The sequence below is a fragment of the Burkholderia sp. JPY481 genome (genome assembly GCF_038900515.1).
GTDB classification, from domain to species: domain Bacteria; phylum Pseudomonadota; class Gammaproteobacteria; order Burkholderiales; family Burkholderiaceae; genus Paraburkholderia; species Paraburkholderia youngii.
In genome coordinates this window covers 508,979-566,649 of the sequence record NZ_JAYMRT010000003.1, presented here as the reverse complement: position 1 = coordinate 566,649, position 57,671 = coordinate 508,979, and the positions used below count along the sequence as shown (strand labels likewise).

General features: G+C 63.6%; 49 protein-coding genes (1 of these 49 cut by a window edge). 32 read left to right on the top strand and 17 right to left on the bottom strand.

The window, feature by feature from the left end; genetic code table 11:
* Positions 1-62: 62 nt before the first annotated feature.
* The 3 genes from VSR82_RS12000 to VSR82_RS11990 all read left to right on the top strand — a co-directional run bounded on the left by VSR82_RS12000 (position 63) and on the right by VSR82_RS11990 (position 2,715).
* Entirely contained in the window at positions 63-1,853 is a 1,791-nt protein-coding gene (locus tag VSR82_RS12000; RefSeq protein WP_368582035.1) for a nitrite/sulfite reductase, read from the top strand.
* Positions 1,850-2,302: a DUF934 domain-containing protein gene (locus VSR82_RS11995; protein WP_429456813.1), complete on the top strand. Its 453-nt coding sequence runs from the start codon at positions 1,850-1,852 to the stop codon at positions 2,300-2,302. The genes VSR82_RS12000 and VSR82_RS11995 overlap by 4 nt, the downstream gene beginning before the upstream one ends.
* Before the next feature lie 209 nt (positions 2,303-2,511).
* The gene (locus tag VSR82_RS11990) at positions 2,512-2,715 is read left to right on the top strand and encodes a DUF2970 domain-containing protein (protein WP_429456815.1); all 204 of its coding nucleotides are present in this window, start codon (positions 2,512-2,514) and stop codon (positions 2,713-2,715) included.
* A 249-nt stretch (positions 2,716-2,964) separates the two neighbouring features.
* Here the strand turns inward: VSR82_RS11990 and VSR82_RS11985 are convergent, their stop codons facing one another.
* The 3 genes from VSR82_RS11985 to VSR82_RS11975 all read right to left on the bottom strand — a co-directional run bounded on the left by VSR82_RS11985 (position 2,965) and on the right by VSR82_RS11975 (position 4,983).
* Positions 2,965-4,110, bottom strand: a complete 1,146-nt coding sequence (locus tag VSR82_RS11985; protein WP_429456817.1) for an alpha-hydroxy acid oxidase — start codon at positions 4,108-4,110, stop codon at positions 2,965-2,967.
* Between the two features lie 53 nt (positions 4,111-4,163).
* Positions 4,164-4,616, bottom strand: a complete 453-nt coding sequence (locus VSR82_RS11980; protein ID WP_368582030.1) for a universal stress protein — start codon at positions 4,614-4,616, stop codon at positions 4,164-4,166.
* 181 nt (positions 4,617-4,797) lie between these two features.
* Entirely contained in the window at positions 4,798-4,983 is a 186-nt protein-coding gene (locus VSR82_RS11975; RefSeq protein WP_368582029.1) for a hypothetical protein, read from the bottom strand.
* 313 nt (positions 4,984-5,296) lie between these two features.
* On the opposite strand from VSR82_RS11975, the gene VSR82_RS11970 reads away from it, so the two are divergent.
* From VSR82_RS11970 to VSR82_RS11960, 3 genes are read left to right on the top strand one after another with little or no spacing between them, the layout of a single operon-like run.
* A complete protein-coding gene (locus VSR82_RS11970) occupies positions 5,297-6,070 on the top strand; it encodes an ATP-binding cassette domain-containing protein (protein WP_368582028.1) in 774 nt (257 codons plus the stop codon).
* Entirely contained in the window at positions 6,067-7,107 is a 1,041-nt protein-coding gene (locus VSR82_RS11965; protein WP_368582027.1) for an ABC transporter permease, read from the top strand. Before VSR82_RS11970 ends, VSR82_RS11965 begins: the two co-directional genes overlap by 4 nt.
* Before the next feature lie 29 nt (positions 7,108-7,136).
* Positions 7,137-8,141, top strand: coding sequence for a substrate-binding domain-containing protein (locus tag VSR82_RS11960; protein ID WP_410850400.1), 1,005 nt, complete (start codon positions 7,137-7,139; stop codon positions 8,139-8,141).
* A gap of 112 nt (positions 8,142-8,253) precedes the next feature.
* On the opposite strand, the gene VSR82_RS11955 is transcribed toward VSR82_RS11960, so the two are convergent.
* Positions 8,254-9,264, bottom strand: a complete 1,011-nt coding sequence (locus VSR82_RS11955) for a dienelactone hydrolase family protein (RefSeq protein WP_429456822.1) — start codon at positions 9,262-9,264, stop codon at positions 8,254-8,256.
* Between the two features lie 406 nt (positions 9,265-9,670).
* On the opposite strand from VSR82_RS11955, the gene VSR82_RS11950 reads away from it, so the two are divergent.
* Positions 9,671-10,144, top strand: a complete 474-nt coding sequence (locus VSR82_RS11950; RefSeq protein WP_176120497.1) for a carboxypeptidase regulatory-like domain-containing protein — start codon at positions 9,671-9,673, stop codon at positions 10,142-10,144.
* Positions 10,145-10,206: 62 nt separating this feature from the next.
* On the opposite strand, the gene VSR82_RS11945 is transcribed toward VSR82_RS11950, so the two are convergent.
* The 7 genes from VSR82_RS11945 to VSR82_RS11915 all read right to left on the bottom strand — a co-directional run bounded on the left by VSR82_RS11945 (position 10,207) and on the right by VSR82_RS11915 (position 21,237).
* Entirely contained in the window at positions 10,207-12,507 is a 2,301-nt protein-coding gene (locus VSR82_RS11945; protein ID WP_429456824.1) for a xanthine dehydrogenase family protein molybdopterin-binding subunit, read from the bottom strand.
* Positions 12,504-12,986, bottom strand: coding sequence for a (2Fe-2S)-binding protein (locus tag VSR82_RS11940; protein ID WP_368582023.1), 483 nt, complete (start codon positions 12,984-12,986; stop codon positions 12,504-12,506). Before VSR82_RS11940 ends, VSR82_RS11945 begins: the two co-directional genes overlap by 4 nt.
* The gene (locus tag VSR82_RS11935; RefSeq protein WP_429456826.1) at positions 12,983-14,287 is read right to left on the bottom strand and encodes a c-type cytochrome; all 1,305 of its coding nucleotides are present in this window, start codon (positions 14,285-14,287) and stop codon (positions 12,983-12,985) included. Before VSR82_RS11935 ends, VSR82_RS11940 begins: the two co-directional genes overlap by 4 nt.
* A 111-nt stretch (positions 14,288-14,398) precedes the next feature.
* On the bottom strand, positions 14,399-15,988 hold the full coding sequence (locus VSR82_RS11930; protein ID WP_410850396.1) for an aspartate:alanine exchanger family transporter: 1,590 nt from the start codon (positions 15,986-15,988) through the stop codon (positions 14,399-14,401).
* A 25-nt stretch (positions 15,989-16,013) separates the two neighbouring features.
* Entirely contained in the window at positions 16,014-17,807 is a 1,794-nt protein-coding gene (gene ptsG, locus VSR82_RS11925) for a PTS glucose transporter subunit IIBC (RefSeq protein WP_368582020.1), read from the bottom strand.
* A 22-nt stretch (positions 17,808-17,829) separates the two neighbouring features.
* Positions 17,830-20,376: a phosphoenolpyruvate--protein phosphotransferase gene (gene ptsP / locus VSR82_RS11920; RefSeq protein WP_429456829.1), complete on the bottom strand. Its 2,547-nt coding sequence runs from the start codon at positions 20,374-20,376 to the stop codon at positions 17,830-17,832.
* 522 nt (positions 20,377-20,898) lie between these two features.
* Positions 20,899-21,237 (bottom strand): hypothetical protein, encoded by a 339-nt coding sequence (locus VSR82_RS11915; RefSeq protein WP_429456831.1) that lies wholly within the window; start codon positions 21,235-21,237, stop codon positions 20,899-20,901.
* Between the two features lie 284 nt (positions 21,238-21,521).
* Between VSR82_RS11915 and VSR82_RS11910 the strand changes: the two genes are divergently transcribed.
* The gene (locus VSR82_RS11910; RefSeq protein ID WP_429456833.1) at positions 21,522-22,760 is read left to right on the top strand and encodes an MFS transporter; all 1,239 of its coding nucleotides are present in this window, start codon (positions 21,522-21,524) and stop codon (positions 22,758-22,760) included.
* 50 nt (positions 22,761-22,810) lie between these two features.
* On the opposite strand, the gene VSR82_RS11905 is transcribed toward VSR82_RS11910, so the two are convergent.
* The 3 genes from VSR82_RS11905 to VSR82_RS11895 all read right to left on the bottom strand — a co-directional run bounded on the left by VSR82_RS11905 (position 22,811) and on the right by VSR82_RS11895 (position 24,572).
* Complete coding sequence (locus tag VSR82_RS11905; RefSeq protein WP_368582015.1) at positions 22,811-23,149, bottom strand: ribbon-helix-helix domain-containing protein; 339 nt, start codon at positions 23,147-23,149, stop codon at positions 22,811-22,813.
* A gap of 128 nt (positions 23,150-23,277) precedes the next feature.
* Positions 23,278-23,856, bottom strand: coding sequence for a DJ-1/PfpI family protein (locus VSR82_RS11900; RefSeq protein ID WP_429456835.1), 579 nt, complete (start codon positions 23,854-23,856; stop codon positions 23,278-23,280).
* A gap of 230 nt (positions 23,857-24,086) precedes the next feature.
* The gene (locus VSR82_RS11895) at positions 24,087-24,572 is read right to left on the bottom strand and encodes a MarR family winged helix-turn-helix transcriptional regulator (RefSeq protein WP_498857708.1); all 486 of its coding nucleotides are present in this window, start codon (positions 24,570-24,572) and stop codon (positions 24,087-24,089) included.
* A 223-nt stretch (positions 24,573-24,795) separates the two neighbouring features.
* Here VSR82_RS11895 and mhpT point away from each other — a divergent pair, with 223 nt between their 5' ends.
* On the top strand, positions 24,796-26,025 hold the full coding sequence (gene mhpT, locus VSR82_RS11890) for a 3-(3-hydroxy-phenyl)propionate transporter MhpT (RefSeq protein WP_368582013.1): 1,230 nt from the start codon (positions 24,796-24,798) through the stop codon (positions 26,023-26,025).
* Positions 26,026-26,097: 72 nt separating this feature from the next.
* On the opposite strand, the gene VSR82_RS11885 is transcribed toward mhpT, so the two are convergent.
* The gene (locus VSR82_RS11885; RefSeq protein WP_429456840.1) at positions 26,098-26,982 is read right to left on the bottom strand and encodes an amidohydrolase family protein; all 885 of its coding nucleotides are present in this window, start codon (positions 26,980-26,982) and stop codon (positions 26,098-26,100) included.
* A gap of 33 nt (positions 26,983-27,015) precedes the next feature.
* Positions 27,016-27,459 carry a MarR family winged helix-turn-helix transcriptional regulator gene (locus VSR82_RS11880; RefSeq protein ID WP_429456842.1) on the bottom strand — a complete coding sequence of 148 codons (444 nt, stop codon included), beginning with the start codon at positions 27,457-27,459 and terminating at the stop codon, positions 27,016-27,018.
* 175 nt (positions 27,460-27,634) lie between these two features.
* Between VSR82_RS11880 and VSR82_RS11875 the strand changes: the two genes are divergently transcribed.
* From VSR82_RS11875 to VSR82_RS11855, 5 genes are all read left to right on the top strand, one after another.
* On the top strand, positions 27,635-28,462 hold the full coding sequence (locus tag VSR82_RS11875) for a p-hydroxycinnamoyl CoA hydratase/lyase (RefSeq protein WP_368582010.1): 828 nt from the start codon (positions 27,635-27,637) through the stop codon (positions 28,460-28,462).
* Positions 28,463-28,500: 38 nt separating this feature from the next.
* Positions 28,501-29,952 (top strand): aldehyde dehydrogenase, encoded by a 1,452-nt coding sequence (locus tag VSR82_RS11870; protein WP_429456844.1) that lies wholly within the window; start codon positions 28,501-28,503, stop codon positions 29,950-29,952.
* A 162-nt stretch (positions 29,953-30,114) separates the two neighbouring features.
* Positions 30,115-31,986, top strand: coding sequence for a feruloyl-CoA synthase (locus VSR82_RS11865; RefSeq protein WP_429456846.1), 1,872 nt, complete (start codon positions 30,115-30,117; stop codon positions 31,984-31,986).
* Positions 31,987-32,003: 17 nt separating this feature from the next.
* On the top strand, positions 32,004-33,788 hold the full coding sequence (locus VSR82_RS11860) for an acyl-CoA dehydrogenase family protein (protein ID WP_498857707.1): 1,785 nt from the start codon (positions 32,004-32,006) through the stop codon (positions 33,786-33,788).
* A 144-nt stretch (positions 33,789-33,932) separates the two neighbouring features.
* The gene (locus tag VSR82_RS11855; protein WP_498857706.1) at positions 33,933-34,685 is read left to right on the top strand and encodes an SDR family NAD(P)-dependent oxidoreductase; all 753 of its coding nucleotides are present in this window, start codon (positions 33,933-33,935) and stop codon (positions 34,683-34,685) included.
* A 28-nt stretch (positions 34,686-34,713) separates the two neighbouring features.
* On the opposite strand, the gene ppk2 is transcribed toward VSR82_RS11855, so the two are convergent.
* Positions 34,714-35,529 carry a polyphosphate kinase 2 gene (ppk2, locus tag VSR82_RS11850; RefSeq protein WP_368582005.1) on the bottom strand — a complete coding sequence of 272 codons (816 nt, stop codon included), beginning with the start codon at positions 35,527-35,529 and terminating at the stop codon, positions 34,714-34,716.
* A 233-nt stretch (positions 35,530-35,762) separates the two neighbouring features.
* Between ppk2 and VSR82_RS11845 the strand changes: the two genes are divergently transcribed.
* The 18 genes from VSR82_RS11845 to VSR82_RS11760 all read left to right on the top strand — a co-directional run.
* Complete coding sequence (locus tag VSR82_RS11845; protein WP_368582004.1) at positions 35,763-36,443, top strand: hypothetical protein; 681 nt, start codon at positions 35,763-35,765, stop codon at positions 36,441-36,443.
* Positions 36,444-36,741: 298 nt separating this feature from the next.
* The gene (locus tag VSR82_RS11840) at positions 36,742-37,329 is read left to right on the top strand and encodes a BPSL1445 family SYLF domain-containing lipoprotein (protein ID WP_410842446.1); all 588 of its coding nucleotides are present in this window, start codon (positions 36,742-36,744) and stop codon (positions 37,327-37,329) included.
* An 837-nt stretch (positions 37,330-38,166) separates the two neighbouring features.
* Positions 38,167-39,615, top strand: a complete 1,449-nt coding sequence (locus VSR82_RS11835) for a PAS domain-containing sensor histidine kinase (protein WP_429456853.1) — start codon at positions 38,167-38,169, stop codon at positions 39,613-39,615.
* A gap of 5 nt (positions 39,616-39,620) precedes the next feature.
* Positions 39,621-40,244: a response regulator transcription factor gene (locus VSR82_RS11830; protein WP_176120520.1), complete on the top strand. Its 624-nt coding sequence runs from the start codon at positions 39,621-39,623 to the stop codon at positions 40,242-40,244.
* Between the two features lie 150 nt (positions 40,245-40,394).
* The gene (locus tag VSR82_RS11825) at positions 40,395-40,784 is read left to right on the top strand and encodes a response regulator transcription factor (protein ID WP_018437393.1); all 390 of its coding nucleotides are present in this window, start codon (positions 40,395-40,397) and stop codon (positions 40,782-40,784) included.
* Between the two features lie 155 nt (positions 40,785-40,939).
* Complete coding sequence (locus tag VSR82_RS11820) at positions 40,940-41,332, top strand: hypothetical protein (RefSeq protein WP_410849755.1); 393 nt, start codon at positions 40,940-40,942, stop codon at positions 41,330-41,332.
* A gap of 16 nt (positions 41,333-41,348) precedes the next feature.
* Positions 41,349-42,599 (top strand): efflux RND transporter periplasmic adaptor subunit, encoded by a 1,251-nt coding sequence (locus tag VSR82_RS11815; RefSeq protein ID WP_429456855.1) that lies wholly within the window; start codon positions 41,349-41,351, stop codon positions 42,597-42,599.
* 12 nt (positions 42,600-42,611) lie between these two features.
* Positions 42,612-45,845 (top strand): efflux RND transporter permease subunit, encoded by a 3,234-nt coding sequence (locus tag VSR82_RS11810; RefSeq protein WP_429456856.1) that lies wholly within the window; start codon positions 42,612-42,614, stop codon positions 45,843-45,845.
* Position 45,846: 1 nt separating this feature from the next.
* A complete protein-coding gene (locus VSR82_RS11805; protein ID WP_429456858.1) occupies positions 45,847-47,361 on the top strand; it encodes an efflux transporter outer membrane subunit in 1,515 nt (504 codons plus the stop codon).
* The gene (locus VSR82_RS11800) at positions 47,358-48,638 is read left to right on the top strand and encodes a paraquat-inducible protein A (RefSeq protein ID WP_368581997.1); all 1,281 of its coding nucleotides are present in this window, start codon (positions 47,358-47,360) and stop codon (positions 48,636-48,638) included. Before VSR82_RS11805 ends, VSR82_RS11800 begins: the two co-directional genes overlap by 4 nt.
* The gene (locus VSR82_RS11795; RefSeq protein ID WP_368581996.1) at positions 48,622-50,241 is read left to right on the top strand and encodes a PqiB family protein; all 1,620 of its coding nucleotides are present in this window, start codon (positions 48,622-48,624) and stop codon (positions 50,239-50,241) included. The genes VSR82_RS11800 and VSR82_RS11795 overlap by 17 nt, the downstream gene beginning before the upstream one ends.
* Positions 50,238-50,861, top strand: coding sequence for a PqiC family protein (locus VSR82_RS11790; protein WP_429456860.1), 624 nt, complete (start codon positions 50,238-50,240; stop codon positions 50,859-50,861). The genes VSR82_RS11795 and VSR82_RS11790 overlap by 4 nt, the downstream gene beginning before the upstream one ends.
* A gap of 178 nt (positions 50,862-51,039) precedes the next feature.
* The gene (locus VSR82_RS11785) at positions 51,040-53,376 is read left to right on the top strand and encodes a DUF3141 domain-containing protein (RefSeq protein ID WP_498857705.1); all 2,337 of its coding nucleotides are present in this window, start codon (positions 51,040-51,042) and stop codon (positions 53,374-53,376) included.
* A gap of 118 nt (positions 53,377-53,494) precedes the next feature.
* Entirely contained in the window at positions 53,495-54,430 is a 936-nt protein-coding gene (locus VSR82_RS11780) for a phosphate acetyltransferase (protein ID WP_368581993.1), read from the top strand.
* Positions 54,431-54,434: 4 nt separating this feature from the next.
* The gene (locus VSR82_RS11775; protein ID WP_429456865.1) at positions 54,435-55,610 is read left to right on the top strand and encodes an acetate/propionate family kinase; all 1,176 of its coding nucleotides are present in this window, start codon (positions 54,435-54,437) and stop codon (positions 55,608-55,610) included.
* Positions 55,611-55,622: 12 nt separating this feature from the next.
* Positions 55,623-56,405 (top strand): enoyl-ACP reductase FabI, encoded by a 783-nt coding sequence (gene fabI / locus VSR82_RS11770; RefSeq protein ID WP_368581991.1) that lies wholly within the window; start codon positions 55,623-55,625, stop codon positions 56,403-56,405.
* 20 nt (positions 56,406-56,425) lie between these two features.
* Complete coding sequence (locus VSR82_RS11765; RefSeq protein WP_176107432.1) at positions 56,426-56,683, top strand: RNA-binding protein; 258 nt, start codon at positions 56,426-56,428, stop codon at positions 56,681-56,683.
* A gap of 19 nt (positions 56,684-56,702) precedes the next feature.
* A protein-coding gene (locus VSR82_RS11760) for a hypothetical protein (protein ID WP_429456867.1) crosses the window boundary here: on the top strand, positions 56,703-57,671 show its 5' portion. The gene runs 48 nt beyond the window's last position; the window shows 969 of its 1,017 coding nt (coding positions 1-969); its start codon is at positions 56,703-56,705; the stop codon falls past the right edge of the window.

The following is a 57,671-nucleotide window of genomic DNA, read 5'->3' as shown; positions in this document are numbered from 1 at the left end:
GGCTACTGCGGCGCGATATTTTCCTTGTTCCGTGTGGACCACACGTCCGCCATTTCCGCACTATGTACCGCTACAACGAATTCGACAAAGCCTTCGTGCAAAGCCGCGCGGCCCAGTTTCGCGATCAGATCGAACGCTGGCAAGACGGCAGGCTGAGCGAGGATGCGTTTCGCCCGCTGCGCCTGCAAAACGGCTGGTACGTCCAGCGGCACGCGCCGATGCTGCGTGTCGCGGTTCCGTATGGCGAGCTCTCCAGCGCCCAGCTTCGCGTGCTCGCGCGTATTGCACGCGAATACGACGAGCCCGAAGCAGAGGTGTACCGGCAGGCAATGGAGGCTCAGCGCAAGCTCGGCACCGTGCGCTTGCCTACCAATCAAGCGCACTTCACGACACGCACCAATGTTCAATTCAACTGGATACCGCTGTCGAAAGCCGCCGACGTGATGGACCTCCTCGCCACGGTCAACATGCACGGCATTCAGACCAGCGGCAACTGCATCCGCAACATTTCATGCGATGAGCGGGCAGGTGTGGCACCGGACGAGATCGCCGACCCGCGGCCCTTCGCCGAAATCATGCGCCAGTGGACCACGCTGCATCCCGAGTTCGCGTTTCTGCCGCGCAAGTTCAAGATCGCGATCACCGGCGCTAAGGAGGACCGCGCGGCGACCGGATGGCACGACGTGGGACTGCGCCTCGTGCGCGACCAAAATGGCGAGCTGGGCTTTCGCGTATCGGTGGGCGGGGGCATGGGCCGCACGCCGGTCATCGGCACTGTGTTGCGCGAGTTTCTGCCGTGGCGGCACATCATGAATTACATCGAGGCCGTGGTCCGCGTGTACAACCAGTTCGGACGGCGCGACAACAAATACAAGGCGCGTATCAAGATCCTCGTGAAGGCCGAAGGCCAGCGCTTCATCGACGAAGTAGAGGAAGAGTTCCGGCAGATCGTGGATCACGACGGCGGTCCGCACACGATTCCTCAAGCCGAGTTCGACCGCATCAGCACGTATTTCGTCGTGCCGCCGGCAGCGGCCGAGCGCCGAGCCGCCGACCCGGCCGCTGCTGCCGCGCTGCAAGCCGCTGCGCGGCAGACGCCGCAATTGCAGCGCTGGCTGGAGCGCAACGTCGCGCCGCACAAGGACCCGTCCATGCGCATCGTCACGCTGTCGTTCAAGCGACCATTGCAGGCGCCCGGCGATGCATCGGCCGAGCAGCTCGAACGCGTGGCGGATCTCGTGGACCGCTTTTCGTCGGGAGAAGCGCGCGTCACGCACACGCAGAACATCGTGCTGCCGTGGGTCCACGTCGACGACCTGCTCGCGCTCTGGCACGCGGCGGTCGCGGTGCAGCTCGCAAGCGCCAACGTGCATCTGCTCACCGATATGATTTCCTGCCCTGGCGGCGACTTCTGCGCGCTCGCCAACGCCCGCTCGTTGCCGATCGCACAGAGCATCATGGAGCGCTATCAGGACCTCGACGAATTGAACGACATTGGCGAGGTCGATCTGCATATCAGCGGCTGTATCAATTCGTGCGGCCATCATCACAGCGGACATATCGGCATTCTTGGCGTCGACAAGGATGGCGCGGAGTGGTATCAGGTCACGCTCGGCGGCGCGGATGGCTCCGCGCGCAGCGGCGACGCCCGCTCCGGCAAGGTCATCGGCCCGTCGTTCGCGTCACATGAAGTGACCGATGTCGTCGACGCGGTGCTCGGCCGCTATGTGGCGTTGCGCGAGCGGCGCGGCGAACGTCGCGAGACTTTCATCGAAACCGTGCGCCGGGTCGGACTCGATCCATTCAAGGCTGCCGCGGACGCGGTTCGCGCCACGGCACAGGAGCGCGTATGAAGACCCCGGCACGCATTCGCCTGCTCGCCGCGCACGACCATGCCGCCGATGCAGCGGCGCCCGTACTCGCTTTGCCTAACGATGCCGATCCGCTCGCGCATGCGGCCGATATTTCAGCCGCCGCGCGCGTCGAGTTGCATTTCCCCACCTTCACCGATGGACGCGCGTACTCGCAGGCGTACCTCGTGCGCCGCCGGCTCGGCTTCAATGGAGACTTGCGGGCGACGGGCGAGGTACTGGTCGATCAACTGATGCAGATGGAGCGCATGGGCTTTTCAAGCGCGGTACTGGACGAAACCGTCGCCGTGCAAGACGCGCAGCGTCAACTCGAACGCTTCACCGGGTTTTATCAGGGCGATGTTGTGCGCGAGGCACCGTATGGCGCGACAGGTACAGGTGTCGCGTCGGCTGCGTCCATTTTGCCGGTATCGCACGAAGAAAAAGCCTGAGCGCGGCCGCAGCAGGTATATCGCTGCGATTTGCTCACCGCATCGCCAGAAGTAAAACTGCGGCGATGCCGGCGCGTGAATACCTGTGCTGAAGTGTCAGAGTCGGCCAGCCCCGGCTGCATTCCTCAAATTGATCACAACTGCTGCTGTTCTGAATCCGTGAGAAGCATGAACATTAGTCAACGCGATCAAACGAACAGGAGGAAGTGATGGAACTCATCCGGATGGCGCGCATCGTTCTGTGGAGTTTCTTCGGAGTGCGCAATCGAACCGCCCACGAAGCCGACTTCGCCCATGTCAACTTTAGCTGGCTGCCGTTCGTGGCAATTGGGCTGGCTGCCCTCATCGGCGGCTGCATTCTGGGTGTCGTATTGCTTGTCACACACCCTGCGATAACCGCTCAGGGTTTCTAAGCGGCAGAACGGAGGTGGTGACTCGATTGGGCGATTCACGGGCGCCATTTCAATTATTGTGCGCCCCGTTCTCTTTCGTCGGCACAGCAGTGTAGGCGAAAACCCTGGCTTCGGATCTCGCAGCGCCATTTCTTCAAGAATAATTGCGTGCCGGTGACATGATCGGCGAACTCATCAATGTTGATGCCGTGTTCGACTCAATCTTCTCGTATCGGCAGCGTCCTCTGAAAGATGACTAATCCGTCGCAATTATCGAAAGCGAAGACTTTCGCGAGAGAGCTCGCTGACCGAGCTACATCCCATCAATTTCATGCCCCGCTCTAATTCTGTTTTCATCAAGGCCAGTGCCCGCTCGACGCCAGCCTGCCCAGCCGCTGCCAGCGGGAACAAATAGTAACGTCCGACGCCAACGGCTTTGGCCCCTAGAGCCAGAGCCTTCAGAACATGTGTTCCGCGTTGCACTCCTCCATCCATGATGACGTCCAGCTTGTCACCCACGGCATCCACAACCTCCGCAAGCTGATCGAACGCGGCTCTCGATCCATCTAGCTGCCTGCCGCCATGATTGGACAGCACGATGCCGGTACAGCCAATTGCGGCCGCACGCTTCGCGTCCTCGACAGACATCACGCCCTTCAGGCAAAACTGGCCGTCCCAGTCACGGACCATCTCGGCAACGTCGTCCCAATTCATCGAAGGGTCCAACATTTCCGTGAAGTAGCGGCCAATCGACATCGCACCGCCGCCAAAGTCGACGTGGGTCTCCAATTGCGGCATGGAAAAGCGCTCATGCGTGACGTAGTTCAGAACCCATTTCGGCTTCAGAGCGAATTGGAGCATACCGCCCAAGGTGAGTCTGAAAGGGATGGTGAAGCCTGTACGCAGATCGCGCTCGCGGTTTCCGCCAGTGATGCTGTCGACCGTCAGCATCATCACATCGATGCCAGTCTCTTTGGCGCGTTGCATCATTGCACGGTTTAAACCGCGGTCCTTATGGAAGTAGAACTGGTACACCTGCGGTGTCGGGAACGCTTTGCGTAACTCTTCCATGCTGACCGTGCCGAGCGAAGAAACGCCGAACATCGTTCCGTACTTCGACGCCGCAGCGGCCACTGCGCGTTCGCCTTCATGGTGGAAAAGGCGTTGCAGTGCGGTCGGGGAACAATACACAGGCATCGCCAGCCGCTGGCCGAGCACGTGCACCGAGAGATCCACGTCACCGACTCCCCGCAACACATTGGGTACCAGGTCACATTGCTGGAAGCTCGCGGTGTTCCGGCGATAGGTCACTTCGTCGTCGGCGGCGCCATCGATGTAGTTAAAGATCGGGCCCGGCAGTCTGAGCCGTGCCAGTTCACGGAAGTCGTGAAAGTTATGGCAATCGCTTATTTGCATATTGCGAGGTAGCCGCCGATTTGGCCTGCTGGACGGCCAAATTTCAGGGACGATCAGTTCTCATGCCGCGTTTTTTTCATGGTCGCCGGATCGCGCACGATGGTGACCGCGCACGGCGCGTAGGCGAGCACCTGGCGGGCGACCGAACCGATCAGCCAGCGATCGAACGGCGTATGTCCGCGATGTCCCACCACGAGATGGTCGATAGCATGCCGCTCCGCGTACAGCACGATCTCTTTCGCCGGCGGCCCGACCACGAGATCGAACTCCACGGCTCCGTTCGAAGCGGCGAGCTTCGCCTTGACGTCGTCGAGGATCTCGTTGGCATGGCGCACTTCCAGCTCGATCAGATTTTTTCGCTCGACTTCGATCGCACCCCAGTCCGGCGTGCGCGCGACGACGAGCACATGCAAGCGCGCGTCGAAACGCTTGGCCAGATCGGCCGCGAAAGTCACGGCATATTGCGCGGATGCCGACCCGTCATAACCTACCAGCACGTTCTGCATGATCTGCTCCTGTGCGGTTCACACCGGGTCGCGACTTCGTATGACGAAATCCATCGGGCCGTTTGCGTGAACCGCGAGCTCTCCCCGACTTCGCGGCGTCGGCGCGAAAGCACGTGCGATCCACTCGCGAACCTGCCGCGCGGATCGTCACGCGGACGGCGTCGGCACCTGTGGTGTTGAATCAGTTGTCGTCGCTTCTGGACGGGAGATGCTCGTGAGGCTCGGGCTCTGCCGCGTCCGCGTTAGGAAGGTCGTCTGGGGCCGGTTTTTGCGAGCCCTTCGGATCGGGATGGCCAGTCGTGCCGGCGGAAGTTTGCGCGGGGTCGCGAGAGGTGCCGGTCGGCTCAGCGGATGGACTGGAGGTCATGATGTGCTCCTGCGCTGATGAATGCAGCTTCTCTCATGATAGTCCCCTGGCCGGTTTGAGTGATAGACGCTGTGACGCCCGCGCTGTCACGCCCGCCGGCATTTTCTAGCCACCGTCGGGCGATTCTTGAACTAGACTTTAAATCTTGCTGAATTGCATAGACAGTCTCAATGTAAGTTGATGCGGCGATCGATAAGCAAAAGGAAGGTTTTATGGCTATCGTCGTACACAACATCACTGTGGTTTCTTCGAGCTGGGGCGTAGCGTGACGGCGAGCGATGCCGCGCGCGCTACGAGCGCCTGGCGACATATCGTGCGCGCGCAGGGCATCAGCCTGTCCTACGGGAAGATACGCGCGCTGTCCGGCATCGACCTCGCCATTGGGCGCAACGAGATCGTCGGCCTGATCGGTGACAACGGCGCGGGTAAATCGACGCTCATCAAGGTGCTGACCGGTGTCGTGCGGCCGAGCACGGGCAAGCTTTTCATCCGGGACGAGGAGGTCGACTGGAGCCGCTTTTCCGTGCGCGAGGCGCACCGTTTGCGCTTCGAAACGGTCTATCAGGAAAAATCGCTGGGCGAGAAGCAGCCGCTATGGCGTAACTTTTTTGTCGGCCGGCAAATCACCAACCGGTTCGGTTTCATCAACGTTGCCGAACAACGGCGCATCGCCAACGAAATCTTGAAGCACCAGCTCGGTTTCCGCGGCGTGGGAATCGACGCGGATTCGTTGATTGCGAAACTCTCCGGTGGCGAGCGCCAGGGCATCGCGATCGGACGCGCAATGTATTTCGAAAGCGATCTGATCATTCTCGATGAACCAACGGTGGCGCTCGCCATCAGCGAGGTGCGCAAGGTTCTCGACTTCGTGCGCTCGATCAAGGATTCCGGCCGCGCTTGCATCTACATCGAACATAACCTTGCCCATGTGCACGAGCTCGCCGATCGACTGGTCGTGCTCGATCGTGGCCGGATCGTCGCGGAATTCAAGTCCGGTGAGATGAGCCTCGAGGAACTCACCCGGTTCCTGATTTCGCTGCAGCAGAGCGGGCACGGGCCGGGGCCGGTTGCGGGGACACGGACGTGAGCGATCCGATTAAAGAAAAACGGCCGGCGCGGTTAGTGCTTTTTCGCCTGCCCGGTTTTGCTCGCCTGGAAGGTTTGCCGAGCGTGGTCGTGTTTGCGTTGGTGGTCGGCCTTTTCATGGCGACCGCACCGCGGGTCTTTCTGGGCTGGCCAATCTACTTCTCCTTCCTGACCACCGTTCCGCCGCTGGTGGTGTTGGCGATCGGGCTGACTCTGGTGATTGCGGCTGGGGAGATCGATCTTTCGTTCCCGTCGGTGATGGCATTCGCGGGCTTCCTGTTCGCCTGGTGCGTGAACACCACCGGTTCGGCCTGGCTTGCCGTTATTGCGGCGTTGGCTGGCGGCGCGCTGGTCGGCGTGGTGAACGGGGTGTTGGTCGCGGTGGTCGGCGTGCCGTCGATCATCGTGACAATCGGCACACAGTTCCTCTGGGCCGGGGTCGCTTCGATACTTTCCGGCGGCCTTTCGAATGCGCTACAGCAACTCGCCAGCGGTTCGGCCTATGCAGTATTCGCGGGCACGCTGTTCGATCTGGTCCCGATGCAAGCGCTCTGGGCGCTCGGGCTCGCCATATTCATGTGGTTCATCCTCAATCGCCACCGTTTCGGCGAGCACGTGCTGTTCATCGGAGACAACCGCAACGTGGCGAAGGTCGTGGGCATCAATGTGCCGCGTGAGACGGTGAAACTGTTCACGCTAATGGGTGTGCTGGCCGGTTTCGCAACGGTGCTGCTCACGCTCGAGAACTTGAACTACTTCTCGACCCAGGGGCAAGGCTACCTGCTGCCGGCGCTGGCCGGCGTGTTCATCGGCGGAACCTCGGTGTTCGGCGGCACGGCGACGATCGTGGGTACGTTCTTCGGCACTTTCGTGATTGGCATGCTGGAGGCGGGAATCGTTGCGACAGGTATCGCCGGCTTCTGGGTACAGGCGATCGAAGGAGTGGTGTTCATCGTCGCCGTGATCCTGCATCTGTTGGTCGAGAACCCTGCCAGGCTGCGTGTGTTGCGCGAAAAACTCAGGTTTGGCGGGAGATAAAGCCGTTAAATCAGGAGATAGGAGCGGAAATGATCAAGATCATGACGGGATTGCTACTGGGCGCGAGCGTTGTTGCGTTCGGCCTCGCGCCAACCGCCGGTGCCACCGAGCCGACCACGACGGGGCCGCTCGGCGCCGGTATGACGATGTATATGCAGATGGGCGGAAACCCCGGCGACGGCGCGACGCTGCCACGTCAGACCGGCGCTGCGGACGCGGGACATGCGCTAGGCATCAAGGTGATCGAGCAGTTCTCGGCCTGGAGTCCGGAGACGATGCTTGCGCAGTTTCGCCAGGCGATGGCGGCGCATCCGACGTGTATCGGCATCATGGGCCATCCGGGCGATCCAGCCTTCGCACCACTGATCAAACAAGCGGTAGACCAGGGCATCATCGTTACCGTCGGCAATACGCCGCTGCCCGAAAACCAGAAGCTCTACGACGCGAAGGGCTTTGGCTACGCCGGCGTCGAACTCTATATCGGCGGGCAGATCACTGCTCAGGCGATGCTCAACGCCGGACTCAAGAAGGGCGACGAGGCGCTCGAATACGGTGTCTTCAACGAGAGTGTGCGCAGCCAGTCCGACCGTGGCCTTTCCGAGACGCTGGAAAAGGCCGGTGTGAAGGTGACGAGGCTCAACATCTCACCGCAGGTGGATGCCGATTCATCGCTCGCCGTGCCGATCCTGGTCGCCTTTATCCAGGCGCACCCTGATCTGAAGGCGATCGGCACGCAGCACGGCGGTGTGACCGGGTTCATTCCGCAGGCGCTCCAGCAGGCTGGCAAGAAGCCGGGGCAAATCATCGTGGGCGGCATCGATCTGGCGCCCGCCACGATTTCCGGGTTGCAGAACAAGTACCTCACTGCGACGCTCGACCAGCAGCTTTATCTGCAGGGCTTCCTGCCAGTCACGCAGTGCGTGCTCTCGGCTGCTTATCATTTCGCGGGACTGACCATCAACACCGGCGCAGGTGTGCAGACACCGGCGACGATCGACTCGCTGATTCCGCTGATCAAGCGCGGCATCCGCTAAGAACGAGCGATGCGAATGGAATGGCTAGAGCGCCGGCAGTCAGGCCTCCAGGCGTTCGGGGGATGTCTGCACGACTTTGACAGCAGGTTCGCAAACGAACCGGCCTTCCGGGTCACGGAGCGGGTGCGCCAAGTTTGAGCGTGCCCGTCACGAATTCGCGCACGGTCTTCCTGGCATCGACTGCGGCCTTTTCGTCGTACGCGAGGGTCGCTCCATACCCGACGCAGGGATCGCTGTAAGTAAAAAGCTGGCCCGTCGCTGCGTCCATGATCTGGCCGTTCTGTGCTTCGCTCAGTTGACAGCTTCTTATGGTCTGCGCCTTGGCGAGAACGATGGGCTTCGCCGCGGCTTTCCAGTCGAACATATGCTGGGCCCCCGAGTACTCGATGAACTTGATGTCTTTTCCCTTGGCTCGCAGTCTTTCGACGTATGCGCGGCATGATGCGACAGGAGCAAATTCATCTGCACTGCCATGAAAAACGAGCACGGGCTTGTCGTCGAAATCGTCATCGGCTCTGAAGGTCGTATTGCAGTTCGGATAAAACGCGATGTACCCGGCGAAGCCCTTGCCGGAAGTGGGGCCATGCAATTGTTGAAACCGTTTGAGGTCGGCGTATAACGCTGGTTGTCCGCCGCGTGATTCGCCCATCAGTATCACCCGCTCCGGATCGATTCTTGGATGCTTCTGGAGCAGGTCGAGTGCGCGATACGCGTCCTCGAGCTGCACGAGCCGGCCCACTTGCCCCTGGTCGTTGAGCGTGCTGACGATACCGCGCCCCGCGAAACTGTCGACCACGAACGTGGCGACGCCCATCGCCAGGAACTCCTGCTGCCAGTCGGTGATACCGCTGTTGATGCCTCCCGACGGATGAAGCATGACGATCGCAGGAAGACGATCCGAACCCGCCTTGGGTAGGCTCAGCACCCCGGCAACGGTGACCGGCTTGCCCGCTTCGTGTCCGCCGAGGAACTGCTCGTCGGTGAGCGTGACCGACTGCAGCGGTAGAACCTCGGTCCGCACTACCTGCGCAGCGATCGAAGTAGAAAAGGCCGCCGCCACGGTTATCGATGTGACTAGACATAGATGCCGCAGTCCAGCACCGGATTGCGCGAGTAATGACATGGCGACATCCTCCTGTCCGCAACGGCGCGTCGGCCCAATAACGTCTCTTCGAACATAGACGATCGAATGGGCTTCTCAAGATCGAGGCGACACCTAGCCCCGACGTTCTGAAGAATGTCTTATAAGTTCTGGTCCGGGGGACTGGCTCAAACATTGCTGACCGACGCCATGGAGCAGTTGCGCGGTGTGCATGGCGGTGACTCATCGGCGTGCCGACACTCTGCTACGCGCCCTATGTCGTATTATTCGTGATAAGTCCGCTGCTGACCGTGGTCGTGAGGTGCCCTCGCTCGTGGCCGGCCCCCGGCGCGCGATGCGTTTCCAACCTGGTGCAAGCGTTCTTCCACCCGACGAACCGGGCACGCACTCTAACCGGCAGTCGGCAACACTGTAAGGAGCAGTCACGATGAAAATGCAACGAAACGCTCCCCGGATCGCGTCGACCCTGCTCGCCGCGGCGTTCACCCTGGTGCAGGCAGGCGTAGCAGTGGCGCAGACGGCTGCTCCGCAGAGCGCCAGCGAGATCCACAGGACCGGCATGCCACCGACGCAGCAGCAGGGCGACATATCGTTCGTGACCGGCGGAGTTGGTCGCGACGAGTCGACCGCGCTGCGGCAGGCACGCAGGCAGTGGCCGCTGTCTCTGCAGTTCACGGGACCCGGTGCGAGCTATGTGGCCGACGTCCAGGTGCAGATCGCCAAAGGCGGCGCTTCCGTGTTCGAGGCCACGTCGAAGGGGCCGTACATGCTCGTGCGGCTGCCTCAAGGGCGCTATACGATCAGCGCCACATACAGCGGCGTGACCAGGAAGCAGACGGTGAACGTCCGCGGCAATGGCAGCGCGCGCGCCACTTTCTCGTTCCCATCCGGCGGCCACTAAGCGCGGTCCCGGCGCCGCGCCGAAGCTCGCGCGCGGCGCGTTCGTTTGCTAACGCGAAAGCCTCATGCCTTGAGCATCTTCTTGCCGTTCGCCCCGAGCAACGGCAAGTCGCGAATCCGCACACCAGTCGCGTCGTCGATCGCGTTCGCGAGCGCCGCGGCGGCCGGGCCTTGCGCCGCTTCTCCGACACCCAGGAATGGCAAGCCCGGCCGGTCGATCAACAGCACGTCCACGCGTTTGGGTACGGACGAGAAGCGCATGATCGGATAAGTGCTCCAGTCATAGCTCGTGATGCGTTGCGGATCGAATCGAGTTTCTTCATAGAGCGTCCAGCTCATGGTTTGCAAAATGCCGCCTTCGATCTGATTGCGCACGCCGTCCGGATTCACGATCTGTCCGCAATCGACGGCCGCGACGACGCGCTCGATGCTGAGCTCGCCGGTATCGCGCAGCACCGTCACATCCATCGCGACGGCAAGGTAGGCCATCAGGTTCTTGTATTGGGCAAACGCAAAGCCGGTGCCGTGTGAGCGCGGGCTAGCGTCGCCCGTTAGCGCGCTGCGGGCATGCCAGCCGAATTGATCGGCTACCGCGCGAATCACGGCATGGGCGCGCGGATCATCGAGATGTTTGAGGCGAAACGCAACCGGGTCGGCGTGCGCGGCTCGGGCGAGCTCGTCGATGAAGCTCTCGATCGCGAACACGTTCATATGCGCGCCGAGCGAACGCATCGCGGAGACGCGGATCGGCATCGTGGGCACGAAATGATGCTGCACGTGCAGGTTGGGCACGCGGTAAAGCGGAATGCTGTTGCGGTCGCCTCCGCCTTCCGGCATCGGAATCGGCTTCGGCGGCGCGGGGGTGAACGGCTGCGCAAGGAGCTGCGCGGGCAGCAGGCGGCCGGCATTCTCGATGCGGTTGTTATGCGTATTGCTCCATAGCTCGTAACGCCAGTCGGCAATCATGCCTGCCGCATCGAGCGTTGCCTTCGCGTCGACTGTCATGGCCGGGCCGAACGGTTCCCACATGTGTTCCTGTTCGCGCATCAATTGCACGCGCACCGGGCGGCCAGGCAACTCGCGTGCGATGAGGGCGGCGTCGGCCGCGACATCGTCCGCGCCGTTGTGTCCGTAGCAGCCCGAACCTTCCACATGCACGCAGCGCACCTTGCCGGGCGGCATCGCGAGCATTTCGGCGATACCGGCATGCAGCGGATAGACGCCTTGCGTGTGCGTCCAAACGGTCATCACACCGTTGTCGAGTTGCGCGACCGCGCACGATGGCCCAATCGAGCCATGCGTCAGATACGGCCTCGAATAGCGCGCCCGCAGCGTCGCCATCGGTGCGGCCGCGCCGGTCGCCGCGCCGTGATCGGCCACCGCGATTTCCTGTGCGGGCAGACTCATCAGCAACGCGTGGACGTTCGCCGGATCCGGCAGCGGCGGCCCCGAGCGCCACTGCGCGGCGAGCGCAAGCTCACGCATCGCGAGGATCGCGCGCCATTCGTCGTCGGCGGCCACTGCGAGGTAGTTGCCGTTGCGCACGACCTTGACGACCCCTGGCAGCGCCTCGACGCGCCCGCTATCGAATGCAACGAGGCTCGCGCCATAAGACGGCGGCCGCACGACGCGGGCATGCAGCATGCCGGGCAGCCGCAGGTCCTGGACATAGCTCGCGCCGCCCGTCACCTTGCCCGGGATATCGACGCGCGGCAGCATATGGCCAATCAGCGCGTAGGCCGTTGGCGGCTTTCTCGGCGCGTCGGCCTGGGCGTTCTGATGGAGGTCCGCGTGTTTCACGGCTTCGCCATAGCTCACGCGTCTTCCGTCGGCGGCAATGATGGCGCCGTCGCGTGTTGTCAGGGTCGCCGCGTCAAGGCCCAACTGTGAGGCCGCGCTCGCGACCAGCAGCGCGCGCACCTGAGCCGCGGCGTTGAGGATCGCGGTGCCGCTGTCGGCCATCGTGTGACTGCCGGCGGTGTAGCCTTCGTTCGGCGTTCTGGTGGTGTCGGCGGTGATCAGTTCGATCGCATGAGGCGCGAGGTCCAGCTCTTCCGCGGCGACCTGCAGCAATGCGGTGCGAATGCCCGTGCCAAGCTCCGCTTTGCCCGTGAATACGCTCACGTGGCCGTCGGGGGCGACCTTGATCCACGCATCGAGCAACGGCGTGGTCTTGAGACTGCCCGGCAGCTTCGGGTCGCTCGCGTTGAAGGTGCCCGCTTCGGTGGTGGTTTGCGCGAGCGCGGCCATGGCCGGCGCGATCGCGAAGCTCACCATCAGCGAGCCGCCAACGAGGAAGCGGCGCCGCGCAGCGTCATCCGGGCCGCTGCCGTGGGCGGCGGAGAATGGGCGGCCGTCGCTCACGATTGCGCTCCCTGGCCCGTACGCGGCGAACCGCTCGCGACTTGCCGGATCGCCGCGAGAATGCGCATGTGCGTGCCGCAGCGGCACAGGTTCGGCTGCATGTAGCGGCGGATCTGTTCATCGGTTGGGTGCGGGACCCGGTCCAGCAGCGTTTGCGCTCGCATGATCATGCCGGCGATGCAATAGCCGCATTGCGCGGCCTGCTCGTCGATGAAGGCTTGCTGAAGTGGTCCCGGATGTTGCGCGCTGCCGAGGCCTTCGACGGTTCGCACTGGCCGCTCACCCACGGCCACGACCGGCATCAGGCACGAGAACACCGGTTCGCCGCCGACGCTGACCGTGCATGAGCCGCATTGACCGAGACCGCAGCCGAACTTCGCGCCGTCGAGTTGCAATTCGTTGCGCAGCACGTAGAGCAGCGGCGTGGACGGATCGACATCGACCGCATGACTGACGCCGTTGACGTTGAGTGTGATCATCGTGGCAAGCCGTCCTTGCGAAATTGCGCGACTGCGCGGGCGTCGAGCGTGGGCCACGCGTCGCGTGCGGTGAAGCGTTCGCGCGTGTAGTTGGCGAGCTCCGCTATCTGCTCATCCGTGAAGGTGTTGGCAAATGATGGCATGAAGGGCGCGCTATCGCTTTCGTGCCAGTCGATGCCATCGAGGATGAAACGGACCATGTTGCGAGGGCTGTCGGCGTTGACGGCCGTGGAAAGAGACAGGGACGGTAGAGCGCCCCCGTTCGACATCGGCGCGCCTTCGGCATGGCACGATGCGCAGGCCGCGGCGAACAGATTCGCGCCGCCGCCGGGCGCGGGGGACACGGGCATGGAGGTAGCGGAGGGGGAGGCGACCGGATGCTCCGGCACGCCTCGCCCATCGGATGGCAACGCCAGCAGATACGCGGCTATCGCCTCTACGTCGGAGGCGGATGCGTCGGCGAGCGTGCGCGTGACGGGGCGCATCGGACCGGCTGCCGCGCCATGGGCGCTGGCGAGGCCCGTGCGCAGATACCCGACGAGTTGTGCCTGCGTCCAGGGCGTCGGGCGTGAAGCGAGGTCCGTCAGCGCGGGCGCGTCCCATCCGTCGATCGTGCCGCCTTGCAGCGCATGGTCGCGACGCTCTGCGCCGAGGTGGTCGAGCGGCGTGTGGCATGCACCGCAATGACCGAGGCTTTCGACCAGGTAACGCCCGCGTGCGAGGTCCGGCGCTTCGCTCGGCGACGGTGCGGCTTCGCTACCGGTATGCAGGTAAAAAAGATTCCACACGGCTATGAGGGGCCTGAAGCCGAGCGGGAAGATCAGCTCGTTATGCGGCGCAGGCGCTTTGACGGGAGCACGGCTCATCAGCCATGCATACAGCGAGCCGATATCGGCATCGCTCAGGTGCGTGAAGTGCGGATACGGGAACGCGGGGTAGAGCAGATGTCCGTCGCTGGACACGCCGCGCCGCATCGCACGTTCGAACGCGTCGAGCGTCCAGCCTCCGATGCCGGTTTCGTTGTCCGGGGTGATGTTGGTCGAGTAAACGATGCCAAAAGGAGTTTTCAGCGGCAGTCCGCCCGCGAGGGGCTGGCCGTCCGTCGCGGTGTGGCACGTGACGCAATTGCCAATGGCCGCGAGCTTCGCGCCGCGCGCCGCGGCCGCCGTATCGCTGTCGGCCGCGATGGGCGTGGTGACGTCGCCGGGCGCGGGCTCCCGCGCATGCGCAGTGGGGCCGTACGCGGCCATGAGGGCGACCAGAACAACGGCCACGCCCGCACTTGCCACCCGTCCTTTCATCTGGCCTCCATCGCCGAACCGTCCGCGCATCGTCGTTGCGGAATGCATCGCGCGTCTGCGAGTCACGCAAGCGGCGTTCCCGACAGCGGCGGGTCGCGATAGCGGCTTCGTCTAGCCAGCAGCGACCGCGATAGCGATCTGCACGAACAGCACCTTGACGATGGTCATCGACGGAAAAATCATCGCGTACATGACGTCGGGCTGATCCGTCGGCGCGATGCGGTTGGCGAAGGCGAGAATCGCGGGATTGCCGGTCGCGCCGCAGATCACGCCGACCGACGTATCGAAAGACAGTCTGAAGATCCACAGGCAGCACACAGCCGTGACGCCGACGAGCACCAGCAGCGTGATCACGCCATAAAGCAGCAGCAGCGGTCCGGCGGTGCCAACGGTCGCAACGAACTTCGGTCCGCAAGACAGGCCTACCTGGGCGAGAAAAATCGTCAGCCCGATATTGCGCAGCACGAGATTGGCGGAGAGCGGCATCACCCACACGAAAGGTCCGCTGCGGCGCACCTTGCCGAGGCACAGCGCGACCAGTAGCAACGCCGCGAGACCCAGGCTGAACGCGCCGAGACCGGGCGCGCGCAACGGGATCGCGCCGACCAGCAGCCCCGCTGCCGCGCCGATGCCCAGACAGATGAAACTCAGCTCGGCCGTGCCCTTGATCGAATCGCCGAAGAACGCGCGGACCCTCGCGCGATGCGCGTTACTGACGAGCAGGCCGACGCGGTCGCCCGCTTCGAGGATGAGGTCCGGCGTCGACAGCAGATCGGCGTCGCCGCGCCGCACGTGCGCGACCGCGCAGGTCACGCCATCCGGAAAGCGCAAATTGCCGAGCGCCGTGCCGACCACCGACGGACTCGATGCGAACACGCGCAGATAGTCCAGGTCTTCCCGATGACTCGAGATACGCCCGGGCTGCAGCTCGCCGCATAGCGCGGTGGCTTCGTCGAGTGGGCGGCGCTCGGTGGCGGTCGCGAGGAGCACGTCGTCGGCGCGCAGCGTGAAGTCGTCGCTGGGCAGCTGATTGTGATGCGCTCGCCGCACGGCCGCGATCACCACGCCGGCAGGCAAGCGGCTCGAAAGCTCCGCCAGCGTGAGACCGAAGAGACTGGCATTGCGCAGCGCGATTTCAGCGGTCTCCAGCACCTTCGCGGTCGGCTTCGGTATTTTGGCTTTGAGGGCTGCGTTCAGCACATAGAGGAACAGGATCGGTCCGGCCACGCCGAACGGATAGGTGACGCTATAAGCCACGGCGGCGTTGCTGCTTTTCATCGATGCGATGGCAACCTGCAGGCTCGCCGTGCTGGTGCCGCTGCCCGCGAACATGCCGAGCGCATCGGCGAGTGTGATGCCGAAGTGGATCAGGGCGCACGCCACCAGACCCGAAGCGATCACGCCCACACATGCGGCCGCGTTGGCCTTCATGCCGTCCCGGCTGGTGAGTCCGCGAAAGAATTGCGCGCCGTACTGAATGCCGATGCCATACAGAAACAGCAGCAGACCGAGCGTGCCCAGCAACGCTGGCGGCGCGGATTTCGGCGCGAATGCGCCGAGCCCCAATCCGACGAACAGCACGGCCCCCGAGCCCAGAGCCACGCCCTTGATAGTGATTTCTCCGACCAGGTAGCCGAGCGCAATGGTCAGAAAAAGCGCGAGCAGCGGCTGAGTTTCGAGGAAAGTTCTGACTGCTTCCATGCCGTCCCCCATGTACGCGTCGCTCCTATCGCATTGCGCCTGCGAGGTTGCCCGAGCCGAGACCTACGATCAGATCGACTGCACCGTTCTTCAACGCTTGCGTGGCGAGCACGCCCGCCGCTTTCAAGCCGGCCGCGTCGATGCGCGACGCATCCGATAGCTCGACACGCAACCGCGTGGCCGCCAGCGCATCGAGCTTCACAATGTTGGCCGCGCCGCCCAGCGCCGCACGAATCTTTTCCGCGCGCTCCGTTTCCTGCGGCGAGTGTTGCGCCGAGGCGGCCACGGCCGCTGGAGCCGCGGCAGTCGCCGCTGCCGCGCCTTGCGCATCGGCCGCGCCTTCCGCTGGCAGATCCGCTTCGGCGCCCGCTGTCTTCAGATAGTCCTGCATGTCGGTTTTCATGTTCTCCGACAACGGCCCGAAGATCGCCTGCACGCCGTTGCCCACGCGCACCACACCCGCCGCACCGAGCGCTTTGAGCTTGTGTTCGTCGACGCGCGCCGGGTCCTTCACGGAGATGCGCAGCCGCGTGATGCAAGCGTCGAGACTGGTGATATTGGAGCGGCCGCCAAAGGCGAGCACGAGTTCGCGCGAGCGTCCGCCCGTGCCGCTCGCGGCGACAGCCACGGTATCTGCCGTATCGTCCTCGCGGCCAGGTGTCTTGAGGTTGAAGCGCGTGATGACGAAGCGGAACACGCCGTAATAGATCACCGCGTAAATTGGACCGAGAATGAAAACGTACCAGGCGTGCGTGGCCTTCCCGCCGATCAGGTTGAACATCAGAAAATCGATGCCGCCTTGCGAGAACGTGAAGCCCATGCGCATGCCCAGGGTGTTCGCCACGAACTGTGCCGACGCCGCGAGGCATGCGTGAATCAGGTACAGCACCGGCGCGACGAACAGGAACGCGAATTCGATCGGCTCGGTGATGCCGGTGAGGAAAGAAGTCAGCGCGGCCGAAACCATCATGCCGCCAACAGCGACCTTCTTCTCCGGCTTCGCGCAATGCCAGATCGCGATCGCGGCGGCCGGCAGGCCGAACATCTTGAACAGGAACGCGCCCGCAAGAATCCCGGCGGTGGGATCGCCCGCGAAATAGCGGGTGATGTCGCCGTGAACCTCCTTGCCGGTGGTCGGGTCGACGAAGCTGCCCATTTCGAAGAAGAATGGCACGTTCCAGATGTGATGCAGACCGAATGGAATCAGCAGACGTTCGACGAAACCGTAGACCGTCGCGGCGGTGCGCGGGTCAGAAACCGCTGCCCAGTGTGAAAAGGCTTTGATTGCGCTGCCTATTGGCGGCCACACGAAGGACAGGATCGCGCCGAGCACGATCGAGCCGATCGCGGTCACGATGGGCACGAAGCGCTTGCCGGCGAAGAAGCCGAGATACGGCGGCAACGTGATCCGGTAGTAGCGGTTGAACATCCAGGCCGCAAGACCACCGGCGAGGATGCCGCCGAACACGCCGGTCTGGATCGACGGTATGCCCATGATCGTGTCGGTTTCGATGCCCTCTATCTTCGCGATCACACCCAACGTGGCCGTCATCACCAGATACCCGATCGTTGCGGCGATGCCCGACACGCCATCGTTCTCGGTGAAGCCGAGCGCGACGCCGATCGCGAAGATTAGCGGCAGGTTCGCGAAGATCACGTCGCCCGCGTTCTTCATCAGCGCGAGCACGACGGTCGGCACGTAGCCGTGGAAGTCGGTGGCGCCGAGACCGAGCAGCAGGCCGGCCACCGGCAGCACGGCGACGGGCAGCATCAGCGATTTGCCGATCTTCTGCAAGACTCCAAACGCATGCGAGAACATGGCTGATCTCCTGTTGATCGGCTCAGTCGGCAAAGCGCGACAGATGCGCGCGGACTTCCGCGGCGGTGCCCAGACGCAGCACCTCGGCGGCGAGTTTCTTTGCTTCGTCGGTCGTGATGCGTGCAAGCTGGGCCTTGATCGAACCCACTGCCGGAATGCTCACCGATAGCTCGTCGATGCCAAGTCCGACGAGCACCGGCACCGCCATCGCATCCGACGCGATGCCGCCGCAAATGCCGACCCATTTGCCGTGCTGATGCGCACCGTCGACCGTCATGCCGATCAGACGCAACACCGCCGGGTGCAGTGCGTCGGCCTGCTTCGCGAGTTGCGGATGGCCCCGGTCCATCGCGAGCGTGTATTGCGTGAGGTCGTTCGTGCCGATCGAGAAGAAGTCGACTTCGCGTGCGAGCGGCTCGGCGATCAGCGCGGCCGCCGGGACTTCGATCATGACGCCCACTTTCACGCTCGCCGCGCGATCGCCGGCTTCTTCGAGCAGGATCTTGCGCGCCGCACGCACTTCCTCAACCGTCGTGATCATCGGGAACATCACGTGCAGATTGCCGAGCGGCGCCGCGCGCAGAATCGCGCGCAGTTGGGTGCGGAAGATGTCGGGACGCTCGAGGCTCACGCGCACACCGCGCAGGCCGAGAAACGGATTGTCTTCCTTCGGCAGCGGCATATACGACAGCGGTTTGTCGCCGCCGACGTCGAGCGTGCGGACCACGAGCGTGCGCTCGCGGCCGAGCGCTTCCGCGACCGCGCAATATTCGGTGGCCTGTTCGTCTTCGGTTGGCGCGGTGTCGCGCGCGTCGAACAGGAACTCGGAGCGCAACAGTCCCACGCCTTCCGCACCGCCAGCTACCGCGTCGCGCGCTTCCTGCGCATTGCGGATGTTCGCGACGACTTCGACGCGGTGGCCATCCGCCGTCATTGCGAGTTTGGTTGCCGCGAGCTTTTCGTCTTCGCGCTTGGCGGCCTGACGCCTGATGCGTTCGCGCGCCTTCTCCAGTTCCTCGGCGCTCGGATTGCGCCGCAAGCTGCCGCGCGAACCGTCGAGCACGACGGGCGTGCCGTCGGCGAGTTGCAGTGCGCGCGCGTCGATACCGCAAATCGCCGGGATGCCGAGCGAGCGCGCGAGGATCGCGACGTGACTCGTCGCGCCGCCGGTCGTCGTGCAAAAGCCGAGCACCTTGCTGCGATCGAGCGACGTGGTGTCGGACGGCGAGAGTTCCTCGGCGATCAGGATCGACTCTTCCGGCACGTCGATCTGCGCCTGCTTCACGCCGGCGAGCAGCGCGAGCACACGGCGGCCGACGTCGCGGATATCGCCGGCGCGTTCGCGCAGCAGCGGATTGTCGAGCTTTTCCAGCATGCTTGCCTGGTTCTGGAACGCTTCGCGCCATGCGAACCCCGCGCCTTTTCCCGTGCTGATGCTGCTGATGGCGGCATCGTTCAGGTCGGGATCGTCCAGCAGTTCGAGATGCGCGTCGAGAATCTGCGCTTTCGACGGATCGGTGAGCGTCGCCTTGAGCCCCTCGATCTGCTGACGTGCCTGATGCTGCGCCGCTTCGAGTTGCGCCCGTTCGCGTTGCGGCGATTCGCCCGCTTCGTTCACCTCGATCACTTGCTGGCGGAACTGCACGATTTTGCCGACCGAAAGCCCAGGCGAAGCGGAGACGCCGATGAATTCGTTGGCGTCGGCGGGGGCCGCCTCGGTCGGTGCCGGCACTGGCGCAGCCGGTGCGGTCGGCGCGGCCGCCGCGGGTGCGGGCGCGTCGCCGGGCTTTTCGCCCGATCCCTCGGCAAGCAGTCGCGCGACGGCGCTGGCCGCCTCCGCCGCGTCGGGACCGCGGGCCTCGACGCGCAGCTTGTCGCCGAACTTCGTTGCGAGCCCCATGAGCGCGACGACGGACTTGGCATTTACGCTGGCGTCGCCGCGCAGCAGTCGGATCTCGGACTTGAATTTCTTCGCCTCGACCGCGACGACTGCCGCGGGCCGCGCATGCAGGCCCGCCGGATTCGGCAGCGTGATCTCGCCGGAGAGGGTCGCGCCGGTGGCGCTGGCCGTATCCTTGTTCTCGATGCTGCCGACCAGTTCGACGTACAGCGCGACGTCGGCCCCGGCGACGACGAGCCCTTTCGCGGGAACGTAGCGCGTGACGAGATCGCCGTTGGCGATGACCATTTGCGTGAGCAGACTGGTTGCTCTTGCGCCGACCACGATCGGGTCGAAGCGGATCAGCGGCGTGCCCGCCGCGACGATGTCGCCTTCCTGGACCAACGGCATGAAGCCCTCGCCGCGCAGCAACACGGTGTCGAGCCCGATATGCAGCAGCACTTGCAGACCGTTGTCGCCGGTGATCGTTGTCGCGTGGCAAGAGCTATGGAGTTGTGTGACCTTGCCGGCAAGCGGCGATAGCAGTTCATCCGAGGTCGGATCGATCGATATGCCATCGCCGACCATCTTCTGCGCGAAGACCGGATCGGGCACGCTGTCGAGAGGAACCAGTACGCCCGACAGTGGCGCCATCAACTCGATGCGCTGGGGACGCTGAGGAGCTTTCATCGCCAAGACTCCTTGTACATTGACGCTCGCCTGCGGTGGTTCGACTCGAGCCGCGTGAGCGCGACATTGATACGTGCGGTCGGCACCATTGCCGGTTACGCCGCTTACCCACTTGAGCGGCGCACGTTGCAAAAGCTCGGTGACAGAAGCTCGAAAAATCCAACAAGGTCGCGCACGTCGCCCGTATGCGCAAACTGCTGCTTACCCCTCGATGCGATTGTTCTCACCGGAAAGCCTCGGCAGTCTGATTTCGTTTGTGTGTGACCTGTCGGCTTTCAGGAGGGTTGCCGCGCTGTTTGCGTATGTCGGCCGCCTCGCGCCAGTGGGCGACCGCACGCACCGTGGTTCCGGAAAAAGGACCCGGAAAGCGCTCTGAAAGAGAGCATATGTTACTGAGCGCAGATTGCAAGACGAGACGATTTCCGAAATGGATCTCCTGTGTTTTCCGAATTTGCGGCGGGACACGGGCGCTGCAATTTATTGATTGGGTGTGGCGCAGTTTTACTTCGGTGTTTTATACGCTTAGCGAAGCAGGGCGTCTGCTTCGTCTGCAACCGCATTCACCGTGTCGAACTCGATAAGCAATTCCGCGCCCAATGAGGCGCTGACGGATGCAATCGGCATATCGGGGCGGTTTTCTTTCCCGAAATACGATTTTTCGAGCGCATCGAGCGCGTGTTGATAATCCGGGGACTGGAAATCCGTCAGTGTCTTTACTTCATAAATGATGTTCTGAATGAGGAAATCGTTTGCAAGGCAGCGCGTTGCGCCGTTGAATCGAACGCGAACGCGGTCTTTCCTGTTGTCGAACATCAGGGCAAGCTCAACGATGCCTGCCTCACGGTCCGTTGAGATGCCCATCAAATACCGATACCGCGTTGGCAGCCCGATGCAAGCGCTGCGGCGCGACTTACGAGATCTTGTAACTTCGTGGAAGACTGTCAACGAAACGCGTCACGCCGCTGATGACGAACGCTTTCCTGCTGGCGCATATGAAAGAGGCTACGCGGTCGTTTCGGCCGTTAGCGGATATCGCCGCCCGCGCATTGTTCAGCCACACCTTCTAGTCTTTTCATCGGACGACTCTTTTTCCAACGTGAGACCCCGCCTAAAGTGTCAGGCTTCAATCTGGCATCAGGGTCATCATGCAAATCGATACACCTACGACTTCTGCGTCCCTGCAAGGGAATTCAACGTCCGCAGGTCAATGGCTATCCGTCATCGCCGTTGCGGTAAGCGCGTTCGCGTTCGTCACGGCCGAGTTTTTGCCCGTCGGTCTGTTGCCACAGATCGCACACGACCTCGGCGTGTCGACTGGTGTCGCTGGTCTGATGGTCACCACGCCCGGCGTAATGGCCGCAATACTGGCGCCGACGCTGATCGTCAGCGCGGGCCGCATGGACCGCCGGTACGTTTTCCTGCTCCTCACCGCGGTACTGTTGATCGCGAACGTCGTGTGCGCGATCGCACCGAACCTCGCGATCATGCTGGTAGGACGAGCTCTGCTCGGCGGCGCGCTGGGTGGCTTCTGGACTCTGGCGACGGCGGCGGCTCCTCGACTCGTGCAAGCAAAGGATGCCGCCAAAGCAACCGCGACCATTCTGACCGGCGTGACCTGCGCAACCGTGATCGGCGTGCCGCTCGGGACGTTCATCGCGTCGTTTGCATCGTGGCGGATGGCGTTCGCCGCGACCGCGGGGCTCGTGTCGCTCGCGTTGCTGGCGCAGGCGTTCCTCGTGCCTTCGTTGCCGTCGGCATCGGCGTTGCGGATCGCCGATTTCAAAACGCTGCTTCGCCGGCCGCATACGAGGTTGAGCATGGTGATGGTCGCGCTCGTCTTCGGCGCGCATTTCTCGACCTACACGTACATCGCTCCGCTGCTCGAACACGACTTCTCGTTGAGCGCCATCACGCTGTTGCTGTTCGGATTCGGTCTGATCGGTTTCTTCTCGAATGCGTTGGCGTCGATGGTGATTTCGGACCATCTGAAGAAATCCGTCGCCGCAATGGTTCTGCTGCTATTGGGCGCGATGTCGTCGATGTTGCTGCTCGAGCATTCGTCGATCGGCGAGACTGCGGGGATGCTGCTGTGGGGAATCGCGTTCGGAGCGCTGCCGCTTTGCTTTAGCGTATGGATTCAGCGCAGCACGACGGACCTGCCCGAAGCGGGGTCGGCTATGTTCGTGAGCATCATCCAGGTGGCGATTGCGGCGGGCTCGGCAGTGGGAGGCACTATTGTCGACCGGGCGGGAATTCACGCCGACTTCACGTTGGGACTTGGACTCGCGCTACTCGGTCTCGTCACACTGCAACGGCTTGCCGTGCTGGAGCGACCGGCCGCTGCGTCTTCTCTTGAGTGCGCGTGCGATGCGTCGGTTGACTGACGCAACGGAACAGATACGGCGCGAGGCTCGCCAGGCGAGCGACGACTCCGTCACCCAGCCGTCTTCACGATTCTGGGTTGAAACGGCGCGTTGAGCTGCACGTCGCCAGCGGCCTCGTTGCGGGCAGCGCTCGTCGACAGATAGCGCAAACAGCACACGCGCAGAAACGACGCGAAATTCAACGGCTCTTCGCCGCGCAATGCGATCAGTTCGTCGTGAAGCTTCACGACGAACTGGGTCGTCGTCACGTCCTCGCGGCTGGCGATTTCCTGGAGCACGTCCCAGAAGAGATTTTCGAGCCTCACGGTGGTCACGACGCCGTGAATGCGTAGCGCGCGCGTACGCGACTCGTAGTGGATCGGATCAGCGTTGACATAGACGTTGCACATACGGTCAGCCTTTCTCGCAAGTGATGACGTCGCAGGACGCGAAGCGCGCGGCGCGGTCGCTCATGCCGTCGTGATCGAGCGTAACACGGCTGCTCGCCCGCGATGCCGCGCTTCGGTCCTGCGCTCCTTCAATGCGCGATGCGCGTGCCGAGCAGCGCAAGGAATTGCGCGATCCAGTTCACGTGCGAAGTCCATGCGGGCGCGGTGACGAAGTTCTCGTCGGTGATCGCGTCGGGCCAGTCGAGCGCCACGTACTCCGCGCCCGCCAGCTTCACCTCGGGCGCGCAGGCCGGATACGCGGAGATGCGCCGGCCTTCGATCACGCCCGCCGCAGCCAGCAGTTGCGCGCCGTGGCAGACCGCGGCGATCGGTTTCTTCGCTTCGGCGAATTGGCGCACCCAGCCGATCACCTTGTCGTTGAGCCGCAGATACTCGGGGGCGCGGCCGCCGGGCACGAGCAGCGCGTCATATTGCGCGGGGTCGACCGATGAGAAATCGGTGTTCAGCGTGAAGTTATGTCCGCGCTTTTCGGTGTACGTCTGATCGCCTTCGAAGTCGTGGATCGCGGTGCGAATCGCGTCGCCTGCGCGCTTGTCGGGCGCAACGACGTCCACCTTATGACCGACTGCCCCCAGTGCCTGAAACGGCACCATCAGCTCATAGTCTTCGACGAAATCACCGGCGATGATAAGAATGCGCTTCGACATGCTTCGTGTCCTCTCGAATCGGGTTGGGAAAGGCGAGGCGGACGCGCTATCGCGGTATGCGCAAAGCGGCCGTTGACAAGCAATATAGCGATCGACGCAGTGGGCGGGGTAATAAGCGGCTAAATGCCGACCAGGGATTTCACCGAGCTGAACGCACTTCAGCCCTCAGGCGAAAGAAAAAGAGTCGCGCTCGATTCGAGCGCGACTCTTTCGTCATTGGAAAGGTCTGCTCAACCACGCAGATTCGACACACATCGCTGCAGCACCTTGCGCAGCGTTTCGACCGGGATTTCCGTGACTCCGTCCAGCATGGACGCTTCGAGCGTGTCGATCGCCGCATCGCATTCCTTCAGTACCCGGCGACCTTCGTCGGTCAGAAACAGATGAATCAGCCGGCCGTGCGTAGGATGTCCAGCGCGTCCGACCCAACCGTTGGCCTCCATGGTCTTGACAACTTCGTTGGCCGACTGCGGCGTGATGAACGAGCGTTCGGCGAGTTTTGCGTTGGTCATCGCGCCGCTGGCGCTGATCACGGAGAGCGCGGTGAATTGAGGCAAGGTCAGCCCGAATTCACCCAGCACATCGATCAAACTGCGTTTGAGCAGGCGGTCCAGTTGGCCGACCACGTAGGAAACGCGGGCTGGTGGGGCACCGGTTTTCGTTGAACCGGCCTGTTTGGCAAGGGGCGTTCGCCGCTTCTCCATTGTCTTGATCATTATCACGTTGCCTTAGGTGTTTCTACCAGGCATATCATATTCTACTTTCAATATCAGGCATCCTGAGACTAGACTCATCGTCAATTCCGGGGGTGCTATGGAAGGGGTTCTGATAAGTGACGCAAAGATCATTGTCGGAAATCTTCTCCTTCCCATGGCCGCTTCGTCGAACGGCGAAGCGTAGCTTGCCACCGGTAATTCAATCAAAGGTCAAGGAGACTTCATGTCAAGTGTTGCTAATCGGTCCAGTGCCGTGGGCTCCAGTACTGCACTAACGTTGGCATTGTGCTTTCTCGTCGCGGTGCTGGAGGGTATCGACCTACAGTCCACCGGCGTTGCGGCGCCTCGGATGGCGCACGAGTTCGGCTTGTCGGTCGGCCAGTTGGGGCTCGCTTTCAGCGCCGGGATGTTGGGGCTTTTGCCGGGCGCGATGATCGGCGGCAGACTCGCCGACAGAATCGGCCGCAAGCGCGTTCTAATGATCTCGATGGCGGTATTCGGCATCTTCTCGATCGCGACCGCGCAGGTCTGGAGCTTCGAAAGTCTGCTGATTGCTCGCCTGCTGACGGGTATCGGGCTCGGCGGCGCGATGCCGAACCTGATCGCGTTGTCTTCCGAGGCGGTCGATCCGCGTCACCGCAACACGGCGGTCAGCGTCATGTATTGCGGCATGCCGGTCGGCGGCGCGCTTGCGGCATTGATCGCCGTGCTGAGCGCGGGTGCTACTGCGTGGCGCCATATCTTCTACGTGGGCGGAGTCGGACCGCTGATCATCATTCCGCTGCTGATCGCGTTGCTGCCTGAGTCGCGCGAATTCGCCGCCGAGTCGCGGGAATCGACCAAAGCGGACAAACCGCTGCTCTCGACGCGCGCAGTCCTGTTCGGCGAGGGGCGCGCCGCGGCGACGATCGGTATCTGGATCAGCTTCTTCTGCACGCTGATCGTTCTTTACTTCCTGCTGAACTGGTTGCCTTCGTTGACCGTCGGGCGCGGCATGAGTCGTTCGCAGGCTGGGATCGCGCAGATCTTTTTCAACGTCGGCAGCGTGATCGGCGTGCTCGGCATCGGTGTGCTGATGGACCGGTTCAGACAAGGCCTGTCAGTCACGGCAGTCTATGCGTGCATCGTCGGTGCATTGATCGCGCTTTCGCAGGTCGCCAGCATCGAGACGTTATCCGTTGCCGTGCTGTTTGCCGGCATGGGCGTCGTCGGCGCGCAGTCGATGCTGTATGCGCTGTCCGCCGCGAGCTATCCGACGAGTGTGCGGGGTACGGGCGTCGGCGCCGCGGTGGCGGTGGGACGCGTCGGTTCGATCGTCGGCCCCGCTGCCGCAGGGCAATTGCTGTCGATGGGAAAGAGCTCGGCCCTCGTTATCGGCGCGAGCGTGCCGGTGACCATCATCGCGGCGATTACGGCATTGCTCGTCATTCGCTCCAACACCGCGAAACGCTAAGTATTCGTTGATGGACCGAGATGGCCCGGCGCTTTCGCGCCGGGCCATTTTTCATGCGTCATTCGCGATTCGTCATGCGTCGGCCCGCAAGCCGAGCAAGCTGACCGCATTCTCTTTCAGAACGAGCGGCTTCACTTCGGGCTTGATGTCAAGCGTGTCGAAGTCCGCCAGCCAGCGGTCGGGGCGGATCAGCGGGAAGTCGGACGCGAACAGCACCTTGTTGCGCAACAGCGTATTCGCATACTTGACCAGCTCGGGCGAAAAGTACTTCGGCGACCAGCCCGACAGATCGATATACACGTTCGGCTTATGCAGCGCGATCGACAGCGCCTGCTCCTGCCACGGCCAGGACGGATGCGCGATCACGATCTTCATGTCGGGAAAGTCGGCGGCGACATCGTCGAGGTAGATCGGCTCCGAATACTTGAGACGCAAGCCGCCACCGCCGCGCATGCCAGAGCCCATGCCCGAATGTCCGCTGTGAAAAACCGCCGGCAGCCCGTACTCGGCGATCACTTCGTATAGCGGGTACGCCATGCGGTCGTTGGCGAAAAAGCCCTGCATCGTAGGGTGAAACTTGAAACCGCGCACGCCGTGCTCGTCGATGAGCCGCCGTGCTTCTCGCGCGCCGAACTTGCCTTTATGCGGATCGATGCTGGCGAACGCGATCATGATGTCGGTGTTGTTCTGCGCGAACTCCGCGACCTCTTCGTTCGAAATGCGACGGCGCCCGATGTTCGATTCGCAGTCGACGGTAAACATCACGAAGCCGATCTTGCGCTCCCGATAGTGCTCGATCGTTTCGGGAATGGTCGGGCGGCGCCCTTGTTTGAGCACGGTGCCGAAGTACTTGTCGGCGGCTTCGTCGAATTCTTTTGCAAACAGGTCTGGCGGTTGGCAGCACGACACCTCGGCATGCACGTGAGTGTCGATGGCCTTCAGTTGATCGATGTTCAATGGCGTCTCCTATGTGTAATCAAGGCTGATGCGTCAGGCTGCGCGAAGATTGCGCACGCACGTCAACAGCAGGTGTTTCAGCATCTGTGAACCGTGTTCATCGATTTCGCCTAGCATCGATTGCTCGATCCTGTCGGCGGCACCGTCGCACTGAGCCAGCAATATTTCGCCGGCCCGCGTCAGCGACAGCAGCCCGACGCGACGGTTGAACGGATCGGCGACACGCGTGACCAATCCGTTCGCTTCCATCGATTTGACGACCGCGCTGGCCGCTTGCGGCGTGATCAACGAGCGCTGCGCGAGCTGCGCGTTCGATGAACGCGCGCGCGCCCGCAGCACCGACAGCGCCGTGTATTGCGGCAACGTCAGACCATGCGACGCAAGCGCTTCGGAAAGCTGCCGCGTGAGGATCTTGTCGAGCTGCCCGGCCAGGTAGGTCAGACGCACCGGAGCGGCAGCATGTATTCGATCGCGCACGCTGCGCCGCGCCGTGGCGCCTCGCGTGATTTCGGACGCTGACGGCTTTCTCTTGATCGTCGGCATAGGCGGTTAGGGGTTTTTACCAAGACCTCTACATTGTACTTTACTTATCAGGTCGCCTGATATTAAATTGCACTCAGGCCGCGAGGGCGGCATTGATACGGAGATGCAGATGAGTTACGAAGGACGCTGGAAAACGGTCAAGGTCGCGGTGGAAGGCGGAATCGCCTGGGTCACGTTCAATCGTCCGGAAAAGCGCAACGCGATGAGCCCGACGCTGAACAAGGAAATGATCGACGTTCTCGAAACGCTCGAACTCGACGCCGAAGCCCAGGTTCTCGTGCTGACGGGCGAAGGCAGCGCGTGGACGGCCGGCATGGACCTGAAGGAATATTTCCGCGAAGTGGACGCGGGTCCGGACGTGCTGCAGGAGCGGATTCGCCGCGACGCGAGCCGCTGGCAATGGCAATTGCTGCGCATGTACTCGAAGCCGACCATCGCGATGGTCAACGGCTGGTGCTTCGGCGGCGGTTTCTCGCCGCTGGTCGCCTGCGATCTGGCGATCGCCGCGGACGAAGCCGTGTTCGGCCTGTCCGAAATCAACTGGGGCATTCCGCCGGGCAACCTCGTGAGCAAGGCGATGGCCGATACTGTCGGGCATCGTGAAGCGCTGTACTACATCATGACGGGTGACACCTTCACGGGTCCGCAAGCCGCGAAGATGGGTCTCGTCAACAAGAGCGTGCCGCTCGCGCAACTGCGTGACGAAACGATCGCGCTCGCGGCGAAACTGCTGAACAAGAACCCGGTCGTGCTGCGCAACGCCAAGCATGGCTTCAAGCGCTCGCGCGAACTCACGTGGGAGCAGAACGAAGACTACCTGTACGCGAAGCTCGACCAGGCGAATTATCGCGATCCGGAAGGCGGCCGCGAACAGGGCCTGAAGCAGTTCCTCGACGACAAGAGCATCAAGCCGGGCTTGCAGAGCTACAAGCGCTAAGCGGCGCACTTCAGCGCTACGACTGAGGAGACGAACATATGCATCAAACGAACCTGTTGATTGGCGGCGCGAAACGTGCCGCGTCGAACGGCAAGACTTTCGAGCGTATCAATCCCGCGACGGGCGCAGTGGCCACCCGCGCCGCGGCGGCCACCGTCGAGGACGCCGATGCGGCCGTCGCCGCCGCGGCGCGCGCGTTCCCGGCATGGGCGGCGCTCACGCCTACGGAGCGGCGCAAACGCCTGCTCGCCGCCGCCGACCGCATGGACGCGCGCACACCCGAGTTCATCGCGATCGGCGCGGCCGAAACGGGTGCGATGGCGAACTGGTACGGCTTTAACGTGATGCTCGCGGCCAACATGCTGCGCGAAGCCGCGGCGATGACGACGCAGATCGACGGCGCGGTGATTCCTTCGGACGTGCCGGGCAGCCTCGCGATGGCCGTGCGTCAGCCGTGCGGCGTCGTGCTCGGCATGGCGCCGTGGAACGCGCCCGTGATTCTCGCGACGCGTGCACTCGCGATGCCGCTCGCGTGTGGCAATACGGTCGTGCTGAAGGCGTCGGAAGGCTGTCCCGGCGTGCATGCGCTGATCGGCGAAGTGCTGAACGACGCGGGTCTCGGCGAAGGCGTCGTCAACGTGCTCACGCATGCGCCGGAAGATGCACCCGTGATCGTCGAGCGACTGGTCGCGAATCCCGCCGTGAAGCGCGTGAATTTCACCGGGTCGACGCGAGTCGGGCGCATCGTCGCGGAGCTGTCGGCGCGCCATCTGAAACCCGCGCTGCTCGAACTGGGCGGCAAGGCGCCGGTGCTCGTGCTAGACGACGCGGACCTCGACGCTGCCGTCGAGGGTATCGCGTTCGGCGCGTTCTTCAATCAAGGGCAGATCTGCATGTCGACGGAACGCGTGATCGTCGATCGCAAGGTTGCCGATGCGTTCGTCGAGAAGCTCGTCGCGAAAGCGCGCACGCTGAAGGCAGGCGATCCGACCCAACCGGGCTCGATTCTCGGCACGCTGGAGAGCGAAGCGGCCGCGCGGCGCATTCGCGCGCTCGTCGAAGATGCCCGCGAAAAGGGCGCGAAGCTGCCGCTCGGTTGCGAGGTGAACGGCGCGATCATGCAGCCGGTGATCGTCGAGAACGTTACTCGCGAGATGAAGCTCTATGCCGACGAATCGTTCGGCCCGGTGGTGACGGTGCAGCGCGTGGACGGCGACGAAGAGGCGCTGACGGTCGCCAACGACAGCGAGTACGGCTTGTCGGCGGCCGTGTTCAGCCGCGATATCGGACGCGCGATGAACGTCGCGAAACGCATCGAATCGGGCATCTGCCACATCAACGGCCCGACCGTGCACGACGAGGCGCAGATGCCGTTCGGCGGCGTGAAGGCAAGCGGTTATGGGCGCTTCGGCAGCAAGGCGTCGATCCCGGAGTTCACCGAGTTGCGCTGGATCACGGTGCAGACGAGCCCGCGTCACTATCCGATCTAGGCGTCGGATCACGGCCGCAATGCCCTGCGGATAGGAAAAGCGATACAACCAACATGGGACCAGAGTAAGCGTTAAAGCGCTAACTCTGGTCGACCGCGATAGATCGCATGGGACCAGAGTAAGCGCTAAAGCGCTAACTCTGGTCGACATAGGAGACAGGTTTTGGAATCGGAGCACAGCCACGCAAGCTCTCTGGCGACCGGCTACCGGAGCGTCGCCATCGGAGCGCCTTCCTCGCGGATCGAGAAACGCGGCGACTGCTGGTACCTCGAGTCACTTGAACCTCTGGGCCCGTTTCCGGAGCGTTTTACCGACCGCTTGCTGAGCGGCGCACGCGCGCATCCCGACCGGCTGCTCGTCGCACGACGCGATGCCAATGGCGCGTGGCAAGGCATCACCTATGCGCAAATGCTCGAGCGCGCGCGTGCGATCGGGCAGGCGCTGCTCGACCGCGATCTCAGCGCGGACCGCCCGTTGGTGATTCTGTCGGGCAACAGCGTCGAACATATGCAGCTCGCACTCGGCGCGATGTGGGCGGGCATCGCTTATGCACCGGTGTCGCCGGCCTATTCGCTGATGTCGGGCGATTACGGAAAGCTGCGTCATGTCCTCGAACTGCTCAAACCGGGTCTGGTGTACGCGGACGATATCGGCGCATATACGACGGCGCTCGATGCCGCGCTGGGTAGCGAAGTCGAACGTGTCAGCGCGGCGCCTGCGCCAAACGCGACGCGCTTCGACGCATTGCTCGACACGGTCCCGCGCGACGTCGACGCGGCCAATGCGCGCGTGAATGGCGACACGATTGCGAAGTTCCTGTTCACGTCCGGCTCGACGAACCTGCCGAAAGCCGTGCCGACCACGCATCGTATGCTGGGCGCAAACCAGCAGATGTTGCTCGAAACCTTTCCGCAGTTCGGCATCGAGCCGCCGGTCCTCGTCGACTGGCTGCCGTGGAATCACACGTTCGGCGGCAGCCACAACGTCGGCATCGTTCTGTACAACGGGGGCACCCTCTATATCGACGACGGCAAACCCGTGGCCGGCAAGTTTGACGAGACGCTGCGCAATCTGCGTGAGATCGCGCCGACCATCTACTTCAACGTGCCGAAGGGTTGGGAAGAACTGACCATCGCGCTGGAAAAGGATGCGGTGCTGCGCGAGCGGTTTTTCTCGCGCGTGAAGATGTATTTCTTCGCGGGCGCCGGTCTGTCGCAGGCGGCGTGGGAGCGTCTCGAGCGCGTGACGCTCGAACATTGCGGAGAACGCATCCGCATCATGGCCGGGCTCGGCATGACCGAGACCGCGCCGTCGTGTCTGTTCACGACGGGACCGATATCGTGCGCCGGCTATATCGGCTTGCCGCCGCCGGGGTGCCAGGCCAAGATCGCGCCCGTCGATGGCAAGTTCGAAGCGCGCTTTCGCGGCCCTCACGTGATGAGCGGTTACTGGCGCGCATCGCCGGCGTTGCAAAGCAGCGTGTTCGATGACGAAGGCTACTACCGTACCGGCGACGCCGTGCGTTTCGTCGACCCGCAACGTCCCGAACTGGGCCTGATGTTCGATGGCCGCATCGCGGAAGACTTCAAGCTGGCCTCGGGAACCTTCGTCAGCGTTGGGCCGATGCGCGCGCGCATCATCAGCGAAGGAGCGCCCTACGTTCAGGATGCCGTCATCACGGGGATGAATCGTGACGAAGTCGGCGTGATGATTTTTCCGCGCCTCGACGCGTGTCGCGCATTGGCGGGTTCGCCCGCGGATGCGAGCGCGGAGGAGGTGCTCAACACGGCCGCCGTGCGCGAATTCTTCAGCGAACTCATTGCGCGGCTGAATCGTAGTGCGACGGGCAGTGCGTCGTTCATTGCCCGCATGCACCTGCTGAGCGTGCCGCCGTCGCTCGACCTCGGCGAGATCACCGACAAAGGCTCGATCAATCAGCGCGCCGTGCTCCAGCACCGCGCGGCGCTCGTCGAAGCCATGCACGAAGCCGACGCAGCCGACGCGACGGTGATCCATGCGCGCAAAGGCAGCTAGTCCGGGGACGGGAAGAGATGACGTTGACTTATCAGGCGCCGCTGCGCGACATGCGCTTCGTAATGGACGAGTGGCTCGATGCCGCGTCCTGGTGGCGAGATGTGCCGGACTGGCAGGATCTCGACTCGCAGACGGCGCAGCAGGTGCTGGAAGAAGCGGCGCGCTTCGTCGAGGAGCGCATCGCACCGCTGAACGCCAGCGCGGATCTTGAAGGATGTCGTTTCGACGCAGGCACGGTCACGATGCCCGCGGGCTTTCGCGAGTCCTACGCGGAGTTCGTCGAAGCGGGTTGGCCGACGCTGTCGCTCGACACCGGGCACGGCGGACAGGGCCTGCCGCAGCTTCTCGACGTCGCACTTCAGGAGATGCTCGCGGGCGCCAATCATGCGTGGCTGATGTCGCCTGGGCTCACGCACGGCGCGACGGCATGCTTGCAGACGCATGGCAGCGAACGCGTGAAAGCGGAATTGCTGCCGAAAGTCGCGAGTGGCGAGTGGCTATCGACGATGTGTCTGACCGAGCCCCAGGCCGGCAGCGATGTCGGCCTGATCCGTTCGCGCGCGGCAGAAGCGCCGGGCACCGACGGATATTTCATCGACGGCAGCAAGATCTTCATCAGCGGCGGCGCGCACGATCTGACGGAGAACATCGTTCATCTGGTGCTCGCCCGTTTGCCCGATGCGCCATCCGGTACCAAAGGGTTGTCGCTGTTCGTCGTGCCGGAATGGCTTGACGACGCCGATGGTGGGCGCTCGCGCAATGGTGTCCATTGCGAAGGCATCGAAAAGAAAATGGGCCTGAAGGGCAGCCCGACTTGCACGATGCGCTTCGAGCGCGCATTCGGCTGGCTCGTCGGTGAGCCGCATCGCGGCCTCGCCTGCCTGTTCGTGATGATGAATGCGGCACGCCTGCAGGTTGCGATGCAAGGCCTCGGGCATGCGCATACCGCATGGCAACGCGCGCATGCTTACGCGCAGGAACGCGCGCAGATGCGCACGGTCAGCGTGCCGCCCGGCGCGAGCGTCGCGGCGGGGCAGGCTGCGCCGATTGCGTTTCATCCGGCCATGCGGCGGATTCTGCTGGAGCTGCGAGCGATCGTCGAAGGCGAGCGCGCGATCGGCTACTGGACCGCGCATTGGCTCGACATCGCCGCGCATCATGCCGATGCGACCGAGCGGGAACGGGCGGCACAGCTCGCATCGCTGCTCACGCCGGTTGCGAAGGCGTTCTTTACGGCCAATGGTTTCGACGCCGCATCGAAGGCCTTGCAGGTGTTCGGCGGCTACGGATACATCCACGAGTACGGCATCGAACAGACGTTGCGCGATAGCCGCGTGTCGATGTTGTACGAAGGCACCAACGAGATTCAGGCGATCGATCTGCTGGTTCGGAAGGTGCTGCCGGACGGGGCGGGGGCCCTCGATGTGCTGCTTCGTCACGTGCGCGCCGAAGCGCGGTTGTGCCAGGAGTCCGATCCGCTGGTTCGTTCCGCGGGCGCGAAGCTCGAAGAGCTCGCGGAGATAGTCGGGAACACGACGCAGGCGATCAAGGCACGCCATGCGCAAGACCCGGAGACGGCCTACCGTGTCGCGGACGACTATCTCGCGATGCTTGGCTGGATGCTGCTGGCGTTCGCGTGGGCGCGCACGCTGCGAATTGCGACGCCGCAATGCGAGGCCGAAGCGTTCTACGTGGAGAAGCGCGACACGGGCCGCTTCTTCTTCGACTACCCGCTCGCGTCCTTCGATTATCGCCGCAGCCTCGTTGAAGCCGGTTGCGAGGCAACGCTGCCCTACGTTTGAGAGTCAGCGGCAGCTCGACAGCTCTGACGATTCGATTCGCCGGCCGACCTCGCAAAGTTCGCCTAAGCTAATGACGTCCATTCAATCATGTACCTGGCGCCGTCACACATGTCGTGCCGCGGCTGCCACGAAAAGGAGAGTGCGATGACTGAGGCTGTCGGAAACACGGCGAACGCGCGTGTCGCGTGGATTGCCGGAGTGGGCGCGAGCGCCGGGCTAGGGGCCGCGCTCGCGCGTCGTTTTGCTCGCGAGGGTCTGCGCGTCGCGGTGACGGGCCGCTCGCGCGATCGGCTCGATACGATCGTCGACGAAATCCGGCGTGCCGGAGGGCAAGCCGATGCGTTGCCCGGCGACGTGACGAGCGAAAGCGAACTCGCCGCCATAGCGCGTCAGCTCGCCGGCCACGGCACGCTGGAAGTCGCGATTTTCAACGCTGCCGGCGCAACGCGTGGACCGACGCTCGAACTGAGCGCCGAGCAGTTCGAGGCGGCATGGCGTGTGATCACCCTTGGTGGTTTTCTGTTCGCGCGAGCGTCGTTGCCGGCGTTACTGGCAGCCGGGCGAGGCTCGCTGCTGTTCACGGGCGCGACCGCGTCGCTGCGCGGGCGGCCGCCGTTCGCCGCATTCGCCTCGGCCAAAGCCGGCTTGCGCTCGCTCACGCAGAGCCTCGCGCGCGAGTTCGGGCCGCGCAATATTCACGTGGCGCACGTGGTGGTGGATGGCGGCATCGACGGCGAACGTCTGCGCACGTCCGCGCCGCAATACGTGGCCGAACGCGGCCCGGACGGCCTGCTGAACCCCGACGACATCGCCGAAGCATACTGGCACCTGCATCGGCAGGGACGCAGCGCGTGGTCGCAGGAAATCGACCTGCGCCCGTTCAACGAGTCGTTCTAGCGAGGTGAGGCGAGCAACATCCGCCTGATCAATACCGCTCGGCCACGTATTTAAACGGATAGTCTGGTTCCTTATAGCCGTCCGGCTTTTGCCGTTTCGGCAGCGTGACCTTCTTGCGGGCAGGCTGCTTATACGGAATCCTCTGCAGCATGTCGCTGATGATGTTCAGCCGCGCGCGCCGCTTGTCGTTCGAGTTCGCCAGGTACCACGAGGCGAAGTCGGTGTCCGACGCCGCGAGCATCTCATCGCGGGCGCGCGAGTAGTCATACCAGCGGCTATAGGATTTCAGGTCCATGTCGGTCAGTTTCCAGAGCTTGCGGCCGTCGTTGATGCGTGCTTCGAGCCGGCGGGTCTGTTCCTCGGGGCTGACCTCCAGCCAGTATTTGAGCAGGATGATCCCGGAATGAACGATCGCCCGCTCGACGAGCGGCACCGCCTTGAAGAAGCCCTGCACGTCATCCTCGGAGCAAAAGCCCATCACGCGCTCCACGCCCGCGCGGTTGTACCAGCTACGGTCGAAGATGACGACCTCGCCCGCGGCCGGCAAGTGCGGCACGTAGCGCTGCATATACATCTGGCTTTTTTCGCGTTCACTCGGCGCCGGAAGCGCGACCACGCGGAACACGCGCGGACTGACGCGCTCGGTCATCGCTTTGATCGTGCCGCCTTTACCCGCGCCGTCACGACCCTCGAAGACGATGCAGATCTTCGCTCCCGTTTGCACGACCCATTCCTGTAGCTTGACGAGCTCGACATGCAGGTCGAACAACGCCTTGCGATACTCCTTGTACGACAGCGACCTGTCTTGCACAGGCTGCCCGTTTTCCGATTTCGTTTTGGCCATTCTTTTCTCCCCAGCGCGGACTGTTCCAGGGTACTGCGCAATGATCCATTCCCAAGGTAGAGCGCGGCGCGCAGCAGGGCCATACGACCTTGGTCCAATATCGTCGGTACAGAGTGCGCTGTATGCTCTGGGCGTTTGTTCGCGCGTGCCCGATCCGACTGTCCTCGCGGTACCTCGTCGATATGCCGGCAAAGCGCGCGGGATAGTTCGACGCCATCGCCACGGGAGGCCTCATGGATGCCGCCGGTCACACGGAACGGGAAAACGTCGGCGATAGAGAGCCGGTCCTCGATGTCGTCGATCGAGTGTGCGAGCTATGTTTCGGCCTCTTCATGGCGCTGACGTTCGTCGGCACCGTCTCGGCCGTCGGCGCGAGTGCGGACGCGGGGCACAAGATGTTCTACACCGCGCTCGGCTGCAATCTTGCGTGGGGTCTCGCGGACGCTGTGATGTACCTCGTGCGTACGCTGGTGTCTCGCGGCAGACGTATGACGGTTGCGCATTCCGTGCGAAGCGAGCCGGATGCGGCCGCGGGAGTTCGGGCGCTTCGCGACGCGATGTCGTCATGGCTCAAGCCGTTGATCGGCGACACGGAGCTGGAGTCGATCCGCAGGCGTGTTGCCGCGCGTCCGGATTTGCCGCAGCGCGCAGTATTCGTGCGCGACGATTTCATCGGCGCCGCGGCTATCTTCGTTCTCGTGGTTGCCGCGACGTTCCCGGTCGCGTTGCCCTTCGTGCTGTTCACGCACGTGCCGACGGCGCTGATCGTCTCCCGCGTATTGACCATCGTGATGTTATTCGGCAGCGGCGTGGCGCTCGGCCATTACGCCGGATTTCGCGGCTGGCACGCCGGCCTTGCGATGGCGGCGGTCGGCGTGCTGCTGACGATGGCGATCATCGCGCTCGGCGGATGATCGGTGAGCTCTGGCTTCGCGTTTCGCTCAGCATCCACATTGCGCTACCTGTAAGACCAAGGTCCGATTCCGCAGCGGTTCCAGCGTGACATCATGTATCTGCAAGCGTTGTAGTCGTCGCTCCGGTTACTTGAGAGCGACGCTTCCAATGCTCGCTACGTGCGGCCGGAAGATCGACGCGCGGCGGTTGCATTGATGGTTCCTTGGGCGGCTATGCCGCATCACGGCAGAGAAAAAAGATCGAGGCTTCCAGACATCACGACTGGCGACTCGGATCGTAACCAGAACGGAGTCGAAAGTGAACAGACGGAACTTTGTGCACACGCTCGCGCTGACATCCATGGCCGCGAGTCTGGCTTTGGCGGGTTGCACGACGACCGGAGGCAGTGGCGAAAGTGCCACTACCGACGCCGCCAAACGGCAGGAGATCGACGCGGCCGTGAACGGTGCGCTGTCGAAGTTGTTCGATACGGTGCAAGGCTCGCACGAGCTCGTATCGAAGGCGCAGGGCGTGCTGGTGTTTCCTTCGGTGAAGAAGGCGGCGTTCATCGTCGGTGGCGAGTACGGTGAAGGCGCATTGCGCGTCGGCGGAGCGACGGTCGGCTATTTCAGTACCGCCGCGGCTTCGTTCGGATTGCAGGCCGGCGCGCAGTCGACCGCCGTGTTCTTCCTGTTCATGACGCAGGCTTCGCTCGACAAATTCCGCAACTCGAAGGGCTGGTCTGCGGGCGCCGATGCGTCGGTCTCACTGCTGAAAGTCGGGGCGAACGGCGCGATCGATACCTCGTCGGCGACCGCCGAGGTCGTGGCGATGGTCTTGACCAATACAGGTTTGATGGCCGACGTGTCGGTGGCTGGCACCAAGGTTACGCGCCTGAATTTGTAACCGGACGCGGCAAGCAGCGGCATTCGATCGATCGTCATGACGCTGTCACCCGGCGGCGCGTCGCATGCTTTGGCATGGCGACGCGCCGAGCATGGCTTTTGGCGGAGCCACCTCGCTGGTCTCGCTATCATCCCTCCCGTTGTTCTCACCAAACGCTGCGGGCCAGAAGCGCTCTCGCCTCGCGGCGACGCTGCGTCTGATCGGCACTGACGATCCTGTTTATTCAATACCGGTAGAAGAGACGAAATCGAAATCCGGCTTCTCGCCGCGCTGCGTTTAGTCATCTGCCTGGCATAGATTTATATTTCGCGGTTGGTAAAAGCGAATGATTCGCAGCAGGAATAGCGGCGATAAAAGGTTGACCTGCGTCAAAAACATTTCTCCGGGAAATTAATTAAATTGAAGATGGGCAAACTCGCTGGCTCTGTGATTCGCAATGCATGAAAACTTAACCGTCGAAGTTTCCATTTGAAAGCGCTATCGTGCAGAGCGAGCATTGCGGCTCCAACCAGGCGATGTTCCTGGATTGCTAACTTTTGCGCGCGTGCGAACACGCGACACTGGCAGTGCCTCGCCGAGCAATAATTAACTGCCTAACAAACTCAGTCGCCATTTGCCGGTTGCTGGCGGACAACGCAGAAAAGGATTGAGTAGTTTCCCGAGTAAGCGGCATAAATTACGGTCACCTATCGGTAACTGATTCTGGATGGCCTATACTGACTTCCAGCCACCCGACGTGCGAAGTACCGATTGTGAAGTCAATTATTTGGTTCGAAGCCCAACGATAAAGACGTCGCAGTTGTACGGAATCCGTTCGCACTGGACCCGGAGGTGCCAATGATTAATCTGATCGTGCATGGCAGACACCTGGCGATCGGGGTAGCGGGAATCCTCACGGCGCTGTACGCGCAACCGCGCCACATGGGCCAAAGCAGCCCGTCGCAGATCGACAATGCGCGCAACGACGGTCCCCCACTATTCGGGCAAGACCGTTCCAGACAGTCTTCACCCAGGCATCACCGGTTTCAGCGCGCTCGCGGTATCACCGGCGTGTCGAGCCGGCAGAGTACCCGCGATACCCACGCGCCGCCGTACGGGTTGCCGGCATGGCGGCGCTATGTCGCCGCTTGCTCTTCGTGGTTGCGAGGCGCAGGCGATAGCGACACGCGGCGCATGCTCAACGCGAGAGTGCCGCTGTGCGAGACGCTCGAAATGTTGCCGATCCCGATCGTCACGATCGATCAGTGGGACCAGATCATCTTCGCGAATGCGCGGGCGGCGCAACTGTTCGGCTACACGACGGAAGAGCTGATCGGCGCGCCGAGCGCCAGGCTGTTTCCGATCGACGGGTTCAACGACGATCGGTCGGGTCCGGGCAATCGTGGCGCGAAGATGCAACTCGGCGCCACGACCACGCAGAGTCTGATCGCACGGCGGCGTGATGGCGGCGGCTTTCATGCGGAAGCGGAAACCACCCGATGCCGCGTGCACGATCAGGAATTGCGGATCACCGCGATATCGGATTGCAGTGCGTGCGGCGAAGTCGATGGAAATACGAGAGATCTCGCGCACCTCGCGCGCGTTTCTTCATTGGGCGAACTCGCCGGATCGCTCGCGCACGAGTTGAAGCAGCCGCTTACCGCGATCCTCTTCAACGCGCAGGCCGCACGCAAATTCCTGGATTCGGAGACGACCAACGTCGTGGAGCTGCGCGAAGCGCTCGAAGACATCGTGGCCGACAATTGCCGCGCGAACGACGTGCTGCAGAAGATCCGCGCGTTGGTGCGCAAAGGCGATGTCGAGTTGCAGTTGCTGGACGCCGGCAATGTCGTGCGCGACACCGCGATTCTCGTGCATAGCGATGCGTTGACACGCGGCGTGCAGACGAGCTTTGACATCCCGGAGAATCTGGCGCTGATTTGCGGCGACAAGGTTCAGCTTCAGCAGGTGATCCTGAACCTGCTGCTGAATGCGTTCGACGCGGTCAAGGCTTGCCCTGCCGCGGACCGCCTCGTCGAAACGACGGTGCGCGAGGAAGCGGGCGGGATGATACGGATAACGGTAAAAGATCGGGGCCAGGGCCTCGACGTCGACAGCATGGAAAGGATTTTCCGGCCATTTTTCACCACCAAACCGCAGGGGCTCGGGCTCGGTCTGTCGATCAGCCGCACGATCGTCACGGCGCACCGCGGCCGGCTGTGGGCGGAAAACAACGAGGGCAAAGGGGCATCGTTTCACGTCACGCTTCCCGTCGCGACCGATATCCGACAGAGACTCGTGCCCTGATCATCATGAACCAGACCAACACTCGCGTCTTCATCGTCGACGACGACGGCAGCGTGCGCAGCGCGCTCGCCCGCTTGCTGCGCGCCTCCGGCTACCAGGTCGAATGCTTCGACAGTCCCGAGGCCTTTCTCGAACGGGCCGATTTGACGAGCATGCCGGCCTGCCTCGTTCTCGATCTGCAGATGCCGGGCATGACGGGACTCGAAGTGCAGCGCAAGCTCGATCAGCTGCTGCCGATCGTCTTTCTGACCGGCCACGGCGACATCGGCTCGAGCGTCGACGCGATGAAAGGCGGAGCCGTCGACTTTCTGCCCAAACCGGTGCGCGACTCGCTGTTGCTCGCCGCGGTGGATCGCGCGCTCGCGCGCGCATGTGTGGAAAGCAGGCGGCGTCACGAACGCGAGGAAATAGAAGAGCGAATGCGGCATCTGACCCGGCGCGAGCGCGAAGTGATGGAGCTCGTCGTGACCGGCCGTCTGAACAAGCAGGTTGCGAGCGATCTGGGCGCGGCCGAAAAAACGATCAAGATTCATCGGGCCCGCGTGATGGAGAAGATGAAGGCCCGATCGATCGTCGAACTCGTTCATCTGGTGCGAAAGGGCGGCCTTTGTACGGCCGACGAAGAATAATCGCCCAGCTCGCGCGTTGCGCCGCCACTTTCAGCGGCGCTGGCCGACACCGCTAGTGGACCAAAGTCTTATATCTCATCGGGGTTTCAACCAGTACGCTAAGGCATCAGAGGTCCCCTTTCCGGAGCGGCCGCGCGTTCGCGCTGTCATATGGTCAACCCTAACCAATTCGTTGCGGTGGTCGACGATGACGAGTCGGTGTGCCGAGCTATCAAGCGTTTGCTGCATTCCGAAGGTATCAGGGCGGAGACGTTTTGCAGCGGTGACGAGTTCTTGAATGCGCTTGCGGCAATTCCGTCGTATCGGCCTGCCTGCGTGATTCTGGACGTCCAGATGCCGGGAACCAACGGTCTGGAAGTCCAGCGTCAGCTCGCGCAAATGGGCGTGCCGGTGATCATGATTACCGCCTATGAAGATCTCTCCGTCCGCCAGGCCGCGCTCGCGGCCGGCGCGGCCGCATATCTGCGCAAGCCTTTCACCAGCGCGATTCTGTTCAAGGCCGTCGAGGTGGCCATCGGCGGTCCGCCGCCGACACCCTGAACGCGCGCCTTCGCACCGGAAGATATGAGACCAAGGTCCGATTGCCGCCGTTTCTTCGGACCACCAAACTGAACTCAGTCCAAGCGTCGAACCGAACGCCGGCTGCGCCGCGCGTAACGCGGCAGCGTTCAACGATAAAAGCGGGAGCGCAAGTGATGAAATCAATTTCGGTTTGTCTCGCGATTCTTCTCGGTACCGCTGCGATGCAGGTGGGCGCGGCGGACTTCGACGGCAGCAAGCGGCTGATGTGCGCGACGATCGACGCGCACGCCTGCGATCCGGGGATCGCCTGCACGCGCGCGCTACCCGCGGATCTCGGTCTGCCGAAATTCCTGACGCTCGACTTCGACAAACGCGCGGTCGTCGGCCCCGCGCACACGACGCCGATGCTCTCGGTTACCAAAGAGGCGGATCAGATCGTGATGCTTGGCAATGAGATGGGCTTCGGCTGGACGCTGGCCGTCGATTCGACGGACGGCGAGATGACGCTGATGATCGCGAACAGAAACGATGCCTTCGTGCTGTTCGGCAACTGCACGCCTTTGTAATCAGGCGGAGTGCGCGATGAAAACCGTACCCGTGTGTTTGGCCTCGCCGCGGCCGGATTCTCGCGGCCCTCTCCCGTTGCTCGCCGTCGTCGCGGCACTGATGCTGCTCACGCTGCTCGCGTCGTGCAAGAAGGAAGCGCCACCGCCGGTCGCAGCCTTGCCGGAAGTGACGGTGATGACGGTCGTCCAGCAGGACACGCCGGTCGACTTCGAATTCACCGCGCAGACCCAGAGTTCGCGCGAAGTCGAGATCCGCTCGCGAGTGGACGGCTTCCTCGACAAGCGCATGTACACCGAAGGCACGTTGGTCAAGACGGGACAGACGCTGTTCCAGATGGACCGCAAGCCGTTCGAGGCCGCGCTGCAGACCGCGAAAGGGCAGCTCGCCCAGCAGCAGGCGCGTCTCGAAGTCGCCAAGGCCAATCTCGCGCGCGTGCAGCCATTGGCGGCGCAGAACGCGTTGAGCAAGAAGGATCTCGACGACGCTGTCGGCAACGAGAAGCAAAGCGCCGCGGCGGTGTTCGCCGCGCAGGGCGAAGTCGATACCGCGCAGCTGAATCTCGGCTACACGACGATCAAGTCTCCGCTGAACGGGCTGTCGAGCTTCGCACGTCAGCAGGATGGCAGCTACGTGACGGCAACCGGCAACAGCAGCTTGCTGACCTATGTGTACCAGCTCGACCCGATGTGGGTGAACTTCAGCATCTCCGAGAACGAGATGCTGAAGTACCGCGACGAAATCGCGGCCGGACGGCTGCGCTTTCCGCCGAACAACGATTTCTCCGTGCATCTGATTCTTGCCGATGGCACGCTCTATGCCGAGCAAGGCCAGATCGACTTCGCGAACCCGGCGTTCAACACCGAAACGGGAACCTTCCTCGTGCGCGCGACCTTCGCCAACCCGAAATACACCTTGCGTCCGGGGCAGTTCGTGAAGGCCCGCGTCGGCGGTGCGATCCGGCCCAACGCGACGCTGGTGCCGCAGCGCGCGGTGTTGCAGGGCGCGAAGAGTCACTTCGTGTGGGTCGTGGGTAACGATGCGAAGGCGCATCAGCGGGTCATCGAAGTCGGCGAGTGGCAGGGCGACAACTGGTTCGTGTCCGATGGACTGAAGGCGGGCGAGCGCATCGTCGTGGATGGCGCGCTGCGCGTCACCGCGGATTCGCAGCTGAAGATCGTCAAGGAGCTGCCAGCGGCCAAGGACTCGGCGGCGGTGGCGACGGCTGCATCGCAGAGCGGCGCGGCAGCGGCGCCCGCCGCCGAGTGACGGGGCGCCCACATGAATATCTCGCGCTACTGCATCGACCGGCCGATTTTCGCGTCGGTCATCTCGATCGTCATCACGCTCGGCGGCGCGATTGCGATGTTCGCGCTGCCGGTCGCGCAATACCCGGATGTCACGCCGCCGCAGATCACCGTGTCCGCGACTTACCCGGGCGCGAGCGCCGAGGTCGTCGCGAACAACGTCGCCGCGCCGATCGAGCAGCAGGTCAACGGCGCGGACAACATGATCTACATGAACTCGTCCAGTTCGTCGACCGGCAGTTTTACGCTCAACGTGTTCTTCAACATCGGCACGAATCCCGAACTGGCCCAGGTCGACGTGCAGAACCGCGTGAATCTCGCGCTGCCTCAACTGCCGAGCTCGGTGCAGTCGCAGGGCGTTCAGGTCCAGAAGAAGTCGTCGGCGTTCATGATGGTGATCGCGGTCTATTCGCCCACCGACCGCTACGACGCGACCTATATCGCGAACTTCACGAACATCTACGTACTCGACGCGATCAAGCGGATTCCCGGCGCGAACCAGTCGTCCATATTCGGTAATCCAGACTACGCGATGCGAATATGGTTGAAGCCTGACCGAATGGCGCAACTGGGCGTGACGGCCGCCGACGTGCAGAAGGTCGTCTCGAACCAGAACCAGCAGTTCGCGGTCGGCAGCATCGGACAGTCGCCAACGGGCTCCGCGGTGCAGCAGTCGTTCGCGGTCACGACCACGGGGCGCCTCGCGGAGCCGTCGCAGTTCGACAACATCATCGTGCGCGCGGCGAGCGGCGGCGCGGCGATCGTGCGCCTGAAGGACATCGGCCGCGCCGAGCTGGGCCAGAAGGACTACTCGATTCGCAGCCGCTTCCAGGGCAAGCCGGCCACGGTGCTGGCCGTGTATCAGCAGCCGGGCGCCAATGCGCTCGAAGTGTCGAAGCAGGTGCGCAAGACGCTCGCGGAGCTGAAAAAGTCGTTTCCGGAAGGCATGACCTACGAGATCGCGATGGACACGACCGAGTTCACGCGGGCGTCGATCTCGGACGTGATCCACACGTTCTTCGAAGCGCTGGTGCTCGTCGTGATCGTCGTGTTCGTGTTCCTGCAAAGCCTGCGTGCCACGCTGATTCCGATCGTCGCGGTGCCGGTGTCGATCGTCGGCACCTGCATGTTCATGCTGCTGGTCGGCTTTTCGATCAACATGCTGACCCTGTTCGGCATGGTGCTCGCGATCGGTATCGTCGTCGACGATGCGATCGTGGTGATCGAGAACGTCGAGCGCAACATGACGGTGCACAAGCTGTCGCCGAAAGAAGCCTCGAAAATGGCCATGGACGAAGTCGCCGGGCCGGTGGTGGCGATCGTGCTGGTGCTGTGCGCGGTGTTCGTGCCCGTTGCGTTTCTCGGTGGCATCACCGGGCAGTTGTACAAGCAGTTCGCGATCACGATCGCGATTTCGGTGGTGCTGTCCGGCATCGTCGCGCTGACCTTGTCGCCGGCGCTCGCCGCATTGCTGCTGAAGAGCGCGCACCACGAGAAGAAGGGCTTTTTCCGCTGGTTCGACAATCAGTTCGCCCGCATGACGGCGGGCTATACGCGCGCGGTCAAAGTTATCATCAAGCGCTGCATCATGGGGCTCGTGTTCTTCGTGGCGTTGATCGCGCTCTCGGTGCTGATGGTGCGCTCGATTCCGTCCGCGTTCCTGCCGCCCGAGGACCAGGGCTATCTGCTCGGCGCGGTCATCATGCCGGATGCCGCGAGCCTCGACCGCACCGGCCAGGTATCGCAACGCATCACCGACTACTTCAAGGAGCGGGAGGGGGTCGGCAGCATCACCACAATCGATGGGTTCAGCCTGCTCGACAGTCAGAACAAGAACAATGCCGGCACATTCTTCGTCGGTCTGAAGAGCTTCGACGAACGCTACACGCGGGACAACATCAGGACGCAGAATGCGCGCGCGCTTCTGCTCGACGCGTATAAGTACTTCTCGAACGTGCAGGAGGGGATCGTGCTGCCGGTCAATCCGCCGTCGATTCCTGGGCTCGGCACGACGGGCGGCACGGAGGTGTGGATCCAGAGCAAGGGTGACGGGAACATCTCACAGCTCGCGGGCGTGGTCGACCAGTTTTTGCAGAGAGCGCGGGCGCGCAAGGAACTGACTCGCGTGACCTCGACGTTCAATGCGTCGTCGCAACAACTGATGGTCAACGTCGATCGCGACAAGTCGGAGACGCTCGGCGTGCCGGTGGAAGACGTCTATAGCGCGATGCAGACGATGTTCGGCTCGCTGTACGTGTCGCAGTTCAACCGTTCGGCCCGGCTGTGGCAGGTGATCCTGCAGGCTGAGCCGTCGTATCGCCTGAAGCCGACCGATCTCGATCAGATCTTCGTGCGCAGCACCAACGGTACGATGGTGCCGATCAAGGCGTTGGCGACCTACCGCTATGTGACGGGCCCCGACCTCGTCACCCGCTTCAATAACTTCCCGGCCGTCAAGGTCACGGCGAATGCCGCGCCGGGCTATAGCTCCGGGCAGGTGATCTCCACGCTCGAAGAGCTCGCCGCGCAGATGCCCGACGGTTACGACGTCGCGTGGAGCGGCGAAGCGTTCGAAGAGCGGCAGTCGGGCGGCACCTCCGGGCTCGTGTTCGTGTTCGGTCTCGTGATGGTGTTCCTGATCCTCGCCGCGCAGTACGAGAAATGGACGCTGCCGTTCGGCGTGCTGATGGCGGTGCCGTTCGCGCTGTTTGGCGCGCTGCTCGCGATCATGCTGCGCGGGCTGTCCAACGACGTCTACTTCCAGATCGGCCTGACGATGCTGGTCGCGCTCGCCGCGAAAAACGCGATCCTGATCTTCGAATTCGCGGTGCTCAACCGCGAGGGCGGCGCATCGGTCCTCGACGCGACGATGACCGCGGCGGAAGAACGGCTCCGCCCGATCGTGATGACCTCGCTCGCGTTCATTCTCGGCTGCGTGCCGCTCGCGATCGCGACCGGCGCGTCGGCCAACAGCCGCCATTCGATCGGCACGGGTGTGATCGGCGGGATGCTGGGCGCGACGGCGATCGCGGTGTTCTTCATTCCGATGTTCTATTACCTGCTCGAATCGATGTCGTCGCGCTCGAAGGGAGGCAAAAAATCGAAGCCGGACGCGCAACACAGTGGCGGCGCGGGACGGGAGCCCTCGGCGGTGGCCGGGCCCGGTGCGTCGAGCGAGGCGCCGTCCGCGCCGCGGGAAGGTGAATGACATGCGCGGCACGGCACCGACGCGTCTGCTCGCATCCGTCATGCTGCTCGCGCTGAGCGGATGCCTGCTAGGCCCCAATTACCAACGCCCGGCGGTCGACGTGCCGGCCACCTATCGGTTCACCCAGGGCGAGGCCGCGGGCATCGCCAACGCCGTATGGTGGGAGCAGTTTCAGGACCCGGTGCTCAATCAGCTGATCGCCACCGCGCTGCAGGACAACCGCGACGTGAAGGTCGCGGCCGCTCGGGTCGACGAGTTTCGCGGGATGTTCGTGACCACGCGTTCCGGGCTGTTCCCGCAAGTCTCGGCAGGCGCCGACGCGTCGCGCCAACGCGTCTCGCAGGTTGAAGCCGTAACGGTGCCGAAGGGCGTGAGCCCCGTCTACAACCAGTTCGACGCGACCCTGGCGGTGTCGTGGGAGCTCGATCTGTTCGGCAAGGTGCGCCGCGAAACGGAGGCAGCGCGCGCGAATCTGCTCGCCAGCGAAGAGGGCCGCCGCGCGACGATTCTGACGCTGGTCAGCTCGGTCGCGTCGGCCTATATCAATCTGCGCAGTCTGGACCGGCAGCTCGAGATCGCGAAGGAGACCGTGCAAAGCCGCGCGGAATCGGTGCGCGTGTTCGAGGCGCGTTTCCGCTACGGCGAGGTCTCGCAGATGGAACTCGCGCAAAGCCAGTCGGAGTATCAAGCCGCGCAGGTCACGGTGCCGCAGCTCGAAGCGCAGATCGGCCAGCAGGAAGACGCGTTGTCGGTGCTGATCGGCAGGAATCCCGGCGCGATTCTGCGCGGCCGTGAGCTGTCGCAGATGGGCACGCCGCCGATTCCCGAGGGGCTGCCGTCCGAACTGCTCGAACGCCGTCCGGATCTGCTGGAGGCCGAGCAGACGCTGGTCGCGCAAAACGCGCTGATCGGCGCGGCGCGCGCGCTGTACTTCCCGTCGATTTCGCTGACCGGGCTGTTCGGTTCGGTCAGCGCGCAGTTCTCGAATCTGTTCACCGGACCGGCGCGCGTGTGGTCGTTTGCGGGCAGCGTCACGCAGCCGATCTTCACGGCGGGCAATATCACCGGCCAGGTGCATCAGGCCGAAGCGCGCCAGCAGGAAGCGCTGTACTCGTATGAAAAGGCGATTCAGGTGGCGTTCCAGGAGGTCGAGGACTCGCTGATCTCCGTGCAGAAGACTCATCAGGCACTCGATGCGCAAAACCTCCAGGTCGAAGCGCTGGTCACGTATGCGCGCCTCGCGCGGCAGCGTTACGAAGGCGGCTATACGAGCTATATCGAAGTGCTCGATGCGGAGCGCAGCCTGTTCAACGCGCAACTGAGCTATGCGCAGACTCAAGGCGCGGTGCTGACCTCGTACGTCACGCTCTACAAGGCGACGGGCGGCGGCTGGGTGGCCGAGGCGGAAAAACTGACTGCACCGCCGGTGGCACCGCAAGCGTCGCCGGCGATGGCGCCGGTCTCGCAGAACTTGCCCGCGCCGGGTGGAACGTCGGGTGCAGTGGAGGCGAGATGACGGGCAACGAGCTGATCGCGTGCGAAGAGTGCGACCTGCTTCAGCTCGGCGCGCCGCCCGCCGCCGGCAATGCGTTGCGCTGCCAGCGTTGCCGCGCGGAGCTCAGGCGCGGACGCTCGAACGGGCCCGAGTATGCGCTCGCATTCTCGTGCGCGTCGGCGGTGCTGCTGGTGATCTCGAACGCGTTTCCGATCGTCGGTCTGTCGCTGAACGGCAATATCGTACAGACGACGCTCGCGGGGTCGGTGCGCATGCTGTACACCCATGGCGCGTGGCCGCTCGCGTTGCTGGTCGGCCTCACGACGATCGTCACGCCGGTGCTGCAAACCGCGGCGATGCTGTGGCTGCTGGTGCCGCTGCACTTCGGGCGCGCGCCGTGGCGCCCGGTCGAGTTCTTTCGCCTGTTTCAGCTCGCGCGGCCGTGGGGCATGACCGAGGTGCTGATCCTCGGTCTGCTGGTCGCGCTGGTCAAGCTCGCGCATATCGCCAAGGTGGTGCCGGGCACCGCGCTGTGGTCGTTCATCGCGCTGATGCTGCTGCTCGCGGCCGCGGCCGCGACGTTCGATCCTCGCGAGGTGTGGGCGCGCATCACGGCGGCGCGCGGCGCGCAAGCATGGCAATTGCCGCCGATCCGCGTGCGCCGCAACGCCATCACGGCGGCTGCCTACGGGCTCGTGCTGTGCGAAGAATGCGGCCTGCTGCTCAAGCAGCCCGGCGGTGCCGGCAAGCATGTCTGTCCGCGCTGCAAGGCGCCGTTGCACCTGCGCAAGCCCGCGAGCCTGTCACGCACGTGGGCGTATCTGCTGGCCGCGATGGTGCTCTACATTCCGGCCAACGTGCTGCCCGTGATGGACACGAGTTCGCTGTTCGGCTCGCAGAAAGACACGATCCTGAGCGGCGTGGTCTACCTGTGGGTATCGGGCTCGTGGCCGCTCGCGGTGCTCGTATTCATCGCGAGCATCGCCGTGCCGATGCTGAAGATTCTCGGCATCGGCTATCTCGCGTTGTCGACGCAGCTTCGTTGGCAATGGCTGCCCGGGCAGCGCACGCGGATCTATCGGCTGATCGAGCTGATCGGGCGCTGGTCGATGCTCGACATCTACGTGATCACGATGCTGGTCGCGCTGGTGCAGTTCCAGGCGCTGGCGACGATCAAGGCCGGGCCCGCGGCGATCGCGTTCGGCGCGGTCGTCGTGCTTACCCTGCTCGCCGCGATGGCGTTCGATCCGCGCCTGATGTGGGACGCCATGGAGACCGAACGTGTCCACTCCGACTGAAGAGCCCGAGCTGCCCGACGCTGAGCCGGTGCCGCGCTCGCGCTGGCGGATGCAGCTGGTCTGGCTCGTGCCGATCGTCGCGATCCTGATCGGCGGTTGGCTCGCGGTGAAGGCGGTGATGGAGCGCGGCGAGCAGATCAGCATCAGCTTCAAGACCGGCGACGGTCTCGAAGCAGGCAAGACGAAACTCAAGTTCAAGGACGTCGACATCGGCGTGGTCGAAGCGGTATCGCTGACGCCGGACCACAAGCGCGTGGTGGCCAAGGCCGAGGTGACGCGTGACGTGTCGGACCTGCTCGTCGACAACACGCGCTTCTGGGTCGTGCGTCCGCGCATTTCGGGCGGCACGGTGTCGGGGCTCGGCACGCTGCTGTCGGGCTCGTATATCGACGTCGACGTCGGCAATTCGCCGAAAGCGCGCCGCAGTTTCGTCGGCCTGGAGGAACCGCCCGCGATCGCGAGCGATGTGCCGGGGCGCGAGTACACGTTGCACGGAGTCGGGCTCGGCTCGCTCGACGTGGGCACGCCGGTGTTTTTCCGCAGAATCCAGGTGGGCCAGGTCTCGTCGTTCCACCTGGACCCGGACGGCCGTGGCGTCACGGTGAAGGTGTTCGTCAACGCGCCCTACGACCGGTTCGTGAGAACCGACACGCGTTTCTGGCACGCGAGCGGTGTCGACATGTCGTTCGACAGCAATGGCTTGCGCCTCGAAACGCAGTCGATCGTCTCGATCATCATCGGCGGGATCGCGTTCGAATCGCCGCCAGGATCGCAGGTAGAGACGAGCGCCGATAGCGGCACGCGGTTCGAGCTGTACCCCAGGCGCGCCGACGCGATGGAGAAGCACGATCGCATCGTCGACAAGTACGTGGTGAATTTCACAGATTCGGTACGCGGTCTGACGGTCGGCGCGCCAGTCGATTTCCGTGGCGTCGTGATCGGCGAAGTGACGGCGATCTACACGCGCTTTGATCCTAAGACGCGCCAGTTCAGCATTCCGGTCGAGATCAATCTCTATCCGGAGCGGTTCACGTCGCGCTATCAGAACGACGGCGACGGCGACGGCGGACGGCTAGTCGAGAACCCGCGCGCGCTTGCGAACTTCCTCGTCGAGCGCGGCTTGCGCTTCCAGTTGAGAAGCGGCAATCCGCTGACGGGCCAGCTCTATCTCGCGGTGGATTTTTTCCCCGACGCGCCGAAGGCGTCGATCGACTGGAGCAAGACGCCGCCCGAAATGCCCGCGACTCCGCGCACGCTGCAATCGCTGCAGGACTCGGTCTCGCGACTGCTGACCAAGATCAACAACATACCGTTCGAGGATATCGGCAAAGACGCGCGCTCGACGCTGCGCACCACCAACGCGATGCTCGGGCAGCTCCACACCCAGGTCGTGCCGAAAGCGTTCGACACGCTGCTGTCGGCGCAATCCACGCTCGATTCGGCGAATGCCGCGCTGCAGCCGGACTCGTCGCTGCAGCAGTCGACGGAGGACGCAATGCGTGAACTGACCCGCACCGCGGCGTCGCTACGCACCTTGGCCGACTATCTGGCGCAGCATCCGGAATCGCTCGTGCGCGGCAAGTCGGAGGACAAGAAGCCATGACAGATGCGACCGTCCGCTCATTGCCCCGCTTTTCGGCCCGCCTCACGACCTGCGTGATGCTCGCGCTCGCCGCTGCTCTGCTCGGCGCCTGCAAGTCGCCGGCGACGAACTTCTACACGCTGAGCCCCGACGAATCGCTGAGCAGCACCGGCGCGAGCCGGCCGATCGCGGCCGTGGTCGGACCGGTCACGATTCCCGAGATCGTGGACCGGCCGCAGATCGTCACGCGCATCGGCAACAACGAGGTCGAGGTCAACGAGTTCGACCGCTGGGCGCAGCCGCTCGGTGGCGACATCGGCCGGGTGATCGCGGCCGACCTCGGCGCACTGCTGAACTCGCAGCAGATTTCGGTGTTCGATGCGGTACGCGATCCGTCCGTCGTCTGGCGCGTGCGGATCGACGTGATGCGCTTCGAGTCCGTGCCGGGGCGCGACGTCACCGTCGACGTGCTGTGGGCCGTGCGCCCGCCCGGCAAGATCCGCGCGGTCACCGGCCGCTCGGTCGCTCGCGAGAGCGTGTCCGGTCCCGGCTTCGAGCCGATCATCGCCGCTCATGATCGCGCGCTCGCCTCGGTGAGCCGCGATATCGCCGCCGCAGTGCAGGCGAACCCCGTTCAATGACGCGTCGCGCCGCGTCACATCGACGCGTACGGCGCCCGACCCCGGGTGCCGCGTCGGGTCGCGCGCATAATAAGACCTTGGTCCGATTGCCACCGGTCAGGGCCAACTCCACGATTCAATCGATGCACGGCGCGTGCGTCCGCAGCGATCGTGACGCGCACCTTTCAGGAGTCTTCCGATGGACGCTGAAACGCTGTTGTCACAAAGCCAGGACATTGCCTCGAAAATCACCCGCGTGCTGCAAAAGCGCACGCAAATCGCCCAGCAGCATCTGAACCAACGGGTCACCGAAACGCTGGGCCTCGATCACGATGGCGCGCCGACTGCAAGCGCGATGCCCGCGCCATTCGATCCGCTCAGCGCGTGGCAATACACGGTGGATGCCGCGCAGCGTTCGCTGCTGTTCTGGGACACGCTGTACCGGCGCGGCAACGAATTCGTCGAACGCAGCGTCAGCGGTCCGACGCCGGTGCTGCATTTCGAGTACGACATGCTGCTCGACGGGCGCACGTTCGAGCGGCCGGTCAACTATGCGCTGCTGCAACTTCGTCCGCTCGAAGGCGTGGGCGTCGACGTGCGCAAGCGCCCGTATCTGATCATCGATCCGCGCGCGGGGCACGGCCCCGGCATCGGCGGCTTCAAGGACGATTCGCAGGCGGGCATCGCGCTGCGCGCGGGCTATCCCGTCTACTTCGTGGGGTTCTTTCGCGACCCCGAACCCGGTCAAACTCTGCTCGACGTGTGCAACGCCGAGCAGCGCTTCGTGCGCAAGGTGCGCGCGCTGCATCCGGACAGTCCGAAGCCCGCGATCGTCGGCAATTGCCAGGGCGGCTGGGCGGCGATGATGCTCGCCAGCTCCGACCCCGAGGAGACCGGCCCGATCGTCATCAACGGTGCGCCGATGTCGTACTGGAGCGCGGCCTGGAGCGAAGGCGAGGGCGACAACCCGATGCGCTACTCGGGCGGCATGCTGGGCGGCGCCTGGCTCGCGTCGTACGCGGCGGATCTCGGCAACGGCAAGTTCGACGGCGCGTATCTGGTGCAGAACTTCGAGAACCTGAACCCGGCCAACACGTTCTGGGACAAGTACTACCACCTGTATTCGAACGTCGATACCGAACCGCCGCGCTTTCTGGAATTCGAGCGCTGGTGGGGCAGCTACTACCTGATGAATCGCGAGGAGATCGAATGGATCACGCGCAACCTGTTCGTCGGCAACAAGCTGTGGTCGGGCGATGTGACGAACAGCAGCGGCCAGGCATTTGATCTACGTGAAATCCGCTCGCCGATCGTCCTGTTCGCGTCGATGGGCGACAACATCACGCCACCTCAACAGGCGTTCAACTGGGTCGCGGACCTGTACGGCAGCACCGAGGAGATCAAGGCGCGCGGCCAGGTGATCGTCGGTCTGACGCACCAGAACATCGGGCATCTGGGCATTTTCGTGTCCGGCAAAGTCGCGAAGAAAGAGCACAAGCAGATCGTCTCCGTGCTAGAGACCATCGAAACGTTTCCGCCGGGACTCTACGGCATGACCATCAACGAGACCCGCAATGCGGCCGGAGAGATCGAGTACGAAGTGGAATTTCTTGAGCGGCGGCTCGAAGAGATTGCCGCGCGCTACAACCGCTTCGGCCGCATCGACGAAAAGCCGTTCGAAGCGGTCGCCGCGGTGTCCGATGTGAATCAGCGCATGTACGAACTGTTCGCGCAGCCGTTCGTGCAGGCGATGTCGAACGAAACGAGCGCCCGCATGCTGCGCCAGTTCCATCCGCTGCGCTGGCAGCGCTGGGCCGTTTCCGCGATGAACCCGTGGCTCGGCTGGCTGCCGGCGGCGGCGCAGTCGGTGCGTGAGAATCGTCAGCGGACCGGCGCGGATAACCCATGGAGCAAGCTCGAACGCAACGGCTCGCAAATGATCAGCGCGTCGCTCGACTATTACCGCGCGATGCGCGACGCGGCGACCGAGGCCGGCTTCTTCAGCGTGTACGCGAATCTGTATGCGACGTACCTGAGCAAGCCGGCCGCCGATGGCGCGCCCGCGCAGGCCGGCGCAATCGATCCGCGCGAGCTGCCGTTCGTACGCACCGCGTTGGAGGCGATCGGCGACGGCGGCTACACGGAGGCGCTCGCGCGCGCGGCCTTCCTGTTGTCGCGAAGGGGCGAGTCGTTGCCGCTCGCGCGCTACGAGCTGCGCAAGGAGATCGCCGAAAGCTACGCGGAGTATCTGCCGGACATCAGCAGCGATCACTGGCGGCGCATCCGGGGCGAGCAGGAAATCATCGTCAGCCTCGAACCGGACAAGGCGATTGCGACGCTGCCGAAGCTGCTTTCCCATAGCGAGGACCGGGAGCGCTTTCTGCAACTGCTCGACAAGCTGGCGAGTGACGAGCGCGTGCTGAACGCCTCGCCCGACGCCGCGCAAAAGGACGCGTTCGAACGCATCCGCGCGGTGCTGGGTTCGCGGGTGAACCGCAAGCGCGACGCGCGTTTGCCTGACCCCACGCGCATGTGAGCGAGCGGCGCGATGCGCAGCCGGACGCAAGCGTGACGCAACGGTAAGCACGGTGCCCGTAAGCCGGGCGCATCGCGCGTCGCGAATCTAACGCGTTGTACACACGAGGAATAAGCCGATGGAAAAGCACGCGAAGTATCAGCGCCTGATCGAGTTCTGCCAGACGCTGCCGGCGATGCCGACAGCGGTCGCGCACCCGTGCGACCAGAGTTCGCTGCAGGGCGCGGTCGAAGCGGCGAGCATGGGCCTGATCGAGCCGGTTCTGGTCGGGCCGCGCGTCCGTATCGAAGCGATCGCCGCCGAGCACGGCATCGACATCTCGGACTTCACGATCGTCGATGCACCGCATAGCCATGCCGCTGCCGCCGCAGCCGTGCAACTGGTGCGCGAAGGCAAGGCCGAGGCCATGATGAAGGGCAGCCTGCACACGGACGAGCTGATGGCCGAGGTGATTCGCCGTGACACCGGCCTGCGCACCGAGCGGCGCATCAGCCATTGCTTCGTGATGGACGTGCCCGCGTACGAGAACGCGCTGATCATCACCGACGCCGCGATCAACATCGCGCCGACGCTCGAAGAGAAGGTCGACATCCTGCAGAACGCGATCGATCTCGGCCACGCGCTGAAATTTGAAGAAGTCCGCGTGGCGATCCTGTCCGCGACCGAGAGCGTCAATCCGAAGATTCCATCGACAGTGGAAGCGGCGGCGCTGTGCAAGATGGTGGACCGCGGGCAGATCACCGGCGGTCTCGTCGACGGTCCGCTTGCACTCGACAACGCGATCAGCCTCGAAGCCATGCGCATCAAGAACATTGAATCGCGGGTGGCGGGACGCGCCAATGTACTGGTGGTGCCGGACCTCGAAGCGGGCAACATGCTGGCGAAAAGCCTGTCGTTTTTGGCCGGCGCTGACGCGGCGGGCATCGTGCTAGGCGCGCGCGTGCCGATCATTCTGACGAGCCGCGCGGATTCGCTGTCGACGCGTCTCGCGTCGTGCGCGGTCGCCGCACTGGTGGCGAAGGCAAGGCGCGAGGCCGCCAAGGTGGTCGGGTGATGCCATGTCGGATGTGATCCTCGTATTGAACGCAGGCTCGTCGAGCCTCAAGTTCCGGGCCTTCGACGCGCAACACGCGCAACTCGAGCTGATTCTGCGCGGCCAGATCGAAGCGCTTTACACGAACCCGCGTTTTCGCGCGACCGATCGCGACGGCAACGTCAGCTCGCACGAATGGGGCGACGGCCATCGCCTCGGCCATCAGGGCGCGATCGAATATCTGGGCGGCTTCTTGCGCGAGCACGGCAGCGGCAATCAACTGAAGGCGGTCGGGCATCGTGTCGTGCATGGCGGACAGCGCTTTACCGGCCCCGTCCTCGTGACCCCCGAGGTCATCGACCAGCTGGACAGCCTGAGCCCGCTCGCGCCGCTGCATCAGCCGCATAACCTCGCGCCGATCCGCATCCTTGCGCAACTGCGTCCCGACCTTCCACAGGTCGCGTGCTTCGACACCACGTTTCATCGCACGCAGACCGAGACCGCGCAGGCCTATGCGCTGCCCCCGTCGATTACCGACCACGGCGTGCGGCGCTACGGCTTTCACGGGCTTTCGTACGAATACATCGCGAGCGTGCTGCCGGAGATCGCACCGGACGCGGCGGCGGGGCGTACCGTGGTCGCGCATCTGGGCAACGGCGCGAGCATGTGCGGGATGGTCGCGGGCAAGAGCGTGGCCAGCACGATGGGCTTCACGGCGGTGGAAGGCCTGCCGATGGGCACGCGGTGCGGCAGCCTCGACCCCGGCGTGATTCTCTATCTGCTCGACGAGCTGAAGATGGATTCGCAGGCGATCGCGGACCTGCTTTACAAGGGCTCGGGGCTGCTCGGCCTGTCGGGCATCGGGGGCGACATGCGCGTGCTGCTCGACAGCGACGACCCGCGCGCGCGCTTTGCAATCGACGTCTACACCTACCGCATCGGGCGCGAACTCGGCAGTCTAGCCGCGGCGATGCAAGGTATCGACGCGCTGGTGCTGACGGCCGGCATCGGCGAGCACGCGGTCGAGATTCGCGAGCGCATCGTGCGCGACGCCGCGTGGCTCGGCGCCGAACTCGACGACGCGGCGAATCGGGCGAACGGGTCGCTGATCACTACACCTTCGAGCAAGCTGGCGGTGTGGGTCGTGCCCACCAACGAGGAACTGATGATTGCCCGTCATACGCGCGCTATCGCCCCATAGAGGAGTTTCATCATGTCTGTCGAGCAACCGCGTTTGATTCTCGAAGGAGCGAAGGCCCTCGTGACCGGCGTCGCCAACGAGCATTCGATTGCCTATGGATGCGCGAAGGCGTTTCGCGACCTCGGCGCGAGCGTCGCGCTCACCTATGCGAACGACAAGGCGCGCCCTTATGTGGAACCGATCGCCAAAGCGCTCGATGCCGAGATCTTCATGCCGCTCGACGTAACGGGCGAGAACGAAATGGAGGCCGTATTCGAGCGGATCGAGAAAACATGGGGGGAGCTCGACATTCTCGTTCACGCCGTTGCATGGGCGCCCAAAGCGGATCTGCAGGGCGGCTTGCTGCAATCGTCGCGCGAGGGCTTCCTGAGCGCGATCGACATCTCCTGCCATTCGTTCGTGCGGATGGCGCGCCTCGCCGCGCCGCTGATGAAAGACGGCGGCACCATGCTGACGATGAGCTACTACGGCGCGAACAAGGTGGTGCCGAACTACAACCTGATGGGCCCGGTCAAAGCGGCGCTCGAAGCCTGCGCGCGCTATCTGGCGTTCGAGCTCGGACCGAGAGGTATCCGCGTGCACGCGATTTCTCCCGGACCGCTGCAGACTCGCGCCGCTTCGGGCCTGAAGGATTTCGAGCTGCTGCTCAACGAAGCGGTGCAGCGCGCGCCGCTCGGCGAACTGGTCGACATCATGGACGTCGGCTATACCTGTGCGTTTCTGGCCACACCGTATGCGCGGCGCGTGTCCGGTTCCACCTTGTATATCGACGGCGGATTGAACATCGTTGCTTAGGGTCTGGAGGAGTAAGCATCATGGCTGAACTGTTTCTTGGAAACGTCGAGGAAAGCGTCTCCGACGAAGAGATCGGCGAGTTCCTGATTCGCTACGGATTCCCGCGCTTCAGCTCGATCCAGCGGGTGCCCGGCACGGGTTCGCGTCCGGGTGCGGTGGTCGTCTTCGACGACGTGCCCACGGACGGGCTGCGCATATTGCAAAGCCGCGTGCATAACCTGTTCTGGAAGAACCACACGATCGTCGCGCAGTTGCTGCCGGAGCGCGACGAGTCGTAACGGGCGACGGGAGCCGGAGATGGGTCTGTTGTCGTGGCTGACGAAGCGCAGCGCTGCCCAGGAGAGCGACGATCAGCAGGCGAACGAAATCATCGAGCGGATCGTCGGGCTCTCTCCGTCGTTGCGGCTCGCGCGCAACTATGCGTCGCGCCTGCGGCCCGCCGCGCAACACACGCTCGCCTATCTGGACCGGCTCGCCGATGAAGTGCCGCCCGCGCGCGAAGCGAGCGCGGCGGCGTGGGCGACCGACCCGTACATCCACGCCTTTTTCGCCACACCCGACGACGTCTGCCCGGTCTTCAACCGCTCCCACGAGCTGAATCAGTTCTTCAACGACCATCCCGTTGCCGACCCGGTATTCGCGGTGCTCGGCATGGCCTTCGATGAGCGGCGCGTTTTCGGCGTCGGCCAGCAAGGCGAGACGACTCAGACCGACCTCGCGCAGACGACCCTCAACTTCAGCGATCACCAGGTGCGCGTATGCGGCGAGTCCGAAGCCGCGTTGCGGCGTGAAATCGTGTTGCGGATCGTCGATCAGCTCGTGCTCGAGGGCCTCGCCAAGATCGAGGCCGAGACCTCGCGGCAGGACGAATTGCAACGCGAAAAGGCGCTGCTGAAAACGCGTCTGACGATTCTCGAACGGCAAGGGGCGGGCGTGCGCTCGTTGCTGGGCAGCGACGCGTCGTCGAACTACGCGGAGGTGGCGAAGCTACAGGCACAGATCGAAGAGAACGATCAGGCGCTGGCTGAGTTGGGCCTGAAGACCGAGGCGCTGGAGCGGCATCTCGACGTGATGTGCGGCGTACTGCAGGCGCCGGATGCGCATTTCTACGTGCGCAAGAGCAAATACCGGCTCGACCGGATGAACGTCGTCGTGGAAGACGGCGATACGCGGCCCGCGCACGAAATCGAGTTTCGCCTTGCGCATCTGCCGGCAAGTCCCAATGCGATGCGGGTGTTCTCGACGGTGCGTTTCCGACGCGCTGAT

Excerpts from the sequence above, each read along its gene's own strand:
- VSR82_RS12000 (WP_368582035.1), top strand. The coding sequence starts at position 63 with ATGTACCGCTACAACGAATTCGACAAAGCCTTCGTGCAAAGCCGCGCG.
- VSR82_RS11830 (WP_176120520.1), top strand. The coding sequence starts at position 39,621 with ATGAACCAGACCAACACTCGCGTCTTCATCGTCGACGACGACGGCAGC.
- VSR82_RS11990 (WP_429456815.1), top strand. The coding sequence starts at position 2,512 with ATGGAACTCATCCGGATGGCGCGCATCGTTCTGTGGAGTTTCTTCGGA.
- VSR82_RS11805 (WP_429456858.1), top strand. The coding sequence starts at position 45,847 with ATGCGCGGCACGGCACCGACGCGTCTGCTCGCATCCGTCATGCTGCTC.
- VSR82_RS11825 (WP_018437393.1), top strand. The coding sequence starts at position 40,395 with ATGGTCAACCCTAACCAATTCGTTGCGGTGGTCGACGATGACGAGTCG.
- VSR82_RS11775 (WP_429456865.1), top strand. The coding sequence starts at position 54,435 with ATGTCGGATGTGATCCTCGTATTGAACGCAGGCTCGTCGAGCCTCAAG.
- VSR82_RS11995 (WP_429456813.1), top strand. The coding sequence starts at position 1,850 with ATGAAGACCCCGGCACGCATTCGCCTGCTCGCCGCGCACGACCATGCC.
- ptsG (WP_368582020.1), bottom strand. The coding sequence starts at position 17,807 with ATGTTCTCGCATGCGTTTGGAGTCTTGCAGAAGATCGGCAAATCGCTG.
- VSR82_RS11975 (WP_368582029.1), bottom strand. The coding sequence starts at position 4,983 with ATGACCTCCAGTCCATCCGCTGAGCCGACCGGCACCTCTCGCGACCCC.
- VSR82_RS11915 (WP_429456831.1), bottom strand. The coding sequence starts at position 21,237 with ATGGGCATCTCAACGGACCGTGAGGCAGGCATCGTTGAGCTTGCCCTG.
- VSR82_RS11875 (WP_368582010.1), top strand. The coding sequence starts at position 27,635 with ATGAGTTACGAAGGACGCTGGAAAACGGTCAAGGTCGCGGTGGAAGGC.
- VSR82_RS11870 (WP_429456844.1), top strand. The coding sequence starts at position 28,501 with ATGCATCAAACGAACCTGTTGATTGGCGGCGCGAAACGTGCCGCGTCG.
- VSR82_RS11950 (WP_176120497.1), top strand. The coding sequence starts at position 9,671 with ATGAAAATGCAACGAAACGCTCCCCGGATCGCGTCGACCCTGCTCGCC.
- VSR82_RS11835 (WP_429456853.1), top strand. The coding sequence starts at position 38,167 with ATGATTAATCTGATCGTGCATGGCAGACACCTGGCGATCGGGGTAGCG.
- VSR82_RS11930 (WP_410850396.1), bottom strand. The coding sequence starts at position 15,988 with ATGGAAGCAGTCAGAACTTTCCTCGAAACTCAGCCGCTGCTCGCGCTT.
- VSR82_RS11905 (WP_368582015.1), bottom strand. The coding sequence starts at position 23,149 with ATGTGCAACGTCTATGTCAACGCTGATCCGATCCACTACGAGTCGCGT.
- VSR82_RS11820 (WP_410849755.1), top strand. The coding sequence starts at position 40,940 with ATGAAATCAATTTCGGTTTGTCTCGCGATTCTTCTCGGTACCGCTGCG.
- fabI (WP_368581991.1), top strand. The coding sequence starts at position 55,623 with ATGTCTGTCGAGCAACCGCGTTTGATTCTCGAAGGAGCGAAGGCCCTC.
- VSR82_RS11955 (WP_429456822.1), bottom strand. The coding sequence starts at position 9,264 with ATGTCATTACTCGCGCAATCCGGTGCTGGACTGCGGCATCTATGTCTA.
- VSR82_RS11855 (WP_498857706.1), top strand. The coding sequence starts at position 33,933 with ATGACTGAGGCTGTCGGAAACACGGCGAACGCGCGTGTCGCGTGGATT.
- VSR82_RS11845 (WP_368582004.1), top strand. The coding sequence starts at position 35,763 with ATGGATGCCGCCGGTCACACGGAACGGGAAAACGTCGGCGATAGAGAG.
- VSR82_RS11900 (WP_429456835.1), bottom strand. The coding sequence starts at position 23,856 with ATGTCGAAGCGCATTCTTATCATCGCCGGTGATTTCGTCGAAGACTAT.
- VSR82_RS11790 (WP_429456860.1), top strand. The coding sequence starts at position 50,238 with ATGACAGATGCGACCGTCCGCTCATTGCCCCGCTTTTCGGCCCGCCTC.
- VSR82_RS11815 (WP_429456855.1), top strand. The coding sequence starts at position 41,349 with ATGAAAACCGTACCCGTGTGTTTGGCCTCGCCGCGGCCGGATTCTCGC.
- VSR82_RS11860 (WP_498857707.1), top strand. The coding sequence starts at position 32,004 with ATGACGTTGACTTATCAGGCGCCGCTGCGCGACATGCGCTTCGTAATG.
- ptsP (WP_429456829.1), bottom strand. The coding sequence starts at position 20,376 with ATGAAAGCTCCTCAGCGTCCCCAGCGCATCGAGTTGATGGCGCCACTG.
- VSR82_RS11940 (WP_368582023.1), bottom strand. The coding sequence starts at position 12,986 with ATGATCACACTCAACGTCAACGGCGTCAGTCATGCGGTCGATGTCGAT.
- VSR82_RS11985 (WP_429456817.1), bottom strand. The coding sequence starts at position 4,110 with ATGCAAATAAGCGATTGCCATAACTTTCACGACTTCCGTGAACTGGCA.
- VSR82_RS11785 (WP_498857705.1), top strand. The coding sequence starts at position 51,040 with ATGGACGCTGAAACGCTGTTGTCACAAAGCCAGGACATTGCCTCGAAA.
- VSR82_RS11910 (WP_429456833.1), top strand. The coding sequence starts at position 21,522 with ATGCAAATCGATACACCTACGACTTCTGCGTCCCTGCAAGGGAATTCA.
- VSR82_RS11765 (WP_176107432.1), top strand. The coding sequence starts at position 56,426 with ATGGCTGAACTGTTTCTTGGAAACGTCGAGGAAAGCGTCTCCGACGAA.
- VSR82_RS11960 (WP_410850400.1), top strand. The coding sequence starts at position 7,137 with ATGATCAAGATCATGACGGGATTGCTACTGGGCGCGAGCGTTGTTGCG.
- VSR82_RS11980 (WP_368582030.1), bottom strand. The coding sequence starts at position 4,616 with ATGCAGAACGTGCTGGTAGGTTATGACGGGTCGGCATCCGCGCAATAT.
- VSR82_RS11800 (WP_368581997.1), top strand. The coding sequence starts at position 47,358 with ATGACGGGCAACGAGCTGATCGCGTGCGAAGAGTGCGACCTGCTTCAG.
- VSR82_RS11895 (WP_498857708.1), bottom strand. The coding sequence starts at position 24,572 with ATGATCAAGACAATGGAGAAGCGGCGAACGCCCCTTGCCAAACAGGCC.
- ppk2 (WP_368582005.1), bottom strand. The coding sequence starts at position 35,529 with ATGGCCAAAACGAAATCGGAAAACGGGCAGCCTGTGCAAGACAGGTCG.
- VSR82_RS11810 (WP_429456856.1), top strand. The coding sequence starts at position 42,612 with ATGAATATCTCGCGCTACTGCATCGACCGGCCGATTTTCGCGTCGGTC.
- VSR82_RS11780 (WP_368581993.1), top strand. The coding sequence starts at position 53,495 with ATGGAAAAGCACGCGAAGTATCAGCGCCTGATCGAGTTCTGCCAGACG.
- VSR82_RS11935 (WP_429456826.1), bottom strand. The coding sequence starts at position 14,287 with ATGAAAGGACGGGTGGCAAGTGCGGGCGTGGCCGTTGTTCTGGTCGCC.
- mhpT (WP_368582013.1), top strand. The coding sequence starts at position 24,796 with ATGTCAAGTGTTGCTAATCGGTCCAGTGCCGTGGGCTCCAGTACTGCA.